The organism is Kribbella sp. VKM Ac-2566 (assembly GCF_004366005.1).
Lineage (GTDB): Bacteria > Actinomycetota > Actinomycetes > Propionibacteriales > Kribbellaceae > Kribbella > Kribbella pratensis.
The window spans coordinates 56,988-114,070 of sequence record NZ_SODT01000012.1; the positions used below are offsets into that span (position 1 = coordinate 56,988).

A 57,083-nucleotide genomic window follows, 5' to 3' on the forward strand; every position below is an offset into this window, starting at 1 on the left:
GCTCGGGGCGATCAAGTTCGGCCAGGACAACGGCGAGCCGTTCCTGGGCCGTGACCTGGGCAGCCAGCGGAACTACTCCGAGGAGATCGCGGCCGCGGTCGACGAGGAGGTCGGCAAGCTGATCCTGAACGCGCACCAGGAGGCCTTCGACATCCTGGTGGAGAACCGGGCGGTCCTGGACCACCTGGTCGAGGAGCTGCTGGAGAAGGAGACCCTGGACAAGCACCAGATCGCCCGGATCTTCGAGCCGGTGATCATGAAGGAGCGCCGGCCGGCCTGGACCGGGTCGTCGACCCGGGTCCCGTCCGACCAGCCGCCGGTGATGCCGGTCGGCAGCCGCGCTGAGCAGAACGGGCAGAACGGGCAGAACGGTTCGCTGTCCGACGTCCTGCCGGGCGGTTCGGTCGGCCCGGACGAGGCGATCCGTCCGCCGGACTACGGCGGCGGCCCGACCCCGCCGAGCCACCAGTGAGCTGACAGCTGCAACGAACGCCGCCACCCGGACCGGGGTGGCGGCGTTTTCGTTTGCGCGCGGGGTAGCGTGCGAAGTTCCGTTGGCAGGAGGAGAGCCGGGATGGCGTCACCGAATTTCGACCACGAGCGCGCCGAGCGGGCGGTGCGCGAGCTGCTGTACGCGATCGGGGAGGACCCCGAGCGCGAGGGGCTGCAGGACACCCCGGCCCGGGTGGCCCGCTCGTACGCCGAGATCACGGCCGGGCTCGGTCAGCAGGCCGAGGACGTGCTGACGACCACGTTCGCGCTCGAGCACGACGAGATGATCCTGGTGAAGGACATCGAGGTCTGGAGCCTGTGCGAGCACCATCTGGTGCCGTTCACGGGCGTCGCGCACGTCGGCTACATCCCGAGCCGGGACGGCCGGGTGACCGGGTTGTCGAAGCTCGCCCGGCTGGTCGACGTGTACGCGAGACGGCTGCAGGTCCAGGAACGGCTGACCACGCAGATCGCCGAGTCCCTGGTGGAGATCCTGCAGCCGCGCGGCGTGATCGTGGTGGTCGAGTGCGAGCACCTGTGCATGACCATGCGCGGCGTCCGGAAACCGGGCGCCAAGACGATCACCTCCGCCGTCCGCGGCCAGCTCCGCAACCCGGTCACCCGCGCCGAGGCGATGAGCCTGATCGTCGGTTGACCCACCCGTAGCTCGGGGAGGGCTGTTCTCGTTGAAGTTTGAGAGTCCGGCACTATGGACATTCTGTCGCTGAGCGTTTACTTTCCGTAGTGGCGCTTGGCCAACGGGGACCAGGTGCCGGTGTGAGGAGGACAGGATGTCGGGGCGTTTCCGGGTCGGCGCCGCACTGGCCGGGGTCGTCGTCCTGACGGCCGGCGGGCTGGCCGCGGCGAACTGGGCCACCGCGGACACGCGGAACAAGACCGGACCTCAGACCGCGCACCAGAAGCAGGCCGCGAAGACGGCCGTGGATCCACTGGTCGTCGAGACCCTGGAGTCGGAGCTCGGCTCCGACTCGGGTGTCGTGGGCAGCTACTACGACGATTCCGGCGAGCTGATCGTCGCGGTGTCCGACCTGTCGACGGCCGCTCTCGTCCGCCGGATCGGCGCGGTCCCGCGGCTGGTCAAGTTCACCGCCGAGCAGCTGAACGCCGTACAGGGCGAGCTGAACCGGCTGGCCGTCTCGTCGAGCGCCGGCAAGGTGCGGTCCTGGTACGTCGACCCGGTGTCGGGGACCGTCGTGGTCTCGGTGCCGCGAGGGGTGCACGACTCGATCACCGAGCGGTTCCTGTCCCGCGCGCTCGCGCACGGCGAGCGGGTGACCCTGCGTCAGGTGTCGGGGACGGTCCGGACGACTGCGGACGATTTCAGCCTGCGCGGCGGCGTACAGGTCACCAAGAACACCGGGTACGTGTGCTCGCTCGGCTTCAACGCCCGGACCCGCAAGGGCAACCGGATCTTCCTGACCGCGGGACACTGCACGGCCGGCAAGCCGTCGTTCTCCCGCAACGGGTACGTCCTCGGCAACACGTCCACCTCGAGCTTCCCCGGGCACGACTTCGGGTCGGTCGGCGTGATCGAGGGCTGGGACCAGCAGGGATACGTCGAGGGCTGGGGCAACGGGAACGTCGCGGTCAAGGGGATCGCGGACGCCACCGTCGGCTCCACGCTCTGCAAGTCGGGCAAGAGCACCGGGTGGACCTGTGGGCGGATCGTCGCCCGGAACGTGACGGTCAACTACGGGAACAACCGCGTGGTCCGCGGGCTGTTCCAGCACACCGCGTGCGTCGAGTCGGGTGACTCCGGCGGCGCCAGCATGACCGGGAACTACGCCCAGGGCATCACCAGCGGGGCGGCGCTGATCGACGGGCAGTGCCTGGAGAAGTACGGCCAGACCAACGAGTCGTACGCCCAGCCCATCGCCCCGGCACTCCAGTCGACCAAGTCCCGCCTGATCCTCGCGAACTGATCGCTCACCCGTTTCCCCGCCCACGGGAAATCGGCGGCGGGTTGTTGGGGTGGGGGCGGGGGCTACTACGGTGTGTGGGTGAGAACTGAGCCGTGGGGTCACGTGGACGGGTTGCCGGTGGTGGACCGGTGTCTCGTCATGGGTGTCGTGAACGTGACGCCGGACTCGTTCTCGGACGGCGGCGAGTGGTTCGAGCCGAGCGCCGCGATCAAGCACGGCCGCGAGCTGCTGGCCGAGGGCGCCGATCTGCTGGACGTGGGTGGTGAGTCGACCCGTCCGCGGGCCGTGCGGCCGTCGCAGGAGGAGGAGATCCGCCGGGTGCTCCCGGTCGTCGAGGCCCTCGCCGCGGAAGGCGCGATCATCTCCGTCGACACCATGCGGTCCCGGGTCGCCGAGCTCGTGCTCGATGCCGGCGCCACGATGATCAACGACGTGTCCGGTGGCCTGGCCGATCCGGACATGCTCCCGCTGATCGCCGAGCGCGGATCGCCGTACCTGTGCATGCACTGGCGCGGGCACTCGGTCGACATGCAGAACAAGGCGGAGTACGGCGACGTGGTGGCCGAGGTCATCGCCGAGCTGCGCGAACGACTCGAGGCGATCGGCCAGGCGGGGATCGAGCTGAACCGGGTCGCCCTCGATCCCGGCCTCGGTTTCGCGAAGACGGCGGACCACAACTGGGAGATTCTGCGCCGGTTGCGGGAATTCGCCGTACTGGAAAGACCGTTACTGATCGGTGCGTCCCGGAAGACGTTCCTCGGTAGGCTGCTCGCCGACGAGCAGACCGGTGAACCCAGACCGGCCGTACGACGAGACGACGCGAGCGTGGCCGTATCCGCCCTGGCCGCCGCCGCGGGTGCCTGGTGTGTCCGGGCGCACGCGGTGGCACCGAACGCGGACGCGGTCCGGGTGGCTAAGAGATGGGGAACTGTATGACGGACGGACCGCGGCAGGACGGTACTCCCAAGCGGCCGCCCAGCGCCCCGGTGCAGGACGTCGTACTGAATGCCAACACTGCCTTCTACAACGCGTTCGAGGCCGGTGACCTGGATCTGATGGCGGCGGTCTGGCTGCCGGAGCCGGATCCGGTCTGCATCCATCCGGGGAACGCGGCGATCTACGGGTACGCCGAGATGATGCGGGCCTGGGCGATGATCTTCGCGAACACGCCGTACATCCAGTTCTTCCTCACCGACGTGCAGGTGCGGGTGGATGAAGACGTGGCATACGTCACGTGTACGGAGAATGTCCTGTCGTCGGGTGAGGGCGCCCCGGAGGAAGGGTTCGCGGGCGGAAAGGCGCTCGCCACGAACGTTTTCCGCCGAACTTCTGGCGGCTGGCGGTTGTGGATCCACCATGCCTCACCGGTACTGTCGTCTGGGGGCCAATCGGAGGAGGCGCAATGAGTGGTCCCACGCTTTCTTCTGACGTGATCGAGATCCGGGGTATCCGCGGTTTCGGGCGCCACGGGGTGTTCGATCACGAGCGGGCCGACGGACAGGAGTTCGTCGTGGACGTCCGGCTGGAGCTGGACACCCGGGCCGCTGCGGCTTCCGACGACCTGGCCGACACCGTGAACTACGGGGTGGTGGCCGAGCAGGTGCACCAGGCGATCGAGACCGACCCGGTGGACCTGATCGAGACCCTCGCCCAGCGCATCGCCGATCTCTGTCTCGCCGACGAGCGGGTGACAGCGACGGCCGTGACCATCCACAAACCCTCGGCGCCGATCTCGGTGCCGTTCGACGACGTTGTCCTGACCGTGCAGCGCAGAGCCGGAGAATCCTCGTGACTGAGACCCCTAGTCCCCACGTCATCGATGCGGACACCCTGAGCGGCGGCCTGAAGCCGATCCGCCAGGTGATCCTGTCGCTCGGCAGCAATCTCGGCGACCGTGAGGCCAACCTGCAGGGCGCGATCGACGCACTGCGGGACACCCCGGACGTCGTGGTGGTCGATGTCTCGCCGGTCTACGAGACCGAACCGATCGGCGGCCCCGACGAGTCCGGTCCGTACCTGAACGTCGTCCTGCTCGCCGACTCCACACTGGGCGTCGACCTGTTGCTCGAGCGGGCGCACGCGGTCGAGCAGGCGTTCGGCCGGGAGCGCAGCGTGCCGGGCGCGCCGCGGACCCTCGACGTCGACCTGATCACCTACGGGCAGAAGACGATCGAGACCGACGAACTGACGATTCCGCATCCGCGGGCGCACGAGCGTGCGTTCGTGCTGGCGCCGTGGCTCGACATCGAGCGGGACGCCGTACTGCCGGGCCACGGTCCGGTCGCGGAGCTGCTCGCCAAGGTCGGGACCGAAGGTGTGACCAAGCTCGACATCGAGCTGCAGTAGTGGTGTCCGGCGGTACCGAGCCCGATCGGGCGCCTCGAAACGGCGACAAACCGGAGCCGCCACCGGGCTCGGTGCGGCCGACCTCACGGCGGCTGCTGGTCGCGATCGCCGTCCTCGGGGTCGCCGTCGGTCTGACGATGGTCAAGGCGGTCGAGGCCCGCGGCGGTGTCGCGCCGGCCGTGTCCTGGCTGACGTTGATCGCCTGGGCGTTCCTGGCGGCGCTGCTGTTCGCCGCGGCCCGCAACACCCACCAGCGGGTCCAGGTACGGCGGGAACGGATCGAACCGTCGCGCGCGGTCTTCTTGTTGATGATCGGGAAGGCGAGTGCCTTTGTCGGCGCGTTGTGCGCCGGTGTTTACGCAGGGTTCGCGTTAAGCTTCCTCCAAGCGGTGGGCTCCTCCGGGCCTCGTAACCGTGTGATCATGGCCGGTGCCGCGGCCGTGGTCTCAGTGCTGGTCGTCACGGCCGGATTGTTGCTCGAACGTGCGTGTCGTGTGCCCGAGGACCCCGACAAGACCCCCTAACATGCGGTCCATGGGTTCCAGGGGTAGCCGCCGTCGAACCAGGACCACAGTTCTCACCGTCGCCAACGGTCTGCTGATCGTTGTCTGCCTGGGCGTGAGTATCGCGCTCTTCTCGCAGAACGCCTGGATTCTCCGGGCCGCCGCCGGCGGGGCTGTTCTGGTCGCGATCGCTGCTGCCTTCCTGTTCCGCCACCAGTTGCTGGTCGAGCGGCTGGCGCACTCCGACGAGCGCGCGCAGGTCGCGCAGGAGTACTCGCGGATCACCAGCGCCCGGGTCGTCGAGAACGCGGAGTTCGTCGACCTGATGCAGCGCCGGCTGGACAAGATCGACCAGCGCCTCGACAAGATCGACCAGGAGGTCGCGACCGTGGTGGCCGCCGGCGACAAGCATTCGCAGGCCGACGCCCCGACCGTCGTCGACCTCAAGCTCCGAGGCCTGGCCGCGTCCTGATCCCAGCCCCATACTGCGGTCATGGGGCTGGATGCGAGGTACCCGGCTGTGACGATGAACGATCCGAACGGCCACGTCACGGTCTACAACGAGGACCATCTGCCGATCGGGCAGCTGGGGCCGTCGCCGTACGAGTCTCCGTCGGTGAATGTGACGTGCCGGCGCAAGGCGTGGGACGACCTGTACTGGTACCGCCTGCTGAACGCCGAGGGCTTCCCGTTCCCGGCGGACGAGGCGTACGTCGGCGCCGACGAGACCCACGAACTGAACCCCGGCCAGCCGTACCCGATCCCGGACTGCGCAAGCGGCTGCCCGATCAAGATCGCCCAGGCGGCCGGCGCCGGACTCCTGGTGATCGGAGGCGCCGCTGCGGCCGCGGCCTGGCGTCGAAGGGCGAGATCACTCGGTACGGCGTAGCTCTTGTCGCGTAGGTTCTGGTGTGTGGATCTCGCGAAGCTGCTGAAAGTTGCCGGAGCTGCCGTCGAGCGTGGGCGGGCGGTGACACAGAGCCGCGCGGTCGGGGAGTTGACGTTCAAGGGCGACCGGGACATGGCCTCCGAGGTGGACTTCGCCGTGGAGCGGGAGGTGCGGGCCTTCCTCGAGCGGGAGACGCCGGAGATCGGCGTACTGGGCGAGGAGGAGGGCGGCGCCACCGACGGGACGCGCTGGGTGCTGGACCCGGTCGACGGGACGGTGAACTTCATCCACGGCGTGCCGCTGTGGGCGATCTCGCTCGGGCTGATCCACGAGGGCCGCGCCGTCGCGGGTGTGATCGACCACCCGGCGCTGGGCACGACGTACGCCGCCGCCGAGGGACTGGGCGCGACCTGCAACGGGAAGGCGATCCGGGGAAGCCAGTGCACCGACCTCGAGAACGCGTTGGTTGCCGTGGGCGACTATGCGGTCGGGCCGAACGCCGAGGCGGTGAACGTCGATCGAGCGGCGCTGACCCAGCGGCTGGTCCCACGCGTGCAGCGCGTCCGGATGATCGGTACGGCGGCCACCGCGCTGACCTGGACGGCGAACGGCTACTTCGACGCGCTGATCATGTTCTCCAACAAGCCCTGGGACACAATGGCCGGCGTAGCAATCTGCCGCGAGGCCGGCGTCACCGTCCTGGACCTGGACGGCACCAACCACACCCCCGACTCCCAAGGCGTCTTCGCCGTCGCGAACGCCCTCCGCGAACCCCTCCAGGAACTTCTCGGCTGAGGCAGCTGGGAAACTATTCGTCACCACCTGCCCATTTGTTTCCCAGCCGTGTCCGTCCGCCGTGCCGGCGCGGAGTTGTCCACAGGGGGTCTGCGGCGGTCGGCGAAATCCGTCACGCTGATGCCGTGGATTGGTGGTGGCGGCAACAACTCGAGGACGAGGGCCTCGCGGTCCTGATACACGAGCAACATCGCGTCGTGGCGCGTGCGCAACTGTCGGCCGCCGGGGTGTCCGACGTCGAAGTACGGCGCCGGCTTCGCAGCCGCCGCCGGCAAACGATGCATCCTGGTGTGTATGTGACACACACTGGTCCGGTCGGGTACGACGAGCAACTCGTGGCGGCGCTGCTCTACGCGGGGCCGGAGGCCGCTTGGAGTCACTACACGGCCGCCGAACAGTTCGGCCTGATCAGGCCTGACGACCGGCGTCCGGTGTACGTGACGATTCCATGGCGCCGACGGGTTCGCGCTCGCCCGAATGTTGTGATCACCCGGGACGCGCACTGGGAGGAACGTCTGGCCGCGGTCAGACCGCCACGAAGCCGGCCCGTCGAGGCGGTTCTGGAGATCGTCGGCATCTCCCGATCCTTGGATGCCGCCGCGGCAGTCGTCGCGGAGGCTTGCCAGAGCGGCAGGGTGAGGCCCGACCAGATCCTGGCCGCACTCGTGGGCCGCCGGCTCCGCTACGGCGCTGCGCTGCGTCCGATCCTCGCGGACGTCGCGCAAGGCACGCACTCGTTGCTCGAACTTCGGTACCTGCGAGACGTCGAGCGAGCTCACGGCCTACCGTCGGGGCAGCGCCAGCGGGCTGTTGACGACGAGTTCACGGATGTCGCGTACGTCCTGTACGAGTTGGTGGTCGAGTTGGACGGCCGCTTCCATTTCGCACCCGACCAGCGGTGGCGAGATCTCGATCGCGACAACCGTGCAGCCCTGAGGTCGGAGACGACCTTGCGTTACGGCTGGCTCGACGTCACGAGCCGTCCGTGTGCGGCAGCCGTGCAGGTCCTGCAAGTGATGCGTCGCAAGGCCCCCACCCTCTCCGCCCACCCCTGCAGCCGCCCGTCCTGCCCCGTCCGCTGATTGTGGCTGGGAAAGTATTCGTCACCAGACGCACATTTGTTTCCCAGACGCCCTCTACTTGTCGATGTCGCCGACTACGAAGAACATGCTGCCGAGGATGGCGATCATGTCGGGGATCATGGTGCCGGGGAGTAGGGCGGGGAGGGCGGAGATGTTGTTGAAGCTGGCTGAGCGGAGCTTGAGGCGCCAGGGGGTCTTGTCGCCGCGGGACACCAGGTAGTAGCCGTTGATGCCGAGGGGGCTTTCGGTCCAGGTGTAGGTCTGGCCCTCGGGGACCTTGAGGATCTTCGGGAGCCGGACGTTGACCGGGCCGGCCGGCAGCGTGGACAGCTTGTCGAGGCAGGCGTCGACCAGGTCGAGCGAGACCTTGACCTGTTCGAGCAGTACGGCGAACCGGGCGAAGCAGTCGCCTTCGGGACGGGTGACGACGCGGAGCACGTCCTGCAGTTCGCCGTATGCCAGGTACGGCTCGTCGCGGCGGAGGTCGGCGTCGACCCCGGAGGCGCGGGCGATCGGCCCGGAAACGCCGTACTGCGCGACCAGTTCGGGGGAGAGCTTGCCGACGCCGACCGTGCGGGCGCGGAAGATCTCGTTGCCGAGGATAATCTCCTCGATGTCGGGCAGCCGGGTCCGGACCGCGGCGGAGGCGGCAGCCGCGCGGCCGAGCCAGCCGTACGGCAGGTCCTCCTTCAGGCCGCCGACCCGGTTGAACATGTAGTGCATCCGGCCGCCGGACAGCTCCTCCATCACGGCCTGGATCGTCTCGCGCTCGCGGAACGCGTAGAACACCGGCGTGATCGCGCCGAGCTCGAGTGGGTACGAGCCGAGGAACATCAGGTGGTTCAGGACCCGGTTCAGCTCGGCCAGCAGGGTCCGCAGCCAGACCGCGCGGACGGGGACCTCGAGGCCCATCATCCGCTCGACCGCGTGCACGACACCGAGCTCGTTGGCGAACGCGGACAGCCAGTCGTGCCGGTTCGCGAGGACGATGATCTGCCGGTAGTCGCGGACCTCGAACAGCTTCTCCGCGCCGCGGTGCATGTAGCCGATGATCGGCTCGCAGCCGACGATCCGCTCGCCGTCGAGGGTCAGCCGCAGCCGCAGTACGCCATGGGTCGCCGGGTGCTGGGGCCCGATGTTGAGCACCATGTCGGAGGTCGCCAGCTCCGAGCCGGCGCCGGTCCCACCCCGTTCGTACGCCGGGTCGAATCCTGCGGCTCCCGCGCCGACTCCCACGACTCTTTCCGTGCTCATGACCACTATCGTGACAGGCTTTACCCGTGGACGACCTCTTCGCACCCTCGGATGTCAGTTGGACGCCGGTCTCGCCCAAGCTCGCCACGCTGCGCCGGCTGAACGCGGCGATCGTCGCCGGGCTGGTCGCGATCGCGGCGCTGGTCGTGCTCGGGCTGACGCTGAGCTGGCTGTACGGCGTACTTGCGGTCGTGCTGATCGCACTGCTTCTCGGCTGGGCGTGGGTGCTGATCGGCCGTAACCAGCGCTCCTGGAAGTACGCCGAGCGTGAGGACGAGCTGCTGGTCAGCCACGGGGTCATGTTCCGTGAGCTGGTCGTCGTACCGTACGGCCGGATGCAGTTCGTGGATGTGACCGCCGGGCCACTGGAGCGGGCGTACGGGATGGCCACGGTGGAGCTGCACACCGCGACGCCGGCCACCGACGCGAAGATCCCGGGGCTGCACCCGGACGAGGCCGGCCGGCTCCGTGACAGGTTGTCCGCTCTCGGTCAGGCACAGGCGTGGGGCCTGTGAGTCAAGAACCGGTGACACAGCAGACCGTCGAGGTCGTCGGACAGCGGCTTCACCCACTCACCCCGTTCGTCAAGGGATGGGGGTACTTCGTCGTCGCGGCCGTCGCCCTGGTCAACAACGAGGGTCTGCGGAGCAACCTGACGGTCGCCGGTATCGGCCTGGCCGGTGTGCTCGTGGGCGGCATCCTGCTCGGCGCCCTGTCCTGGTGGTTCACCAAGTGGCAGCTGACCGGCGAGGCGATCCGGGTGGACAGCGGATTCCTGTTCCGTCGGACCCGGATCATCCGGTTCGACCGGATCCAGGCGATCGACGTGGCGCAGCCGTTCGTCGCGCGGCTGTTCGGTATGGCCGAGCTGCGCATGGACGTGGCCGGTGGCGGCAAGAGCGACGGCAAGCTGAGCTACTTCCGGTACGACGAGGCGCAGCAGCTCCGCACCACGCTGCTGGTCCGCGCCAAGGGCGAGAGGGCTGCTGAGCAGCAGGAGCACGATCAGCAGGCCGAGGCGCTGGCTCCGCCGCTGCTGACGGTCCCCACCAACCGCCTGCTCGGTGCGACGCTGCTGTCGTCGACCGTCGTCGGTAGTGCCGGCGCACTGGTCTGGCTGATCGTCGCGACCATGGTGCTGGACTTCCACATCGGTCTGTTCGCCGGTCTGCCCTTGCTGCTCGGTGTGGTGCAGCCGATCTGGAAGCAGGTCGTGGGGAACCACGGGTTCACGCTGTCCGAGTCCAGTCATGGGCTGCGGACGAAACGTGGCCTGTTCGACGTTCAACGCCAGACAGTGCCTCCCGGCCGCGTGCAGGGCCTGCTGATCACCGAACCGCTGATCTGGCGGCTGCTCGGCTGGTCCCGGGTCGAGCTGGACATCGCGGGCGTGGCCGGTCAGAAGGAGGACGGCGACGACGCGCTGGAGGGCGCACAGTTGCTACCGGTCGGCGAGCGTGCCGAGGTGGCCTACGTCCTCGCGCGGGTGTTGCCCGGGTTCGACCTGAGCCGCATCCAGCTGCACCCGGCACCGGAGCGTGCCAAGTGGCTGCGTCCGATCGGCTGGCGCTACTTGATGTACGGCGTCGACGACCAGGTCATGGTCACCACGCGCGGCTGGGTGAGCCGCCGTACGTCGATCGTGTTGCACCACAAGACGCAGTCGGTCCGGCTGGAGCAGGGGCCGATCCAGCGGCGCCTGGGGTTGGCCAGCGTGCATGTGGACACCCCACTGGGTCCGACCGACGCCACCGCGCTGCACCGCGACCAGGTCGAGGCTGCGGCGCTGGTGGCGGCTCAGGCGGAGAGGGCGCGCGAGGCCCGCCGTACGGTGGCTGCGTCGGTCGCCGTCCAGACCCAGCCGAACCCACCGAGTCCGGACGGGTCCAGTAACTCTGCAGCCTCGCCGGCTGACGACAGCTCGGACAGGTAGCGCAGCGGCTCGGTCTGAGCCAGCTCGAGGCTCGGCCGGGACCCGCTGACGCCCAAGGCTCGCAGGGCGTCCCGCTGGCTCACGATGGTGCCGCCGAGCGAGTCAAGCGCCACATGGGCCGTGATGTCGCAGCTGCCGTCGGGATCCGGTGAGCACTCACGACCCCAGCGGAAACCGGTCAGGGTCCCGTACGGCGGCCTAGTCGACTTCAGGTGCCCGTAGTCGATGGCGATCGCGACTGCGCCGTCCGCGAGCCGTCGCACCACGTCCTGCCAGGCCTCGTCACGTGCCCTACCGACCTCGGCCCGGTCACCGGGCTCACCAGGCCACCACTCACGCAACCAGTCCAGGTCGTTGCCGTCCACAACGTCCCCCGGTGTCAGGTCGGCCGCCAGATAGCGCGGTACGCCGTCCTCGTCCCACTCGACCACCTCACACGGAACGTTGTCGAGCCACTCGTTGGCGATGACCAGTCCGGTCAGGCGCTCGGGCAGCTGATCGTCCAGCTCGATGTCGACGACCGTCAGGCCATCTGCGCCCAGGACCTTGCCCAGCTCACCAGAACCGGCGGCGATGTCCACGACCTCGTCCAGGCCGAGCTGACCGGCCAGGCGCGCGATGGCCTGCCCGAACAGGGCGGACGCGTGGACCGACGTACGGAAATGCGCAGACGGACTCTCCCGGCGGTAGAAACCGCCAGGGCCGTACAGCGCCTGTTGCCAGGCGTCTCGGAAGGTCTCGGTCATCACGCGCCGTTCGGAGAGGTATGGACCGCCACGATCCTAGGATCAGGCATCGTGGCGAAACTTCCGGAGGAGCTCGCGGTCCTGTTCGAGGGTGACCCGGCATTCGATGTGGTCGGCGCCGAACCGCCGTACGTCGTCACTCCGGAGTGGCTCGCCGCGACGAAGGACAAGATCGCGGATCTGGTGGACCGGCCAACGCTGGGCAGGGTATCGGCCAGCAACAAGTACTTCATCGAGGGCTCACCGCTGCTGGTGGACACGTTCTACTTCGTGTTCAAGAGCCTGTGGCCGGCGCTCGGCATCCTCGTCGGCGGCGCGCGGAATCTGCACTTTCTGCTGCTCAACCAGTGGCGCGAGGAGCAGCAGGAGATCGACACGGACATCGCCAACTGGCGCGAGACCGGCGCGTCCTTCGACATTCCGTACCCGCTCCGGCGGGACCGGGACTCGCAGGAGGAGGTCATCCGGGCCTGCCGGGAGATGCTGGACCTGCTGACCGGCATCCCGGGACTGGAGGCCCGCCGGAAGGCGATGGCGTCCATGCTGGACCACGTTCTCGCCAGTCCGGAGCTGCTCGACCTGCACCTCACCCAGTCCCGGCCGGCGGTGCTGAAGCGCTGGATCGAGGAGTTCGGCGACGACGACGTCCGCCAGCTCTACCCGAACCTGTCCGGCAACCCGCTCGACCTGATGGTGCACGGTATGAACCGGCTGCAGGCGGCGTACGCACGGATCGCGGCGGTGACGCCCGAGGCGGAGAAGCCGTTCGCGGAGGAGATCGCGAGCCTGCTCCAGCAGATCGGACGGACCGACCTGCCCGCCGGGCTCTCGTTCTCGGTGCTGGGCCCGTCCGGGACGGCCGACGTCCAGAAGGCGCTCGACAAGGCGACCAGCCGGACGGATCCGGCCGAGTGGCGGCGCCGGCGGCAGGCGTGGATGATCCGGGCGGTCGAGGCCGGAGCGCCGTACGACGCCCGCGAGTACCTGGCTGCGATGTACCAGGTCGGCGCCGGCCTCAACGGCCTTCCGGACAAGGCGAAGGCGTCGAAAGAGCTGTACATGGTCGCCGGTTTCTTCCGGGGACTGCGCGACCTGCACTCGTTCCGGCCGCCGAAGGCCGTGGTCGAGGCCGAGGCACCGGACAAGCTGCGGGCGGATGTACCGACGGCGGGCGACCCTGTCGCCGACCTGAACGAGATGACCGGTCTGGGCATCGTGAAGGCCCGCGTGCACGAGCTGGTCGCGGAGGCGAAGGTCGCCAAGCTGCGCGCCGAAGCCGGGCTGCGGCTGCCGAAACCGATGGGGCACCTGGTCTTCAGCGGCAACCCGGGCACCGGCAAGACCACGGTCGCCCGGATCCTCGCCGAGGTCTATCGGGACCTGGGCATGCTCTCGTCGGGCCACCTGGTCGAAGTGGGGCGGGCCGACCTGATCGCGTCGTACGTCGGCCAGACGGCGCCCCGGGTGACCGAGGTGGTCGAGCGTGCGCTGGGCGGCGTGCTGTTCATCGACGAGGCGTACGCGCTGTTCAACACCTCCGGGCGGGACTTCGGCCGGGAGGCTGTCGCCACACTGATCCAGCTGATGGAGACGCACCGCGACAACCTGGTCGTGGTGATGGCCGGCTACCCGAACGAGATGTACTCGCTGGTGGAGAGCAACCCGGGCCTCAAGTCGCGGATCCGGACGTTCGTGAACTTCCCGGACTACACCGACGCCGAGCTGCACCAGATCTTCCTGCAGGCGGCCGAGCAGGCCGGGTTCGTGCTCGGCGACGGGGTGTCCGAGCAGGCGCTGGCCGCGCTGCGCAAGGCGCCGCGGGCACCGGGGTTCGGCAATGCGCGGACGGTCCGGACGCTGCTGGAGCGGATCGCGACGCTGCAGGCGGTCCGGCTGTCCGCGCTGGAGTCGCCGACCATGGAGCAGGTCCGGACGATCGAGCGGTCCGACGTCGCCGATCTGACCGACGAGAACCTGGGCGACCTGCCACGCCACGAGGACCCGCGGTCCGAGCTGACGGCGATGACCGGGCTCACCGAGGTCAAGGCGACCGTGGAGCGGCTCGCCGCGGAGGCGCAGGCCGACGTACTGCGGTCCAAGGCCGGAATGCCGCCGACCGAGCGGTCCCGGCACATGGTGTTCACCGGCAACCCGGGCACCGGCAAGACCACCGTGGCCCGGCTGCTCGCGGAGATCTACCGCGACCTCGGTCTACTCGGCGTCGGCCACCTGGTGGAGACGAGCGGTAACGAGCTGATGGGGCAGTACGTCGGCCAGACCGCGCCGAAGGTGAAGCGCCTGGTGGAGCAGGCCCTGGGCGGCGTGCTGTTCATCGACGAGGCGTACACGCTGGCAGATGCGCGCGGCTACGGGGCCGATGCGCTCGCCACGCTGATCAAGCTGATGGAGGAGCACCGCGAGGACCTGGTCGTGGTGCTGGCCGGGTACACCGAGCCGATGGAGGGGCTGTTCCTGCAGAACCCCGGGCTGCGTTCGCGGGTGCCCACGACGTTGGAGTTCCCGGACTACTCGTTGCCGGAGCTGCAGGAGATCTTCCAGTACCTGAGTGGCAAGGCCGGGTACCTGCTGGCCGACGGGGTCGTGGAGCGGGTCGGCTCGTTGCTCGACCGGATCCGGCACATGGCCGAGTTCGGGAACGGTCGGGACGTGCGGAACCTGTTCGAGGCCACGGTGTCCGAGCAGGCCGTCCGGATCGGTGCGCTCACCGACCCGAGCGTCGACCAGTTGCGTGAGCTGACGCCGGCCGACGTGCCAGCGGACTGGCAAGCCAAGAAGGCAGCCGGCGCGGTGGGGTTCCAGGTCAGGAAGTAGCGGACCCCAGCGGTACGGCCGCGAGCTGGTGCCACACGCCCTCCGCGTCCTCGCGCCACAGCTCCAGCTCGGTCAGCTGGGCGGTCGGGGCCGGTGCAGCTGTCAGCGCGGCGTTCGCCTCGGCTACCACGGCTGGACCACCTTGGGCGGACGACGAGATCGTCAGGTGCGGATGCGGGTCCGGGAACTCACCGCCGTACGGCGGGCACTCGGGGAAGGCGTCGAAGACGGACAGGAGTATCGAGCGCACCTTGTCGAACGGCTCCGGCTTCAGCCACGCCGTACCGTTCGGGAACTGGCCCGCGGTCGGGAAGCTGAGCTCGAACGGCTCGATGGACGTGACAGCTGCCTTCAGCCGGGCCAGGTCGGTGTCGGTGGGCTCGGCAACCCAGGGGACCAGCACAGTCACGTGCGGCGGGATGAGCTCGGTCAACGGGACCTGTGGTCTCGCGGTCGACCGTGACACCGAACGCCAACGCTCTGTGTACTCCGCCAGCTCGGGAACTGTGATCAGGATCGCGGTCAATTCGGCACCTGCTGCCCACGCATCACTCACCGCCACATGCTCTCATCACCTACGCTCATAGGTAGATCGTCTGGTACCCGGCAGCGGGACTGGAACGAGAAGAGAGTGAGCGATGGAACGGATCGGCTTGATCGGAGCCGGCCGGGCCGGAACCGCCTTGGGAGCAGCCTTGGCGGCAGCCGGACATTCCCTGGTCGGAGTCACCGCGCGCTCGGACGCGTCCCTGGACCGCGCCGCCCGCCTTCTGCCCGCTGTGCCCGTGCTGACCGCTGACGAGGTCACGAGGAGCGCCGACGTCGTACTGGTCGCCGTACCGGACGACCTGATTCACGACGTTGCGCACACACTGGCGTTGACCAGTGCGCAGTACGTCGTGCACCTGTCCGGAGCGCACGGCTTGGCCCCGCTAAGCGGGCTTGCTGCGACGCCGGTCGCGCTGCACCCGTCCATGACGTTTCCAGGCGGTCTGGTCAGCCTGGACGGGGTCATGTTCACTGCGACCGCTCCTGATGCGGCACGATCGATTGTCGAGCGGTTGGTGAAGGCGCTGGGCGCACAGGTGCAGTGGATCGCCGACGACCAGCGAGCGCGCTATCACGCCGGTCTGGTCCACGGGGCGAACCACCTCACCACACTGGTCTCGCAAGCAGTCGCCGTACTGCGGGAGGCGGGAGTGGCGGATCCGGTGGCGACACTGCGGCCGTTGCTCGTCGCAACCCTCGACAACACGCTGCGATCCGGTCATCATGCGCTCACCGGGCCGATCGCCCGGGGCGATGCCGACACGGTGGCAGCACACCTGGCAGTACTTCGGGACAGTACGAGGCGCACGTACGCCGAACTGGCCCGGGCGACTGTGGAACTGGCGACGGACGGGCGGCTGGACGCGGAGACGGTCCGCCGCTTGACCGAGGTACTGGACGGGCACCGGGCAGACCGGACAGGGGAGGCACCGCGATGAGACTCACCCAGACCAAGGCCGAACTGCGAGCGGCGGCCGCGATCAGGCCACGGGCGGTCGTGATGACGATGGGCGCCCTGCACGACGGCCATGCCGCGCTGCTGGCCGAGGCCCGCGAACGGGTCGGGCCGGACGGCAGTGTGGTCCTGACGATCTTCGTGAACCCGTTGCAGTTCGGGCCGACCGAGGACTTCGACCGGTACCCGCGGACGCTGGCCAGCGACCTGGCGATCGCGAAGAACGAGGGTGTCGACCTGGTCTTCAACCCGTCCCGGGACGAGCTGTACCCGAACGAGCCGTCGATCACGGTGCATCCGGGCCCGTTGGCGGACGAGCTCGAAGGCGTGTTCCGGCCGGGCCACTTCTCCGGCGTACTGACCGTGGTGTCGAAGCTGCTGCACCTGACCGCGCCCGACCTGGCGTTGTTCGGCGAGAAGGACTACCAGCAGCTGACGCTGATCCGCGAGATGGTCTGCGACCTCGACATGGACGTCGACATCGTGCCGGTGCCGACCGTGCGGGAGGCGGACGGTCTCGCGCTGTCCTCACGCAACCGGTACCTGAGCGAGACCGAGCGTGACGAGGCGCTGGTGCTGTACCGGGCGCTGAGCGCCGGCGCGAAGGCGGGGATGAACGGACCGGATGCGGTGCTGGCCGCGGCGCAGGCCGAGCTCGAGGCGGTGCCGTCGGTCAAGATCGACTATCTCGCCCTGCGCGCACCCGATCTCGGCCCGGTGATCGGCCCCGGCGAGGCCCGGATGCTGATCGCCGCCCGCGTCGGCCTGACCCGTCTCATTGACAACATTTCCATCACCCTTCGATGAATCCGGTTGATACGGTCACCGGATGACCGCACCTGCAGTCCCGCAACGGTTGGCCGCGCCGGAGGCCGGCTGGACCGACTCAGTTGACGTGGTGGTGATCGGCTCCGGCGTCGCCGGGCTGAGCGCCGCGCTCAAGGCCCGCGAGCTGGGCACCGTTCTGGTGGTGACGAAGGACGTCGTCGCTTCCGGCTCCACGCAGTGGGCGCAGGGCGGCATCGCCGCCGCCCTCCACCCGGAGGACTCTCCCGAGGAGCACCTGCAGGACACGCTCGTCGCCGGCGCCGGACTGAGCGACCCGGAGGCAGTCCGGGTGCTCGTCACCGAAGGCCCGGACGCCGTCCGCGACCTGATCGACCTCGGCGCACGCTTCGACACCATGGCTGACGGGGAGATCTCGCTCGGCCGTGAGGGCGGGCACCACCGCAACCGGATCGCGCACGCGGGCGGCGACGCGACCGGCGCCGAGATCGAGCGGGCGCTGGTTGCCGCGGTCAAACAGGCCAAGGGCATCCGGCTGGTCGAGCACGCCCTGGTCCTCGACCTGCTCGCCGCAGCCGACGGCTCCATCGCCGGCGTGACGTTGCACGTGATGGGCGAGGGACAACTCGACGGTGTCGGCGCGATCCGTGCCCGGGCGGTGATCCTGGCGTCCGGCGGTCTCGGACAGTTGTATGCGGCAACAACCAACCCGAGCGTCTCGACCGGTGACGGCATGGCACTCGCGCTCCGGGCCGGCGCGAAGGTGCGGGACCTGGAATTCGTGCAGTTCCACCCGACGGTGCTCTGGCTGGGCAAGAGCGCGAAAGGCCAGCAGCCGTTGGTGTCCGAGGCGGTTCGCGGCGAGGGCGCGTTCCTCGTCGACCACACCGGCAAGCGGTTCATGCAAGGCCAGCACGAGCTCGCCGACCTGGCGCCGCGGGACATCGTGGCGAAGGCGATCATGCGCCAGATGCTTGCCACCGGCAAGGACCACGTCTACCTGGACGCCCGGCACTTCGGCGACGAGAAGTGGCGGGTACGGTTCCCGACCATCCTCGCGTCCTGCCGCTCGCACGGTATCGACCCGGTCCGCGAGCTGATCCCGGTCGCCCCCGCCTGCCACTACTCGTCGGGCGGCGTGTGGACGGACCTGAACGGCCAGACGTCGGTGCCCGGCCTGTACGCCTGCGGTGAGGTTGCGTGCACCGGCGTACACGGCGCGAACCGGCTCGCCTCGAACTCGTTGCTCGAAGGACTCGTGTTCGCCCGCCGGATCGCCGCGCACCTCGCGAACGGGCTGCCCGAACAGCGGGAGCCGGTCGTGGACCGCCGTACGCCGGGACTCGTCGACGCGGACGTCGTACCCGAGCTGCAGCGGGCGATGACTGTGGGCGCCGGCGTGATCCGGAGCGCGACCGGTCTGTCGGAGGCGGATGCGGCGATCGGCAAGCTGATCGAGCAGCCGTACGACGAGCCGGGAACGCCGGGCTGGGAGGCGACGAACCTGGTGACCGTCGCCTCCGCGCTGATCGCCGCGGCGACCGCCCGCGAAGAAAGCCGTGGCGCGCACTGGCGCGAGGACCACCCGGACCGCGATGATCTGCACTGGTTCGGAAGCCTGGACGTGACACTTGATCAACAGGCTGTGCCACAGGCCACGTTTGTTTCGCGCGAATCCGAGGAGAATGACCGGCATGGATGAGACAGTCGACCGGCAGTGGGTCGGTGACCTCGTGCGGGCAACCATCGAGGAGGACCTGGCCGGAGGCGTCGACGTGACGACCACCGCCACGGTCGACCCGGACCAGGTGTCGGTCGCCGAGTTGGTCGCCCGCGCCGACGGCGTGGTGGCGGGCCTGGAGATCGCGGAGCTGGTGCTGCGCCAGGTCGCGGCGCCGGACGAGATCGAGATCGAGCACACCGTCCGCGACGGCGACTCGGTGCAGCGCGGCGGCATCCTGATGACGGTCCGCGGCAAGACGCGGCAGCTCCTGACGGCCGAGCGCACCACGCTGAACCTGCTCTGCCATCTGAGTGGTGTGGCCACGTTGACCAGGCACTGGGTCGATGCGGTCGAGGGCACCGGCGCGGTCATCCGCGACACCCGCAAGACCATGCCGTTGCTCAGGTCCCTCGAGAAGTACGCCGTACGTTGCGGGGGCGGGAAGAACCACCGGATGGGCCTGTCCGACGCCGCGCTGATCAAGGACAACCACGTGATCGCGGCCGGTGGTGTCGCGGAGGCGTTCCGCCTGGTGCGCAAGGCGTATCCGGAGATCGGGATCGAGGTCGAGGTGGACTCGGTCGAGGACGCGGTGATCGCCGTCGAGTCCGGCGCCGAGCTGATCCTACTGGACAACATGGACGTCCCGTTGCTGCGTGAAGCCGTCGAGAAGGTCGCCGGCCGGGCTCGGTTGGAGGCCTCTGGCGGGCTGACCCTGGACCGGGCGCGAGAGGTCGCCGAGACCGGTGTCGACTTCCTCGCGGTCGGTGCGCTGACGCACTCCGCGCCGGTGCTCGACATCGCGTTGGACCTCAAGGAGGCCTGAGTGTTGCTGGCCGTTGCCGTCGAGAACACCAGGACGCTGGTCGGCCTGGTGTTCGAAGGCACGGTCAAGCGGCACTGGTGGGTCGGGACCGATCCGCGTCGTACGGCGGACGAGTGGGCGGTGCTGCTGCAGGGCCTGCTCACGGGTGAATCGCCGGTGTCCGGGATCGCCGTGTGCTCCGCCGTACCGCATGTGCTGCACGAGTTGCGGGACGTCGTGTCGCGCTACTACCGGGGTGTGCCGAGTGTCGTCGTCGAGCCCGGTGTGAAGACCGGGCTGCCGGTGCTGGTGGACAACCCGCGGGAGGTCGGCACGGACCGGATCGCGAACGCGCTGGCGGCCGCCACCTTGTACGGCGCACCCTGCCTGGTCGTCGATGTCGGTACGGCGATCACGATCGACGTGGTGAACCCGGCCGGCGCCTTCATCGGCGGAGTGATTGCCCCGGGCATCGAAACCGCGTCCGACGCGCTCGGGCAGGCGGCCGCGCAACTGCGCCGGGTCGAGCTGGTGCGGCCGCGGTCGGTGGTGGCGAAGAACACCGTCGAGGCGCTGCAGTCCGGTGCGATCCACGGCTTCGCCGCGCTGGTCGACGGTCTGGTCGCGCGGATCCGGACCGAACAGTCTCTGAACGACGACGTCGCGGTCGTGCTCACCGGCGCCCTCGCGCCACTCCTGGCCGGCCAGTTGACCACCGCGGTCCGCGACGAACCGTTGCTGACCCTGCGCGGTCTGTATCAGGCCTTCGCCCGCAACCACGGCTGAGATCGGCAACCTCTTGTGCGCTTGAGGTGACCTGCCTCACTATGAGCCTAGGGGTGACTTCAGGGGTTGGGGGAAATATGAGGTCTGTTTACCGGGCACTGGCCGGGCTCATTGCGATCTTGGTGGTCGTCCAGGCGATGGCGATCGCACTCGCGTGGTTCACGGTCATCAAGGACGTCGACGGCGGCCTGGTGTTCGACAAGAACTCCGATGCCAACGTCGGACACATGATCCACACCATCGTGGGCAGCGGGGTCATCCCACTGCTGGCGATCCTGTTGCTGATCGTCTCGTTCTTCGCGAAGGTCGACGGCGGCGTCAAGTGGGCGCTGTACGTCTTCGGTCTGGTCGCCCTGCAGTTCGGGCTGGCTGCCCTGTCGTTCGGCGTATCCGCGGTCGGCGCACTGCACGGGCTGAACGCGTTCGCGCTGCTGGCGGTCGCGGGCATGGCGGCCCGGCGAGCAGGGTCTCAGCCGGTGACGACGGCCGCAGCGTCCCCGGCCTCGACGATCTAGATGCTGTTGGCAACTGACGGACGGCGGTCGTGACGATGCGGTCGCCGTCTCGGCGTGCGCTGATCGCGGTGGTCGCGACACTGGTCGTGCTGGCGCCGATCGGGTTCTCCTGGCAGCGGAGCCTGATCCCGAACGACCTGTCGCCGATGGCGATGGGGTACGCCGATTACGGCGGCGGGCCGGCGTCGGCGCATCACGGGACCGACCTCAACCGGCTGACAGGTCCTGCCGATCAGAAGCCGGATGTCGCGGTGGATCTCGTCGCGCGCAAGGAGCGTTTCCACCTTCCCGGCCGCGGGCCGATGGACGGGTACACGTTGAACCACACGTCGCCGGGGCCGCGGATCGTCGCGAAACAAGGCGATCTCGTCCAGGTCACCCTGCACAACGAAAACGTTGCCGAGGGCATCACATTGCACTGGCACGGGGTCGACGTACCGAATGCCGAGGACGGTGTCGCGGGCGTCACGCAGGACGCGATCCCGCCCGGCAAGTCCTTCGTGTACCGCTTCGTCGCGAAGGACGCCGGCACGTACTGGTACCACTCGCACCAGGTCTCGCACGAGCAGGTGCAGAAGGGGCTGTACGGCGTACTGATCGTCCAGCCGACCGCCGCGGACGTGATTGCGGCGGTGCACACGTACGCCAAGGTCCGCACGGTCAACGGCGAGTACGGCGAACGCCGCGTGAAGGCGCCCGGTCCGATCGCACGGGTGCGGTTGATCAACACCGACAACGGACCGATGGCGGTCTGGGTCGACGGGGCGTCGTACAAGGTGGTCGCGGTCGACGGGAGCGAGGTGAACGCGCCGACCGAGGTGAGCGGGAAGGCGGTGCTCGTCACCGCGGGCGGCCGGGTGGACCTCGAGGTTCCCACGGCGAAGGCGGTGCGGATCGGGCTCGGCGGCGGACCGACGACGCTGGTGATCGGGGACGGCGACGCGCCGACCGGGACCGAGCCGCGGGACCGGGTCGACCTGCTGAACTACGGAGCGCCGAAACCGATCGGGTTCGATCCCGCGAAGGCGGCCCGGGTGTTCCGGTACGACATCGGCCGCCGGATCGGGTTCTTCGACGGGAAGCCCGGGCTGTGGTGGACGATCAACGGGCATCAGTACCCGGACGTGCCGATGTTCGTGGTGCGCGAGGGCGACATCGTGCGGATGACGATCAAGAACACCTCAGGCCAGGTCCATCCGATGCACCTGCACGGCCACCACGTCGTCGTCCTGAGCCGCGACGGGGTGCGCGCGACCGGGAGCCCGTGGCGCACGGACTCCCTCAACGTCGAGGACAAGGAGGCCTACGAGGTCGCCTTCGTCGCCGACAACCCGGGCATCTGGATGGACCACTGCCACAACCTCCCGCACGCCGCCCAAGGCCTCGTGACCCACCTGATGTACGCCGGCGTCACCACCGACCACCATCTCGGCGGCACCCCGAACAATCAGCCCGAGTAGATCGGGCGCCCGACCGTGAGGGATGTGCGGAGGGTTTCGGGGAGGCCGTTGAAGGCCTCGTCGGGTTGGGTGCCGGTGGCGTCGAGGGTCTTGGAGAAGAACGCTCGGGCCGCGGCTGCCAGGGCCACGTCGAGTACGTCGGCGTCCGTCAGGCCGAGTGCTTTCAGTACGTCGACGTCCGCCTGGGTGACGGTGTCCGCGGCGAGCGCGACCTGGCGGGCGAAGGCCATCACAGCGCGGTCGACCGGATCGTTCGCCGGCTCGTCGACGAGCGCCGCGACTTCCTCGGCGGTGTAGAACTTGTCGGCCAGGACCTGGCCGTGCGCGAGGCTGCAGTAGCTCGACTTCAGCGCGGTCGCCGCGGCCAGCGTGGCGAGCTCGTAGCGGCGCAGGTCCATCGACTCCTTGATCGCGCCGTTCAGCTGCTTCCACGCCTCGTAGACGGCCGGTCGCGCGGCGAACGTGTGGACGAAGTTGGGCACGTGCCCAGCCGGCGCCCGATTCGCCGCGAACATCTCCGGAACGTTCGGCGTACTGATGAATGCCATCGTGGTTCCCCCCTCACTGGCTTACTTCAAGGTAAGTGCGCGATACCGATCCGGCAACGGGTGTAGGGGGAGGGCACCTGCGACTGGGTATGGTTCACCCGGTTGGTCGTGAGGAGACGAGGGGTGGTCGGAATGCGGCGCGTGCTCGCCGTAGCGCTGGCGGTGGTCGCGGGCGCTGCCTCGCTGACTGCTTGTGCCTCCGATCCGCCGCCGACCGATGTCGCCGTCGCATGGGCGCCCAAGGGGCGGGCCGCGGTGCTGGTGACCTGGAAGGACAACGGGCAACCGAACCGGATCACGATCGAGGGTGTGCTCAGTGAGAGCCCGTCGTACGTGAAGTACGTCCCGGCCGGTGAACCGAACCGGTGGGAGATCCCGACCTCGGCGTTCCCGGCGGACGGGAACTACAAGGTCGCCGTCGCGACCGGGACTTCACAAGGCGGCGTGACCAGCAAGCTCACCAAGTCGCCGGTGTTCGACACCGACGGTCCGGTGCGGCCGACCGCGGCGACGGTGGCGAAGCAGGGGCGCGGGGTGCTGATCAGATGGTCGGTGCCGGTCGCTCCGCAGGACTTCACGCCGAACGACCCGCTGGACGTGAAGGGCAAGAAGACCCAGCGGTACGTGCCGATGATCGGCCGTCCCGGCCAGATGCTGAAGGTGATCGGCCCGGCGACGACCTCGAACCGGCAGGTGATCAAGAGCGTCAAACCGCCGTACACCTTCCAGCTGCGCACCCAGAACGAGTGGAGCACCAGCATCGGCGGGCAGGTTCTCGGGCTGACCAGCTCGATCAACGCGGCCGTGCCGAGTCTGGCCCAGTTCAGCGTGCCGATCCGGGTCCGCGGGCGGGTCATCCTGTACCAGGTCGGCTGCGACCTCGACTCGCCGTGCACGAGCCAGCGCGCGACCCCGGCCGGCGTACCGGTCGTGGTGCTGACCCAGGTCACCCCGGGCTCGCGGTGGACACCGGCGGCACGCGGGTCGACGACGGCCGGCGGGTACTACGACATCGCGGTGCCGACCGGCGGCAGCCGCCCGTACAAGATCACCGTGCCGGAGAACACCAAGGGCGGGACACACACAGGTACCTCGACCAGCAAGCCGGCGTACACGAAGAGCATCGTCCGGGTCGCGTCGGCCGGATTCGCCAACGGGAACACCGCGACGGCGAAGGGCTCGACCGTGACCGTGTCCGTCGCCGTGAAGCCGGCCCTGAACACGACCGTGATGCTGCAGGCCTGGAACCGGCAGACCCGCCGGTGGGTGGACTCCAAGGCGCTGCCGATGCGCAACGGCCAGGCCGCGCTCGCGTTCAAGGCCGCGCAGCCGGGGGACTTCGTCTACCGGTTCGTGATCCCCGGCGCGATGATGTTCGGCCGGCCGATGGACGGGACCACGACGCCGCAGTTGCAGCTACACGTCCGCTGACTCGGTCGCCGCCGCCTCGGGAACCGACTCCGCCTCGTCGCGACGGCGCTTGCGGACCTTGCGTACGACGTACAGCGCGACCGCCACGACCGCGACGGCGATCAGCGCGAAGACCGACACCCGGCCGAAGATCCTGTCGGCGTTGTCGCCGATCTTGTACGCGACGACACCGATCGTGGTCGCCCAGGCGATGCCGCCGGCCGCGTTCGCGGCCAGGAACCGCGGGTAGTGCATCCGCAGCATGCCGGCCATCGGGCCCGCGAAGATCCGCAGCAGTGCGACGAAGCGGCCGAAGAACACCGTCCAGACGCCGTACTTGTGGAAGTACTTCTCGGCCCGGACGATCCGGTCCTCGGAGAAGTGATGGAACCGCTTGCCCAGCCGCTCGAAGAGCCGCCGGCCGGCCTTGCGGCCGATGAAGTACCCGATCGAGTCGCCGATGATCGCACCCGCGGCGGCGGCCAGGATCACGAACTCGATCTTCAGATGATGCTGCTGCGACGCGAGCAGCGAGGCCGCGATGAGCGTGGTCTCACCGGGCAGCGGCACACCCATGCTCTCCAGGCCGATGACAAGTCCGACCACCAGATACGCCAGCACGGCCACCCCGGTAGGAATGGCGATCGCCTGGGCGAGTAGAGGTTCCCCCATGCACCCATAGTGACATCGCCGGACAACCGATTTGGTGCCGGGGCAACTAATTCCGGGGGATTTCAGGGGCGTGGCCGTTGTCGGACGGGACCGGCGGGGTCGTGTCGCCGCTGAACGCCTTGGTGACGTTCTGCAACGCGGTGGTGACCTCCGAGGGGATCACCCAGAAGGTGTTGCCCGGGCCCTTGGCGAGTTCGGGGAGCATCTGCAGGTACTGGTAGGCGAGCAGTTTGGGGTCCGGGTCGTTGCGGTGGATGGCCTCGAACACGGTGTCGATCGCCTTCGCCTGCCCCTCGGCGCGCAGGATCGCCGCCTGCCGGTCGCCTTCCGCGGTCAGGATCCGGGACTGCCGCACGCCCTCGGCGTTCAGGATCGCGGCCCGCTTCTCCCGCTCGGCCCGCATCTGCTTCTCCATCGACTCCTTGATCGATCCCGGCGGCTCGATGGCCTTCAGCTCGACCCGGTTCACCCGGATCCCCCACTTGCCGGACGCCTCGTCGAGGACACCACGCAGGATCGAGTTGATGTGCTCGCGCGACGTCAGCGTCTTCTCCAGGTCCAGCGCGCCGATCACGTTCCGCAGCGTGGTCACGGTCAGCTGCTCGATCGCCTGGATGTAGTTCTGGATCTCGTACGCCGCGGCGCGCGGATCGGTGACCTGGAAGTACAGCACCGTGTCGATGTGGACGACCAGGTTGTCCTCGGTGATCACCGAGTTCGGCTCGAACGACACCACCTGCTCGCGCAGGTCGATCAGCTGCCGCGGCCGGTCGACGAACGGGATCACCACGTTCAGGCCGGGCTCGAGCGTGCGCAGGTACCGGCCGAGGCGCTCGACGTTGCTGGCCCGCGCCTGCGGCACGATCCGTACGGTCCGCAGGACCAGTACGACGGCGAGCAGCGCGACGACGATTCCGATGATCAGTTCGGCCATGGTTCCTCCTGAGGATGGACGAGAGCGGTAGCGCCCTCGATGGCGAACACGTCGACCCGGGTGCCCGCGGGGATCTGCAGGTGCGGGTCGTAGGAGCGGGCGCTCCACTCCTCGCCGCCGATCCGGACCCGGCCGGCGTCCCGGTCACACGGCGCGAGTACGACGGCCTCGCGCCCGATCAGCGCGGCGACACCGGTACGCAGCTTCGGATGCCCCATCAGATGCCGGCGCGCGACCGGGCGCACCAGCGTGACCATGGTCGCCGCGGTGACCGCGAAGGCCAGCACCTGGAAGGCGATACCGAGTCCCAGCCCGCCGACCGCGGCCGCCGAGAGCGCGGCGACGGCGAGCAGGAGCAGGTCGAAAGTCGCTGTCATCAACTCGGCCGTGCCGAGGACGGCGGCGACGATCAACCACAAGATCCAGGACTGCATAGCGACCACCCGACGGCGGAAAGTACCTCTACATTCGACGGTACTCCTGGATACGCGGTCAGGCAGCTAACGGTTCAGCTGTTGTCCGGCGGATCCCCGGTCGGTACGACGGCGATCAGCGAAGTGACCTCGCGTGCGCCGGCCGGATGGCTGGTGATCGTCCGGCCCTTCTTGTAGCGGTCGACGACCTCGATCAGCTCTTCGTTGAACCTCTTCGCCTCGTCATGGGTCAGCCACAGCCGGGACCTGCTCATCGAACTGACATCGTCCCAGGGGTCGTCCGCGTCCATGTCCACGAACTGGTCGAGGACGCCGTCCATGGCGGTCTTGATCATCGCCTGGCTGGCCAGCCGTCCGGCGCTGGTGGACTGCGACGAGATCACCAGGCTGGCGGCCGGCGCCTGCCAGGGCCGCTCGCGGCCGTCGGCGGACTCGTCGGCGCGCTGGATGATGCCCCACTTCTCCAGGGCGCGGAGGTGGTAGCTCATCGCGGACGGCGTCAGCCCGGCCAGCTCCGCGCACTCGGTGGCGGTCAGCACCTTGCCGTTGAACAGCTCGTCGATGACCCGCTGCCGGGCCGGGTGCGCGAGGGCGCGGATCGCCTTCGGGTCCGTGATCACCAGCCGCTTCTTCTTCGCCACGAGGTCAGCGTAGCGAACCCCTTGACGCCGCAAAATCCGAAGTGTTTACTTCACAACTATGAAGCAAACACTTCAGACCTCGATCTGGTCGTTCCAGGACATCCGGCTGGTGCTGCCCGCTCGCGCGCTGTCGTACGCGGGCGACTCGATCGCGATGATCGCGTTGATGCTGCGGGTCTCCGACGGTCACGGGCCGGCGGCCGTCACGGCACTGCTGCTCGCGTTCGCCGTACCGACCGTGGTGATGATCCCGTTCGCGGGGCGGATCGTGGACGGGTTCGACTCGCGGACGGTCCTGGTCTGGTCAGGGCTGCTGCAGGTGGGCGCCGGCGTCGGGCTGGCGTTCGTGCACGACCTGGTCGACACGCTGGCGCTGGTGTGCGTGCTTCAGATCGGCCAGGCCGTCGCCGGACCGGCATGGGGTGCGCTGATCCCGCGGATCGTCGGCGAGGAGCTCGTCGGTCGCACCACCGGCACCAGCCAGGCGCTGATCGGGGTCGCGACGCTGGCCGGCTCGGCGGCCGGTGGTGTGCTGGTCGGTTGGGTCGGCAGCCGCGGCGCACTGCTCGTCGACGCCGCGACCTTCCTCGCCCTGGTGGTCATCGCGCAGCTGGTCCGCACCCGCCGCCGACCGGAGCCCGGGGCCGCTCGCGAGCGCGGCGGGGTGTCGGCGGGACTGCGCGCCATCTTCGGTGACGACATCCTGAAGATCCTGGTGCCGGCGCTCTGGATGTTCGTGGTCGTGGGCGAGGCGGTCAACGTCGTGGAAGTGTTCTTGATCACCGGGGAGCTCGGCCTCGGGCCCGCTCTGTACGGCGTGGCGGGCGCGGCGACCGGAGCCGGGGCGATCGTGGGAGCCTGGTACAGCGGCCGGCTGAACGGCGACCGGGCCCGGGCGGTGGGAGTCGTCGTGGGAACGGCGGCGATCGGCGGGGCGAGCGTACTGATGGGTCTGGCGGGCAACCTCGTGACGCTGCTGATCGGGGCCACCACGATCGGCGTCGGCAGCGGGTTGCTGAACGCGGCGACCAGCGCACTGGTGGTGACCAGGTCCGCCGAAGCCGTCCGTGGCCGAGTGATCGCGGCCCTGAACGGCACGGTCCGCTCGTTCAGCATTCTCGCGATGCTGCTGGGCGGGCTGGCCGGTGCTCTGCTCGGTCCGCGCGGGACGTTCGTGACGTGCGGAGTGGCGTGCGTGGTGGCCGCCGCGATCGTCGGCGCCCTGGTCGCCCGGAGCAAGGACGAATCAAAGGATTCGGAGCTGGAGGCAGTCAGTCACTAGCCTTTGGGGCATGACTGACGCACACGTGGACCCGGTGAACCCCGACAGCGGGCAGGACGACCTGCCCGAGCAGATGCGGGTTCGCCGGGAGAAGCGTGACCGCCTGCTGGCGGAAGGAGTGCCGCCGTACCCGATCTCGGTGGCCCGGACGCACCTGCTCAAGGACCTGCGGGCGAAGTACGACGCGCAGGACCTGGAGCCCGACACCCGGACCGGCGAGCAGGTCTCGGTGGCCGGCCGGGTGATCTTCCTGCGCAACACCGGCAAGCTCTGCTTCGTCCGGCTCCGCGAGGGGGACGGGACCGAGCTGCAGGTGATGTTCTCGCTCGCCGACCTCGGCGAGGAGGAGCTGGCCCGGTTCAAGCAACTCGTCGACATCGGCGACCTGCTGGCCGTCCAGGGCGAGGTGATCACCAGCCGGCGCGGTGAGCTGTCCGTGCAGGCGACCGCGTGGCAGATGGCCGCGAAGACCCTCCGCCCGCTGCCGAACGAGCACAAGCCGCTCAGCGAAGAGGCCCGCGTCCGGATGCGGTACGTCGACCTCATCGTCCGCCCCGAGGCGCGCGAGATGGTCCGCGCGAAGGCAGCCGTCCTGAAGGCGCTGCGCGCGACGTACGACGGTCACGGCTTCGTCGAGGTCGAGACGCCGGTGCTGCAGCTGACCAACGGCGGCGCCGCGGCCCGGCCGTTCTCGACCCACCTGAACGCGTTCGACCAGGAGATGAAGCTCCGGATCGCGCTCGAGCTCGACCTCAAGCGGGCGATGATCGGCGGCGTCGACCGGGTGTACGAGATCGGCCGGACGTTCCGTAACGAGGGCCTGGACTCCACCCACTCCGCGGAATTCTCGATGATCGAGGCGTATCAGGCGTACGGCGATTACGACACGATGGCCGAGCTGATCCAGGAGCTGATCCGGAACGCGGGCCGTGCGATCGGTCGTACGACGGTCACCGGGCGCGACGGTTCCACCATCGACATCGAGCAGCCGTTCCGGCACGCGACGCTTTTCGGGCTGCTCTCGGAAGCGGTCGGGGAGAGTGTCGACGCGACCACCGACCTGGCTGGTCTGACCAAGTTGGCCGAGCAGCACGACGTCGAGTTGCAGCCGGGCCGGAATGCCGGCGAGATCGCCGTCGACTTGTTCGAGAAGCTCTGCGAGCACACCCTGATCCAGCCCACCTTTGTCCGCGACTATCCGGAGTCGGCGCGACCGCTGGCGAAGCCGCACCGGGAAATTCCGGGGCTGGTCGAGGCCTGGGACCTGTTCTTCAACGGTGTCGAACTCGGGGTCGCGTACTCGGAGCTGAACGACCCGGTGATCCAGCGCGATCGCCTGGTGGAGCAGTCGTTGCAGGCCGCCGCGGGCGACCCGGAGGCGATGGATCTCGACGAGGACTTCCTGCGCGCGATGGAATTCGGGATGCCGCCGGCCGGCGGGATGGGGATGGGCCTGGACCGCTTGGTGATGTTGCTCACCGGGACCGGTATCCGGGAGACGATTCTGTTCCCGTTGCTGCGTCCGGAGTGATTTTCCAGATCGTTGCATAGCACAACGGTCGGCCTTGGCAAATCCCGGGGCCGAATTCATTCCGGCCCGGCCGGTTCGTACCGGATGAATACTCAAGGTCACCGTGACTGCGCAGCGTCGATGAATGACAAGCACCTGGTTTGTGCGGTACAAATCAGGTGCTAACAATTCAGCAGGGGATTGTGCCCGATGGCGGGCGCGGAAAGGTTGTCATCGATGGCGCAAAGGGTGCAGGTGGTTCTCGAGGACGATCTCGACGGCGGTAAGGCCGACGAGACCGTCACTTTCGGGCTGGACGGAACGACCTATGAGATCGACCTGTCCAAGAAGAACGCCGCGAAACTGCGCGACGCCCTCGCTGCGTACGTCGGCTCGGGCCGCCGGGTGGCCGGCCGCCGGGGTGCGGCGGGCCGGGCGCGCGGCCGCGGCCGGTCGGCCTCGGACTCCGCGGACATCCGGGCCTGGGCCAAGGAGAACGGCTACGAGGTCAGCGAGCGCGGCCGGATCTCCGCCGAGGTACGCGCGGCGTACAACGACGCGAAGTAATTCCAGCTGTCGCCGGTCCCGGCACCCCAATGCGGGTGCCGGGGCCGTCCGCATTCCGGTTGTTTCACAGAGTGGGACACGGCGTGTCGGGCCTGATGGCTGACCGGGCAGGCAGTTCTGGGAATTCGCTGGTGGCGAACACGCTGTCGGATCGCGGTGAACCGGGAACACGCTGGTTACCAGTGCGGTTGTTCCCTTGTGATGCCACCCGGACTGCCGATGGACGCGTGATCAGATGTTCGCCGAGAGCGAGCCTGTCGGTACCGGGGACTAGCATGCATGTACGGGGGTCGGCCAACACGGCACGTCCGACTCCTCTGAGGCAAGGAGCGCTTTGGCGATGTTTGAACGATTTACGGACCGCGCCCGTCGGGTAGTCGTCCTGGCACAGGAAGAAGCCAGGATGCTCAGCCACAACTACATCGGGACCGAGCACATCCTGCTCGGCCTGATCCACGAGGGTGAAGGGGTCGCCGCCAAGGCTCTCGAGAGCCTGGGTATCTCGCTCGAAGCCGTCCGCTCCCAGGTCGAGGAGATCATCGGCCAGGGGCAGCAGGCACCGAGCGGGCACATCCCGTTCACCCCCCGCGCCAAGAAGGTGCTGGAGCTCTCCCTGCGCGAGGCCCTGCAGCTGGGCCACAACTACATCGGCACCGAGCACATCCTGCTCGGCCTCATCCGTGAGGGTGAGGGTGTCGCAGCGCAGGTCCTGGTCAAGCTCGGTGCGGACCTGAACAAGGTCCGGCAGCAGGTCATCCAGCTGCTGAGCGGTTACCAGGGCAAGGAGTCGTCGCCGCAGGGCACGGCTCCGGAGGGTGCACCCAGCAGCTCCCTGGTGCTCGACCAGTTCGGCCGGAACTACACCCAGTCCGCTCGTGAGGCGAAGCTCGACCCGGTGATCGGGCGCGAGACCGAGATCGAGCGGGTCATGCAGGTGCTGTCCCGGCGGACCAAGAACAACCCTGTCCTGATCGGTGAGCCGGGCGTCGGCAAGACCGCCATCGTGGAAGGTCTGGCCCAGCAGATCGTCCGTGGTGACGTCCCGGAGACGCTGAAGGACAAGCAGATCTACTCGCTCGACCTGGGCGCCCTGGTAGCCGGTTCGCGCTACCGCGGTGATTTCGAGGAACGCCTGAAGAAGGTGCTCAAGGAGATCCGCACCCGCGGCGACATCGTGCTGTTCATCGACGAGATCCACACCCTCGTCGGGGCCGGTGCGGCCGAGGGCGCGATCGACGCGGCGAGCATCCTGAAGCCGATGCTGGCCCGCGGTGAGCTGCAGACGATCGGCGCCACCACCCTCGACGAGTACCGCAAGTACGTCGAGAAGGACGCCGCGCTGGAGCGCCGCTTCCAGCCGATCCAGGTGGCCGAGCCCTCGATCGCCCACACGATCGAGATCCTCAAGGGCCTCCGCGACCGGTACGAGGCGCACCACCGGGTGACCATCACCGACGCCGCGCTGGTGAACGCCGCGCAGATGGCCGACCGGTACATCTCGGACCGGTTCCTGCCGGACAAGGCGATCGACCTGATCGACGAGGCCGGTGCCCGGCTCCGGATCCGCCGGATGACCGCGCCGCCGGACCTGCGCGAGTTCGACGAGAAGATCGCCACCGTGCGCCGGGAGAAGGAATCGGCGATCGACGCGCAGGACTTCGAGCGCGCCGCCCGGCTGCGGGACGACGAGAAGAAGCTGATCAACGCGAAGGCCGAGCGCGAGAAGCAGTGGAAGGCCGGCGACATGGACGTCGTCGCCGAGGTCGACGAGGAGCTGATCGCCGAGGTGCTCAGCACCGCGACCGGCATCCCGGTCTTCAAGCTGACCGAGGAGGAGTCCTCGCGGCTGCTCGACATGGAGAAGGAGCTGGCCAAGCGGTACGTCGGCCAGACCGACGCGGTCAAGGCGCTGTCCCGCTCGATCCGGCGTACCCGCGCCGGCCTGAAGGACCCGCGCCGCCCGAGCGGCTCGTTCATCTTCGCCGGCCCGTCCGGTGTCGGTAAGACCGAGCTGTCGAAGGCGCTGACCGAGTTCCTGTTCGGCGACGAGCACGCGCTGATCAGCCTCGACATGTCTGAGTACTCGGAGAAGCACACCGCTTCCCGGCTGTTCGGTTCGCCTCCTGGGTACGTCGGCTACGAAGAGGGTGGCCAGCTGACCGAGAAGGTGCGCCGCAAGCCGTTCAGCGTGGTGCTGTTCGACGAGGTGGAGAAGGCCCACCCGGACATCTTCAACTCGCTGCTGCAGATCCTGGACGAGGGTCGGCTGACCGACGCCCAGGGCCGCGTGGTCGACTTCAAGAACACTGTGATCATCATGACCACGAACCTCGGTACCAAGGACATCGCCAAGGCGGTCTCCCTGGGCTTCTCGCAGGCCAGCGACACCACGTCGTCGTACGAGAAGATGAAGTCGAAGGTCACCGAGGAACTGAAGCAGCACTTCCGGCCGGAGTTCCTGAACCGCGTCGACGAGATCGTGGTCTTCCACCAGCACACGATGGAGGACATCGTCCGGATCGTGGACCTGATGGTGGCCCAGATCGAGCTGCGGCTGAAGGACAAGGACATGGGCATCGAGCTCACGCCGGCGGCGAAGGAACTCGCCGCGAAGCGTGGTTTCGACCCGGTCCTGGGTGCCCGTCCGCTGCGCCGCGCACTGCAGCGCGACATCGAGGACGTGCTGGCCGAGAAGATCCTGTTCGGGGAACTGCGCCCCGGTCAGATCGTCCTGGTCGACGCGGCACCGGAAGGCACGGTCGACGGCGACGGACTGCCGGAGTACTTCACCTTCACCGGTAACCAGAAGTCGTCGGCCTCCGACCTGGAGCTCACCGACCTCACCACCGGTGGCACGACCGGCACCACAGGTCTCCAGGACAGCTGAGCCAGTAGCCGGTAGCGAGGGCCCCGCGGACACCATGTCCGCGGGGCCCTCGTCGTACGCCTGCCAGTTCCGGGGAATGCAACCGGGCGCTCGCCCCACCCGGTACTTAACGGTGAGGAAGCGCCCAACCAAGACCGGAGGACGCGTGGCGAGCAACCGAGATCAGGACTTCACCGAGTATGTGAGTGCCCACCGCGGGCGGATGATGCGGATCGCGCGTCTGCTGACCAGTGGGGACGCGCACTGGGCCGAGGATCTGGTGCAGACCGCACTGACCAAGCTCTACGTGAAGTGGGGCGCGGTCCGGCCCGAGACCGGAGCGGCGCGGTACGCCGACAAGATCCTGATCAACGTGTTCCTGGACGAGAAGCGCCGGTTCTGGCGTCATCGCGAGACGTTGACCGGCGAGGTCGCCGAGCCCGGACCGCAGGCCGGCTCCGGACCGGAGGATCGGCTGACCGTGCTGGCCGCGCTCGAACAGCTGCCCAGGCGCCAACGGGCCGCTGTCGTCCTGCGGTACTTCTGCGATCTGGACGTGGCCGCTGCCGCCGAGCTGATGGGCAGCAGTCAGGGCACCGTCAAAAGCCAGACCGCTCGTGGGCTGGACAAGCTGCGCGACCTCATCGTCGAACCCCTGAACACACTGGAGCAAGTGCGATGACTGATCTGAAGAGCCTTCTCGAGCACGCAGCCGGTACCGACCCGGTCGTCACCGACGACGACGTCGCCGCCGACCTCAGCCGCGGCCGGCGTGCCGCCCGTCGCCGCCGGTTCGCCGGCGCCGGCCTCACCGCGGTCGCCGCGGCCGTCGTCGTCGGCGCCCTCGCGGTGCCGCTGGCGTTCGCACCTGGCCCGCACTCCGGCGACTCGGACTCCGCACTCTCGGCGCCTCCCGCGGCCGGCACCACGACGGCCATGTCGGCCGGCCAGCTGCTCCTGGTCGCGGCGGCCCAGGAGGAGAAGGCCGAACCGACGACGGGCAAGTACTTCCGGGTGAGGAAGGTCCAGAGCAGGGAGTGGACCGTCATGGCAGGCGGCAAGATCGTCTGCTGCGGGTCGGGCCCGGCCGGTCCGGGCGGCTACAAACTGCGTGAGCTGACGGTGACCGAGACCTGGACCGGCCTGAAGGGCGGCACCGCCTGGATCGGAACCCGCTCGCTGGGTGCACACCCGGCAACGGCGGCCGACGAGGCGGCTTGGCGAAAGGCGGGAGCGCCGGCGAACTGGAACGCCGATCCGGCCGACACCGCGGTCAAGCACGACCAGGTCATTTCGTCCAAGCCAGGAAAGGCCACGTTCTTCGAGGCGAAGGACGCCGCGGATCGCTACACCGCTCTCGGTGCGAACGGCACGCTGCAGGACGTGTTGGCGCTGCCGGCAAGCCCGGAGCAGTTGCGCGCCCGGCTGCTCGACGTGAAGGCCTCGACCGCTCCTGATGCCACTGACGTCGCGGCTCTCGCGCAGCTCTCGGCCGGTCTGCTCAGTGACACTCCGGCGCTGCCGAAGGTCCGCGGAGCCGCATTCCGGCTACTGGCCGGGCTGCCGGGCGCCACGGTCCAGCAGAACGTCACGGACCTGGGAGGCCGGACGGGTACGGCGGTCGGGTTCTCGTTCCCGGCGTACCAGCTGAACCTCCGGCTGATCGTCGACCCGAAGACCGGCAAGCTGCTGAGCAGCAGCCACACGGGCGGGAAGAACGGGGACAGCACGATCCTGCTCTCCGGCTGGACCAACGACATCCCGGAGGCGCCACCCGCCGCCATCAAGTGAGGTCACCTCGCCTCGACCCGCCGACCCTCCCGGGGGTTGGCGGGTCGTCGCATGTTCACTACGGGACTGGTCCAGGCCGGTGTGCGGGTACTCCGACGCTGCTCGGCGTACCGAAAACACGCCCGATTTGTGCGAAGGCTACTGATTGGTCGTATCGTCCTGCGGAGCGTGATCGCTTCGATACGGAGACGGCTTCCGTCGCAGAAGGATCGATGGGAAGATCGCGCGACTGCTGAGCGAGCAGTTACTTACCGCCTGTCTGCCGCGTTGTAACCCTGTGACCACGCTGTTCGGACCCGGACTGTCGGAAAGGGGGCCGAGGATGGAATCATCTCGTCGCATGGACGCGCCGCGTCTGCCATTGACCCAGGAACCGGTCGCCGACACCGGTTCCTTTGGCGTGCGGCAGGCGGGTGGAGTTCTCGAGCGGGCCCAGCGGATCGCTGACACGCTCCGCGAGCAGGCCGAGCACGAGAACGATCTCGCCCGCGACGAGGCCGCGCGGATCCGGGCCGCGAGCGAGCGCCTGCAGGCCGACGCCGAGGCCGCCGCGAAGAAGCTCCGGTCGGACGCGATGACGGCCGCCCAGCGCGTGCTGGACGACGCCGAGCGGTCCGCCGAGCAACTCCGCACCGAGTCCGAGTCCGAGGCCGAGCGGGTCCGCTCCGAGGCCGAGGAGACGGCCGACAGGCTGCGCGCCGAGTCGACCGCCGAGGCCGAGCGAGTACGCCGGGATGCTGCCGCCGCGGCCGAGCAACTGACCTCCGAGTCGAAGGCCGAGGCCGAGCGAGTTCGTGCCGAGGCAACCGCTCTCGCCGAGCGGCTCAAGCTCGAGTCGGAGTCCGCCGCCGAGCAGCTCCGCGCTGCGGTCGCCGAAGAAGTGGCCAAGCGTCGGGCGGACTCAGAGGCCGCTGCCGAGCAGCTTCGGGTGGAGAGTGAGGCGGCGGCAGAGAAGCTGCGGGTCGAGTCGCAGGCGGCGGCGGATCGGCGGGTTGCGGAGGCCGAGGCTGAAGCGCGCCGGGTGAAGGACGAGGCCGACGATCTCCTCGACGAGGCCCGGATGGCTCGCGAGTCCGCCCAGGCGATGGTGGAGCGGGCCCGCCGCGAGGCGCAGCAGCTGGTCGCCGACGCCGGCGAGCAGGCCGCGCTGGTGTCGCAGGCCGCCGTACGCAACGAGGCCGACCTGATCGCCCGTGCCGAGTCGGAGGCGGCCGAGCTACGGGCCGCGGTCGAGCGCGAGGTCGAGGCGGCCCGGGAGCGGTCCCGCGTCGAGATCGCCGACGCGCACGCCGAGATCGAGCGGCTGCGCGGCGAGAACCGGACCGAGCTGGAACGCCGTACGGCGGAGCTCGAGGAGACCGAGCGCGCCAAGCTGGCCGCGATCTCGCTGGAGATCGACAAGCTGCGGGCCGAGGCGGTCGCGGAGATCGCCGAGCAGAAAGCCGAGGCCGAGGCCGGTAACGAGCGGCTGATGGCGGACGCCCGGGCCCAGGCCAAGCTGGTCGTGGACTCGATCGAGGCGGACCGCCGGACGGCGGCGGCCGAGGCGCAGCGGATCGTCGAGGACGCGAACAAGGCGGCCGAGGCGGCGATGGCCGAGGCCGAGAAGCAGACGCTGTGGAGCAAGAAGACCGTCGACGAGCTGATCGGCGCCGCGGAGTCCGAGGCGCAGTCGATCCGCGACCAGGCCGCCGCCGACGCGGCCGAGCTGCTCAAGCAGAAGCGTGCGCACCTGCGCCGCGTGGTCGGCCGGTCGACCAGCCGGCTCAAGCAGACCCAGGACGCGATCGCCAAGGAGAACGCCGAGCTGACCCAGCTCGCCGAGACCACGCTGTACTCGGCCGGCGAGCAGGCCGAGGCGACCCTGGCCGCCGCCAAGCAGGAGGCCGAGCGGCTCACCGCCCAGGCACAGACCCGGGCCGACCGGCTGAAGGCGTCCGCCGCCGAGGACGCGCGGGAGATCATCGAGCGCGCCAATCGCCGCGAGGCCGAGGCCGAGCAGAGCACCCAGGTCCTGCGGGAGCGCGCGGCCAACGACCTGTCCGCGGCGCAGCGTCAGGCGCACGAGCTGATCCGCAAGTCCCGCGCGGAGGCGCAGCAGCTCGAGGCCCAGGCCCGCGAGCACGCCGACACCTTGCGGGCCCAGGCCCGAAAACTTCTCGCCGAAGCCGAGGCGAGGGTCGCTGCGCTGAACCAGCGCCGTGATGAGATCACCAAGGAGCTCACCCAGCTTTCGGGTGTGATCGAGGCACTCGCTGTACCGGGGTTCCGCCCAGGTGGTGGAATGTCCTCCAGTGAGGGTTCCACGGGGGAATCAGGATGAGGACGTGACAGTCAGATCCTTGTCAGTGACAATGTGTGATCCACCCACCCATCGAAGTGAGCATCGGAAAACATGAGCAGTGAAAGCCCAACCCCGTTCCGCACCGTTCTGCGTGGCTACGAGCCTGCCCAGGTGGATCAGCACATCCGTGAGCTGACCACCTCTCTGACCGCCCTGCAGCAGCAGTCCGAGCAGCTGCAGCGGCACGTCCAGGAGCTGCAGTCCCGCACGGACGCGGCGGAGGCGGCCGTCATCTCCGCCCAGGAGGACTCCAAGGACCGCACGCCCACCTTCACCGAGTTCGGTGAGCGCGTCGCGAAGATCCTGTCGCTGGCCGACGACGAGGCCCGTGACCTGGTGACCCGCGCCCGCACCGACGCGGAGGCGATCGTCGCCGACGCCGAGGCGCACGCGAAGAAGGTCCGCAAGGAGGCCGAGCAGTACTCCCTGGACTGGAAGAGCGAGGTCGACGCCGAGGCCGCCCGGATCCTCGAAGAGGCCCGGACCCAGGCCGACGACATGCGCGACGAGGCCGAGCGCGACGCCACCGCGCGCCGCAGCGAGGCCCAGGCGCTGTACGAGCAGGAGCGGGCCAAGTCCGCTCAGGCCGCGGCCGCCTTCGAGACCACCCTGGCCGAGCGCCGGGGCAAGGTCGAGCAGGAGTTCGCCGCCCGTACCGCGCTCGCCGAGCAGCAGCTGGCCGCCGTCACCGACCGCGCTGCTCAGGTGCAGCGTGAGGCCGACCGTGCGCGGTCCGAGGCCGAGCGGCTCGCCCAGCAGCAGCTCGCCGACGCGAACCGGCAGGCCCAGGAGATCGTCGCCGCCGCGAAGGACAAGTCCGAGCGGATCCGTGCCGAGTCCGAGCGCGAGCTCGCGGCCGCGACGCAGCGCCGGGACAGCATCAACGCGCAGCTGACCAACGTCCGCCAGATGCTGGCGACGCTGTCCGGCAGCCCCGCGATGCCGCTCGACCTGCTGGCCGACGACGAGGAAGACGCCACCTCCGGCAGCAAGAAGAACTGAAGTACCACGACATAAGACGCCGGCTCGAGCCTATCGAGCCGGCGTCTTGGTCTGTCACGCAGGAAGCCGGTAGCGGTGACGGCTGAGAGGTTCGACGAGGCCGTCGGCCACCAGACCGTCCAGGGCCCGTTCGCGTTGGACGGGGTCCGGCCAGCAGGTGTCCAGCTCGGTCTTCGCTACGGGCGCCGATGCGGCTCGCAGTACGGCAAGAAGACGGCCGCGAGCTTGCCGGTCGGTGCCTTCGTAGGTCTGGCCGCGGCGCGGAGGTCCGTCGTACGGCGGGCTTCCGGCCAGGACCCACGCGCACTGGGACTGGATGGGGCAGTCGGCGCAGCGCGGCGTACGGGCGGTGCAGACGAGGGCGCCGAGCTCCATGGAGGCCACGGCCCAGCGGGCGGCGGTGCGCTCGTCGGCGGGCAGTGCGCTGACGGCGAGGCGCTGATCGGCCGCGGTGGGGGAGATGCTCGGCTGCGCGACGCCGGTGAGGGAGCGCGCGAGGACCCGGCGTACGTTCGTGTCGACCACGGCGTGCCGCTGGCCGAAGGCGAAGGATGCGATCGCGGCGGCCGTGTACGTCCCGACTCCGGGCAGTGCGAGCAGAGCGGCATGGTCGTCCGGAACTTCGCCGCCGTGACGCTCCACAATCGCCTGAGCGGCCGCGTGCAGCCGGAGGGCGCGCCTGGGGTACCCGAGCCGGTCCCAGGCCCGCACAGCCTCACCAGGAGCCTCTGCGGCCAGGTCCACCGGCTTCGGCCACCTCTCCAGCCAGCTCCGGTACGCCGGCAGCACCCGATTCACCGGTGTCTGCTGCAGCATGAACTCACTGACCATCACAGCCCACGCCCCGGCCCCCGGCTCCCGCCACGGCAACTCCCGCGCGTTTACGTCGTACCAGCGCAGTACTGGGTCGTGGATGGCGGTCACGGGGCCTCCCGGTCTGGACTGAGGAGCGTAGGGAGCGCAGCGACCGGAGCGACGAGGGAAGACCGGGAGTCAAAGCCCCGTGACCCGTCGCGACGGAGTCGCGGCAATACGCACAGCGGCGAGCCTGAGTGGTCCTGCACGGAGCCGATATTAGAGTGCGCTTCATGAGCAGTCTGCTCCGTCCGGTCGGGCACCTGCCCGCCAGCGTGTACTGGTTCCGGCGTGGACTCGTGCTCGCGGTCGTAGTGGTGCTGGTCATCCTGATCTCGCGGCTGTTCGCGGGCGGTGGCGACGACACGAAGAACGCCGCCGCGTCGGACCCGCAGCCGAACCCCACCGGCGCCGCGCCGGCCACACCTTCCGGGACGCCGAGCACCGAGCCGAGCACCGAACCGAGTACGACGCCGACGAAGACTCCGAAGCCGACGAAGTCCACGCCGCCCGCGGACCTCACCTGCAAGGGCTCGGACCTCAGCATCGACGCGTTGCCCGCGAACCGGAAGATCGTCTCCGGCTCGATGCTGAACTTCGTCATCCAGTTCACGCCGCTCGACGACGGGTGCAAGGCGACCGTCAACGCCGACAAGCTGACCGTCACGGTCACGTCGGGAACGGACCAGATCTGGAGCACGACCCAGTGCGACAAGGCGATCCAGACCACGGCCCTTGTCATTGCCAAGGGCAAACAATCGACGGTCACGGTGCCCTGGAACGGACACCGGTCCAGGCCTGGCTGCCTTCCGGGTCAACCGGTCGCCAAGCCTGGAACCTATGTCGTCAAGGCCGAGTACGACGGCCGCCTGTCGGGCGCCCAGGCCTTCCTGGTGGTGTGATCAGCCGGCTTCGACCGGCTGAGTCGCCTCGTCTGTCTGCTTCTGCAGGTGACTGGGCGCGACGAAGAGCAGCGCGGCGACCAGCCCGACCAGCAACACCAGGGCCGGCAGCACCATCGACTGCGCCATCGAGTCGCTGAACCCTTGCCGGACCATCTCGGGCAGCCGGCCGCTGGAGAACCCCTCGCCCGCAGGCGTGCCGCCGGCCATCGCGGGCAGGTTGTGCGCCAGCCGCGACTCCATCAGTACGGCGATGCTCGCACTGCCGAGCACCGCGCCGACCTGTCGCGTCGTGTTGTAGACGCCGGCCCCGGCGCCGGCCTGGTGCATCGGCAGGTTCCGCGTCGCCGTCGTACCGATCGGCGCCCACATGAACCCGTTGGCGACACCCAGCAAGGCGATCGGCAGCAGCAGTTGCCAGATCGGTACGTCGGGTTCGATCACCTGACTCATCCAGAACAGCGAGACCGCGCAGCACAGCAGCCCGAACCCGGCGATGAACCGCGGCGGCGTCCGGTCGACCAGTCGCCCGACGAACGGCGACAACGCACCCGCGATCACCGCCATCGGCACCAGTAGCAGCGCCGATCGCGTGGGCGTCAGCCCGCGGACCGCCTGCGCCCACAGCATCAGCGGGAACGCCATCGCGGTGATCGCGAACCCGACCGTGGTGATCGCGACGTTCGCCAGCGAGAAGTTGCGGTCCTTGAACAGGCCCAGCGGAAGCAGCGGCTCGCCGCGGTTGCGGGACTGCCAGACGACGAAGATCGCCAGTACGACGAGGCCGGCGATGATCAGCGACCAGACCGAGATCGGGCCCTTGATCTGACCCCAGTCGTACTTCTGCCCCTCCTGGATCCCGAACACCAGCAGGAACAATCCGACCGCGCTCAGCACGACCCCGATCAGATCGAACTTGTGCTCGTGCGTCGGCAGGTCCGGCACCAGCCGCATCGCCAGCACGAAGCCGACCACGCCGACCGGCGCGTTGATGAAGAAGATCCACTGCCAGCCGAGCCCGTCGACCAGCACACCGCCGAGGATCGGGCCGACCAGCGTGGCCACGCCGGCGGTCGCGCCCCACAGGCTCATCGCCCGGCCGCGTTCGTTCGGCGGGAAGATCCGGGTGATGACCGCCATCGTCTGCGGCGTCATCATCGAGGCGCCGAGACCCTGGAACACGCGGGCCACGATCAGCATCTCGATCGAGTCGGTCAGACCGCACCACACCGACGCCAGCGTGAACAGCGCCAGCCCGGTCAGGTACAGCTTCTTGGGGCCGATCCGGTCGCCGAGGCGGCCGGTGATCAGCAGCGGTACGGCGTACGCGAGCAGGTACGCGCTGGTCACCCAGACGACCGTGCCGACGTCCGCCCCGAGGTCCTCGAGGATCGCCGGGGTGGCGACCGAGACGATGGTCGAGTCGACCAGGATCATGAAGAAGCCGAGGACCAGCGCCCACAGCGCGGGCCACGGCCGCACCTCGGAAGGCCTCACGGGTTGTTGCGGGGTTGCCATGGCAGATCCTTGCTCTCGATACGTTCGATGGTGGTGGCGAGCCAGTCGCGCTCGGAGATCAGCTGGGTCCGGAGGTAGTCGCCGCCCATCCAGTACACCTCCGGCACCTGCCGCTCCTGAGCGCCGGCCAGTGCGCCGTCGATCTCGGTCACCCAGCGCTCCAGATCGACGATCCGGCTGCGGAACCGGAGTACGGCGTCCTCGGCGTCGAGGTTGTGCGCCTCGCTCAGCACGACGGGGAAGAGCGGGTACTCGTGGACGTACTCCTCGATCCCCGTCTCGACCCGGCGGGTCAGGGCGGCGTCGCCTTCCGGTGTGAGCTCGTACGTCGTGCGTTCCGGGCGGTTCCCGGCCCGTTCGGTGCCGGTGGCGCGGACGTAGTTCAGCCGCGCCAGCCGCTCGACCGTGTGGTAGAGCGAGCCGGGGCGGACCTTGACCAGCCAGTGCGTGTGTCGTTTGACCAGCAGTTGGTACATCTCGTAGGCGTGCATCGGTTCCTCTTTGAGCAACGCGAGGACCGAGATCGCCAACGGGGTCAGTTCGGCCGCCATGATCCTCCACCTGGATTGCTCCGCACGAAATGTTCCACATGGAGTATTAGACGATCCGCACCGAAATGCAAGACGCCCCCGGGTTCTGTTACGAACCGGGGGCGTCTGCTGACCGCGGGTGGTCAGACGTAGCGTTCGAGGATGCTGGACTCGGCCAGCCGGGACAGGCCCTCGCGGACCGTGCGGGCCCGGTTCTCGCCGACCCCCTCGACCGTCTGCAGGTCGTCGATGCTTGCCGCGAGCAACTTCTGCAGGTGCCCGAAGTGGTCGATCAGCCGGTCGATCACGGCACCCGGGAGCCGCGGTACCTTCGCCAGCAGCCGGTAGCCGCGCGGGGTGACCGCCGCGTCCAGCTGCTCGGCGCCGCCGAGTTGCAGCGCCCGGGCGACCTGGCCGATGTCCAGCAGGTCCGTCGGACTGACGGCGTCCAGCTCGAGCAGTACGTCGTCCGCGGTCTTGGCCCGGCGACCCGTCGCCGGCGGGAGATAGTCGCGGACCACCAGTTCACGTTCGCCGGCCACGCCCGCGACGAGTTCGTTGAGCTGCAGGGTGAGCAGCCGGCCGTCGGTGCCCAGCTCGACGACGTACCCGTCGATCTCGGTCGCGATCCGGCGGACCATCTCGAGTCGCTGCGCGACGGCGGCCACGTCCCGGACGGTGACCAGGTCCTCGATCTCGAGGGCGGACAGCGTGCCGGACACCTCGTCCAGCCGCAGCTTGTAGCGCTCGAGGGTGGCCAGCGCCTGGTTGGCGCGGGACAGGATCGCGCCCGAGTCCTCGAGCACGTAGCGCTGGTCGTCGACGTACAGCGCGATGATGTGCATCGACTGCGACACCGAGATCACCGGGAACCCGGTCTGCCGCGCGACGCGGTCGGCGGTGCGGTGCCGGGTGCCGGTCTCCTGGGTGACGATCGACGGGTCCGGCATCAGGTGGACGGCCGCGCGGATCAGCCGGGTGGCGTCTCGGTCGAGGATGATCGCGCCGTCCATCTTGCTCAGCTCACGCAGTCCGGTCGCGGTGAACTCGACGTCGATCTCGAAGCCGCCGGTGGAGATCGCGTCCACCGCCTTGTCGTGCCCGAGCACGATCAGAGCGCCGGTCCGTCCGCGCAGGATCCGTTCCAGGCCTTCGCGTAGTTCGGTACCCGGTGCCACCGCCGCGAGCGTCGCGCGGAGCCGGGCGCCGGTGCTGTTCTTGTCCGTGTTCGCCGCCACGGAACCTGAGTCTATGCGGTCAGCCGCCTGCCGTTGTCCGGATATCTGGCGCAGCGCTCGCTACGGCGCTCGCGGATCGGCCCGCGACGGCGCATGCGCGTGCACTCGCCCGTGCATCGGACTGTGCACTTCTGATTTCCCGCGTGCACGAGGTCCCTGGAGGTACGACGGCTTCCGTGTCAGGGGCAGCGGATGACCTGACCGGCGTACGAAAGACCGCCGCCGAATCCGAACAGCAGCACCGGCGCGCCGGATGGAATCTCGCGCTTCTCGACCAGCTTCGACAACGCGATCGGGATGCTCGCGGCCGACGTGTTGCCGGACTCCACGACGTCCTTGGCGACCACCGCGTTGACCGCGCCGAGCCGCTTCGCGAGCGGCTCGATGATGCGCAGGTTGGCCTGGTGCAGGACGACGCCGCCGAGGTCCTCGGGCTTCAGGCCGGCCTTCTCGCAGACCTGCCTGGCGATCTCCGGCAGTTGCGTCGTGGCCCAGCGGAAGACGCTCAGGCCTTCCTGGGCGAACGGGCCGTCGCGGCCTTCGATCCGGACCGCGTCCGACATCTCCGGCACCGAGCCCCACACCACCGGACCGACCTCGGGCTCGTCACTCGCGACCAGCACGGCCGCGCCCGCGCCGTCACCGATCAGCACGCAGGTGGTGCGGTCGGTCCAGTCCGTCCAGTCGCTGAGCTTCTCCACCCCGATGACCAAGGCCTTCGTCGCGGCGCCGGCCCGGATGGCCTGGTCGGCCGTCGCCAGTGCGTAGGCGAAGCCCGAGCAGGCGGTGTTCAGGTCGATCGCGGCCGGGTTGCCGAGGCCGAGGCGAGCGGCGACCCGGGCGGCCATGTTCGGCGACCGGTCGATCGCGGTGCAGGTGGCGACCACGACGTAGTCGATCTCGGAGGTGTCGATCCCCGCGTTCGCGAGGGCCTTGTCGGCGGCCCGCCAGGCCATCTCGTCGACCTGCTCGTCGGGCGCCGCGATCCGGCGCTCCCGGATGCCGACCCGGCTCTGGATCCACTCGTCGTTGGTCTCGACCATCGTGGCGAGCTCGTCGTTGGTGAGCACCCGTTCCGGCTGGTAGTGGCCGAGCGCGACAACTCTTGATCCGGTCATCTGCGTGCTCCTGCGGGTCGTCGTACACCCGGGCTCGACGATGAACCCGGCGGGGGCGTCCCCAGGGTACGTTCCCGCCCCACGGCCTGTAGATCCCCCGTCTCACCTGTGGCGGGGAACACAGGGGTTCTACGCGAGGCCCGCGGCCAGCAGGGCGGAGCGGAGGTCGGGGGCGGCGAAGGTGCGGAGGCCGTACTTCTTCTGGATGTCCATCGGCTTCACGTCCTTGCTGCGGTTCGGGATGTCGGCGGGGACGATCGCCTTGGTGAAACCGAGCCGGGCGGCTTCCGCGAGACGTTTCTCCAGGCCGCCGACGCGGCGTACCTCACCGGCCAGGCCGACCTCGCCGATCGCGACCAGCCCGGGGTGGATCGGCTTGTCCATCACCGAGGACGCGACCGCGATCGCGACCGCCAGGTCCGCGACCGGCTCGGTGATCTTCACGCCGCCGACGGTGGCGACGTACACCTCCTGGTCGGCGAGCTTCAGGCCGGCCCGGTTGCCCAGTACGGCGAGGACCATCGCGACCCGGGACGACTCCAGCCCGGACGTGGTGCGTCGCGGTTGTGGTGCGGCGGACGGGCCGACCAGCGCCTGTACCTCGGCCAGCAGCGGGCGGCGGCCCTCCATCATCACGGTCACGCAGGTGCCGGCGACCGGCTCGGCGTGCTCGGAGACGAACAGCCCTGTCGGGTCGGTAACCTCGACGATCCCGGTGTCGACCATGTCGAAACAGCCGACCTCGTCGGACGGGCCGAACCGGTTCTTGGTCGCGCGCACCATCCGGAACCCGGAGTGCCGGTCGCCGTCGAACGCGAGCACGACGTCGACCAGGTGCTCGAGCATCCGCGGGCCGGCGATCGCGCCGTCCTTCGTCACATGGCCGACCAGCACGACCGCGATGTGCCGCTCCTTCGCGAGCCGGACCAGCGCGCCGGTCACCTCGCGGACCTGCGTCACTCCACCCGGCGCCCCGTCGACCTCCGGGTGCGCCATCGTCTGCACCGAGTCGATCACCAGGAACGACGGCTCGACCGCGTCGACCTGACCGACCACCGCGCCCAGATCGGTCTCGGCCGCCAGGAAGAGCTCGTCGACGAGCGCGTCGGTCCGCCCGGCGCGGAGCCGCACCTGCGCGGCCGACTCCTCACCGGACACGTAGAGCGTCCGCTGACCGCCGCGGGCCGACTGCGCCGCGACCTCCAGCAGCAGCGTGGACTTGCCGACGCCCGGCTCGCCCGCGAGCAGGATCACCGCGCCCGGCACGACACCGCCGCCGAGCACGCGGTCGAGTTCGCCGATACCGGTCGGGCGGGACTCGGCCTCGATCGCGGACACCTTCGCGATCGGCATCGCAGGCGACGTCACCGGGCCGGCGGTGATCCGCGCGGCCTTCGGCGCACCGACCTCGGTGACCGTGCCCCAGGCCTGACACTCGCCGCACCGCCCGATCCACCCTGCCGAGGTCCATCCACACTCGGAGCACGCGTACGCAGCCTTGCTCTTTGCCTGAGTCCCCGCCTTCGCCATGGGACCAACCTAGGTGAGCCCGCCGACAAAACGTCTGACCGTCCGCAGGAGGCGTTTCAGCCAGGTGACCGCCGTACGGCGTGGTGGGTCGTCGGCGACGACGGGAAGGTCCGAGGTACGGCGGGCCGCGTCGAGGTACTTGGTGAGGATCTCGCTCTCCGACGTCCGCAGCGTCGCGCTCCGTTCGAGCAGTTCGCGCGCGGTGTCCAGTTCGCCGGAGTGGACCGCCGCGGAGCCGAGGTGCTGCAGGCAGCGGGCGTGGCCTTCGTGTTCGTCGATCTCGGCGTACAGATGGGCGGCATGCTCCCACCGGCTGCCGGCCTCGTGCTGGTTGCGCCGCATCCACGCGGCCACGCCCATGAGCTCCAGCGCATGGGCCTGTCCACTCACGTCGCCGGCCGCTGTAGCACGGGCGAGTGCGGGTCGCAGCTGCTCCAGGGCGCCTTCGTCGTCGTGCTGATACAGGTGCACGACGGCGAGGTTGATGGAGATCGCCACATCGGCCGCGAGGTCAGGACCGGGGCGAGCGAGTCGTGCGTCGTCGAGACGGTCGCGGGCGTTCAGGACGGCCTCGTCGCGGTCGTTGCCGGCTGGTGCGCGTTCGGCCCGGGCCAGGTGCAGCAGGGCGCGTTCGACTTGGCGCCTCATCTTCAGCGCAGCCGCCGTACGGCCGTGGGTCGCGATGTTGTCGGAGACGCCCAGCCGGGTGCTGGCGGTGTCCAGGTCACCCAGCATCCGGTACGCCGTTGCTGCGCGGGCCGCTGCGAGCTCGGCGAAACCCCGGCGTCCGTTGGCCTCGGCCGTGGCGCTCAGGAGCTCGCTCAGTTCGAGGAGGGCTTCGGGGTCGGGACGGCGTACGTACCACGCCTCGAGGGCGTCGCAGATCCGGGCATAGTCGTCGACGGCCGCGTTCTGCGGCTTCTCGGTCGCGACAAGGTCGCGGAGCCAGTCTTCGTTGACCGTGAACCACTCCGCGGCGGCCATCCCGCCGGCGTCCGAGCCGAGCGCGATCATCCACTGCTCGGCTTCCTCGGCCGCAGCGTGCAGTTCACTCGCGCCTTGCAGGCGGCGGCTGCGTGCGCGCCGGCGCCGTGCACGCAACCGAAGGTAAGAGATGACCACGAGCAGAGCGGCCACGGAGTACCCGACCCACTGCACAATGCCGCGTTGGCCGAGACTCTGGTTCAGCAGTTGTGAGGTGAGGTCCGTGAGCAACGCGGATGCGACACCGCCGACGACCAGGGAGAACTCCTGGATCCGCGACTGCTCCTCTGGGGGCTCTTGCGTCGGCTTCGGCTGCTCCTCACTCATGGCCGGCTCCCTGTCGTCAGTCCGCGCACCACGGTCCGCCAGAACGACAGCATGAGAACCACAGGTACTACCGACGCGACTACAGCCGCAGCAGCGACCGGTCCGCTCGACGTGGAGAACTGCCGCGCCTCACCCCACAGCACCAGCGACAACGGCGTCGTACCAGGACCACTGATCAGAAACCCGACGATGAAGTCGTTCCACACCAGCGCGAACTCCAGCACGGCAACAGCAACCAGTGCAGGGCGGTATGTCCGCTGCACAGTCGCCAGTACGGCGCTCTGCCGCGCTGGACCCTGCAGAGCCTCGGACACGAGCGCTGGTGGTGCAGACGCGAAGGCGGACCGCAGCAGCAGTACGGCGAACGGTAGACCGGCAGCCGCGTGTACCAATGCCAGTGCGACCCGCGACCCGGCCAAGCCGGCTGTGTCGATCGCATCCCGCAGCGGAGCGGCGTACATCTGCACTGGTGTCACGGCCAGTACGACGAACACGCCCATCGCGATCCGCCCGAGTCGCGTCGGCAGACCGCCCCAGGCGACCAGGTAAGCCGTTGGTACGGCGATCACGAGCAAGACAGCAGTTGCAGCGGCCGCGATCACCAGCGTGGACAGCAGAGCCCGGAACAACCCGACGTTGGCCGCGGCAGCGAACGACGAGAACCCCAGGCCGGACAGCGACCACCACCCGCGGAGACCGGCTTCCCGCGGTGAGTGCAACGCCGTAGCGACGAGTACGACGGCCGGGAAGATCCACACCAGTGCCACAGCAAGCCCGATGAGCCAACCGAACCGCCGTACCACCCTGCCCGGCTTCGGTCGCCCTAGTGACGGATCCGGCCGTACGACGGTCACCGGCATCGCCCACCGCCGCCGGCGCAGTCCGCGGACGCCGATCAGTCCGACTGCCGCGACGATCGCGAACAGCACGACACCGAGCGCCGCCGTACGTCCGGAGTCGTCACCTGTCGTCGTGGCCCGCCACCAGTTCAGCCCCAGTACGTCGGCGGACCGCTGCATCGACCCTGGTACGACGATCAGCACCAGGTCGAACACCCGCACTGCTGCAATCACCAGCGTCAGCGTGACCACACCGGTCACCGGACGCAGCAGCGGGATCTCCAACGCCCGCAGCCGTCTCCAGCCCGTCACGCCTTCAGCTGTGATCGTCCGCGACACGTCGTCCGGTATCGCGTCCAGACCGGCGCGGAAGAGCGACACGACGTACCCGAGCCAGGTCCAGCCGAACGCGGACACCAGCACCAGCCAGAACAGGCCAGGACCCAGCCACACCGGGCTGGTGCCGAACGGCCGCGTCCAGACGGCAGTGATCGTCCCGCGCTCCGGTGTCGGGTCGAAGATCAGCCGGAACGTCGCACCGGACGCCAGCACCGACACAGCGAACGGAATGACCAGTGCGGGCTGCAGGAACGTCGTGACAGCCGGGAGCCGATAACTCAACAGAGCAAGGAAGAACCCGACCACCACGGTCCCGAACGCGACCATGACCCACAGCAGACTGTTGCCCACGGCATGCAGCGCGGACGGGTCGCTCATCACCGCGAAGTTGCCGAACCCGAACCCGCCACGCGTCCGGAACGCCGCCACCACGGTCACACCGATCGGTACCAGCAGCACACAGCTCAACAGCAACGCCGGCAGCCCCAGCAGGTACGGTCCGGCGGGTCGGCGCGGTTTGCCCTGCACCGGACGGCCGGTGATCTCCCGGCCGACGATCTCGAGCGACAGGCCGTTGGTCTGCAGACCCATCAGCCCTCCTCCACCTTCCGCAGCTCGGCCATCGCGTCGTCGACCGCATCCTGTACGGCGGTGTCACGACGGCCGACCGCGACCAGGAAGTCGGTCAGCACTCGCCACAGTCCATTGATGTCTCCGATGCGACCGAGCCGGTCCGAGAGGTCGAACTGCAGTTGCTCTCCCGGCCTGGTCAGCTGCTCGGCGAGCCGGGTGAGCTCGGGGGAGTACCCGCTGGTCCGTCCGTCGACCAGGAACCCGCCTTCGGCGATCCACGGGTTCGCAGCGGCCGGCGCGGACAACCGGCGTACCAGGTCGCGTGCGTCTTCGGTCGTCGGCTTCGGCAGCACCATCACGTCGCCTCCGACGACTACGGGTGCAGCAGCCCCGGCAGTCATGGGAGGGAACGTGAAAAGCCCTATGTCGCTGGGGTCTGCGGCAAACGAGCGCACCACTGGTTCGGCGAAGTCGGACGCGAGCACCATAGCGGCCTTGCGGTGGCCGAACACCTCCACCACCGCGTCCGGGAACTGCTGGACGAGCGACTCCTCCACTCCGCCGGCCAGCAGGCCAGGTGCCGACCACATGGTGCCCAGCAACCGCAGTGCGGCCCCGAACTGCGGCTGCTGCGACGGCCGCGGGTCTGTCGCCGTAGCCAGCCCCGAGTACACGGACGGCGCGATGCCCAGCAGGACGTTCTCCAGGAAGTCCGTCAGGACCCAGCCGTCACCTGCGGCCAGTGCCAACGGCGTGACGCCCGCCTCTGTCAGCGTCCGGTTCAGCGTCATCCACTCGCTCCACAGCCGTGGCGGCTGTACGCCGACCTGCCGGAACACCGAGGGGCGGTACCAGACCGCCGACTTGTGCGCTGTCTTGAACGGCACGCCGTACGTCGTTCCTTCATGGACCAGGAGCTCTTTCCAGAGGCGGGCCCGACCGAGTGGTGCGATGTCGTCGGGGATCGGCTCCAGGTCAGAGAGATGGCGGGGGACCAGACCCGGTTGCGGCAGCATGACGATGTCCGGTCTGCGGGTGGAGCGCGCGCCGAAGGCGGTGGAGATGTCGTCGCCGAGCGGCACGACCTCGACCGGGTAGCTCAGGCTCAGGCCGTCCAGGACCTTGTGGAACGCGCGCAGTTCCTCGCCGCTCCAGCTGACGGCCACGCGGACCGCACGTCGCAGTCCCAGTACGTCACTCGAGCACCCGGCGAGCAGAAGCGTTGCTGCGGTTCCCAGGAACGCTCTGCGGCTACTCAGCATCGGCAAACCCCGTAGTCCGTGACGCGCTGGTCGTGATGAGCAGCAGCGCGGCTGAGGCCAGGTCGGGATTGGGGCGGAGCGACAGGAGCGATCCCCACGTAGGCAGGCCGTTGGCGTCCTCCAGCACGATCGCTCGCGGGTACGCGCCGAGTGCCCGAGCCACTCCGGCCAGGCGGCGACGGCCTGCGGTGATCTCGTACGGGTAGCGGTCCAGCACGTCTTCCAGCCCACAGCCGATCGCCTTGACCACACTCGCTTCCCGCGCGGCCTGTCTGGTGATCGCCTGCGACGTGCGGTGCCCGTGCATCACGTTGCCGAGCACAGTGAGGTGGGGGAGCAGGCCGCCTTCCGCAGGCACCAGCCGGACCGCTCCGCCGGCCAGCACCAGCGCACCAGGCGGTGGATCGTCCAGTCCGGTCACGATGTCGGCCAGCCTGCGGCGGTCGGCAGCCTGAGGCACCACCACCGCACGCTGCTCACCTACGTCGATCCGGAGCCGCCCCGGCAGCCCCGGCACGTGATCGAGCAGCAGTCCGTCCATCCGTGGCTGGCGCCTCCCCAGGAATGCCCCGTCAAGTGGTGCGTCAACCCTATGAGGACCGGAGGTCCGTCCGCAGACCACAGAGTGTCGTCTAGAAGGTTCGACTCCACAGGTTGATCGCGTAGTCGACCTCTACTCCTTGGTGCGAGGCCAGGATCCGCTCGGCGTCCTCAGGCGTGAACTCGATCTTCACGACCGCCTCGAGATCGGCGCGGCTCTCGAACCGCCAGCCCATGTCCAGCGGCGTCCGGTGCCAGCCGCGATCGGTCCAGAACCGTTCCACCACAGGCGCCTTGATCTTCGGGTACGACGTACTGAACCACTCACCGAACGTCGACCGGCTCCCGTCGTTGTCGATCACGAACGCGGTCCCGCCGCGGCGCATCACCCGGTCGAGCTCGGCCAGCCCGGGCTCGCACCCCGGCCCGAAGAAGTACGCCCAGCGCGCGTGCATCACGTCGATCGAGGCGTCCGGTACCGGCAGGCGTTGCGCCGTGCCCTGTCGTACGTCGACGTTCGGCAAGGCCTGCGTACGTCGACGGGCCGCGTCCGCCAGGGCTCCGTGCGGCTCGACGCCGATCACCTGTGCGGCCGTCGCGGCAAACGTCGGCAGATGGAACCCGGTGCCGCAGCCGATGTCGAGGACCGTCGCGCCGGCCCAGTCGCGGATCGCCCGCATCGCCGGCTCGATCACGCCGTTCGGGTCGACCGCCCGGTTCTCGATCTCGTACACCTTCGGGTGGTGCCAGATGTTCGGACTCGGGATACCGCCCTCCGCGATGCTCACACCGCTAGACCCTAGCTACTGCCTGTTTGGTCGTTGCGGCGAGCAGGGCCGCCGGAATGAGGAGGATGCCGCAGAAGACCGCCAGCCAGTGGAAGCCGAGGTACGCGAGGACCGGGCCGGCAGCTGTGCCCGAAAGGGAAGCCAGGACGCCCATCGTCAGGTCCGACAGGCCCTGCGCCGACGTACGGATGCCGTCCGGCACGGACCGCGACAGCAGCGTGGAGCCGGCCACCAGACAGGCGGACCAACCGAGGCCCAGGGTGAACAGCGCCAGCCCGGTCAGCGCGTGCGCGTCGTCCGGCGCGACAGCGGCCAGTGTCATCGCGACCGCGAGAATGCCGAGCCCGATGCCGATCGTGGGGATCCGGCCGAGCCGATCGGCCAGCCACCCGGTCAGCGGGGACAGGGCGTACATGCCGGCCACATGCCCGCTGATGACGAAGCCGACGATCGTCAGCGAGGCGCCGTGGTGGCGCAGGTGGACCGAAGTCATCGACATCACGCCGACCATCACCGCGTGCGCCGTCGCGATCGCCAGCAGGCCGAGACGCGCGTGCGGGATGCGGATGACCTGCCGGAACGTCTCGGCCAGCGGCTGGCGCTCCACCTTGCCCGGCCGCACCTGGCTGCGCATGCCGACCCACACTGTGGCCGCGCTGAGGCCGAAGGCGACGACGGAGAACACGTACGGACCCGCCAGGGCCAGGATGCCGAGTGACGTGCCGACCGAGCCGCCGACACCGGTCAAGTTCGGTCCGACGATCACACCGATCGTGGTGGCCCAGACGACCAGCCCGAGCGAACGGGCGATGCGGCTGGGCTCGGCGGCGTCCGTGGCGGCGTACCGCGACTGGAGGTTCGAGGCCGAGCCGCTGCCGAAGAAGCAGCCCGCAGCCAGCAGCAGCGCCAGCGAGCCGATCTGCGCGGCGAGGATCGTCAGCGCAGCGCCCACGAAGGCGATCAGATAGCCGACGCTCAACGAGACCCGTCGACCGCGTGAGCGAGCCAGGCCGGCCAGCGGTACGGCGAGAACGGCTGCGCCCAGTGTGGTCGACGTGGCGACCAGACCGGCCATGGACGTGGAGCCGGAGACGTTCTCCGCGAGCAGAGCCGCGACGGCGAATCCGCTCGCCGTTGCGACCCCACCGAGCGCGTTGCTCGCCACCAGGACCCGCAGGGTCGTCCGCTGCCGCTCGCTTGTCACGGGCAAACCTTCTCATGAACCTGACGCAGAAGGCAGCTCCGTTACGGATGCTCACGACTGCTCTCCGCCACCGACTTCCACGCACTTATAGGATCGTTCCGACATATCTCACCGCGCCTCTGGAGACTCCGGATGTCCGACATCGCGATCGTCCCTGCCCCGCGACAACTCACCGTCGACGAAGGCCGGTGGATCACTGCCGACCCGGTCGCCGACGCCGTCCGGGACGTGGTCGAGAACCTCGACCCGAACGAGTACCGCATCGACATCAGCGCGGACGGCGCTCGGCTCACGGCCGGCTCCGAGGACGCGCTGCGGCACGCGGAGACGACGTACGCCCAGCTGGTGGAGTCGGCGGAGCCGGCCGCGGACGGGAAGGTCGCCGTACCGCTGGCGCACGTCGAGGACGCGCCGCGGTTCGGCTGGCGCGGGATGATGCTCGACGTCGCGCGGCACTTCATGCCGAAGGAGTTCGTCCTCAGGATCATCGACGTGCTCGCACTGCACCGGCTGAACGTGCTGCACTTCCACCTCACCGACGACCAGGGCTGGCGGGTCGAGATCGAGGCGTACCCGCGGCTCACCGAGGTCGGCGCGTGGCGGGCCGAAACCATGGTCGGCAAGATGTCGCACGGCCAGCAGGAGTTCGAGTACGACGGCACGCCGCACGGGGGGTTCTACACCAAGGACGACCTGCGCGAGATCGTCGCGTACGCCGCGGACCGCGGGATCACCGTCGTACCCGAGATCGACCTGCCGGGTCACATGCAGGCCGCGATCGCGGCGTACCCGGAGCTCGGGAACCACCCGGACCGGCAGTTGACGGTCCGCCAGTACTGGGGCATCAGCGACGACGTGCTGAACGTGAACGACGCGACCGTCGAGTTCGTGAAGACCGTGCTGCGTGAGGTGCTGGAGATCTTCCCGTCGCCGTACATCCACCTGGGTGGCGACGAATGCCCGTCGGTGCAGTGGGCCGAGTCGGAGGCGGCGCAGAAGCGGCAGGCCGAGCTCGGGCTGGACGAGCCGGGGCAGTTGCAGGGCTGGTTCACGGCGCAGGTCGCGGAGGTGCTGGCCGAGGAAGGGCGCCGGCTGGTCGGCTGGGACGAGATGGTCGAGACCGACTGCCCGAAGGACGCGGTCATCATGGCGTGGCGGAGCGCCCAGCGCGGCGAGGTCGCGGCGAAGGCGGGGCACGAAGTCGTGATGGCGCCGTGTGAGTCGGTGTACTTCGACTACTACCAGGGCGACCCCGCGACCGAGCCGCTCGCCATCGGCGGGAACATCCCGCTGGAGAAGGTGTACGACTTCGAGGTGGTCCCGGCGGCGCTGTCCGACCAGGAGAAGGCGTTGATCGTCGGGACCCAGTGCCAGATCTGGACCGAGTACATGGAAGGCCCGGAGCAGGTCGGCTACATGCTCCTGCCACGCCTGTCCGCCTTCGCCGAACGCGCCTGGGGCTCCCCGAAGGTCTCGTACGACGAGTTCCTCGCCCGCCTCCGCCCCCACCTGGCCCGCATCGAGGCCCTAGGCCTCAACTACCGCCCCCTCGACTGACGGGGGTGGACGGCCCGCCCGCGCCTGGCCAAGGATGAGGTCATGAGCGTGGTCGGGCCGCTGGATGCGATGTTCCTGGGTGGGGAGTCGCGGGAGCAGCCGATGCATGTCGGTGGGCTGATGCTGTTCGAGCTCCCGGAAGGGGCCGGGCGGGATCATGTGTTCCCGGGGTCGTCGCGGGACTTCGTGTCGCGGCTGTACCACGAGATGGTGGCCGCGCCGGAGGTGAACCCGGTGTTCGCGCGCCGGGTGCGGAACCGGCCGGTGGACCTCGGCTACTGGTCCTGGGAACACGACGACCAGATCGACCTGGAGTACCACGTCCGGTTGTCCGCGCTGCCCCGTCCCGGGCGGTACCGCGAGCTGTTCGAGCTCACCAGCCGCCTGCACGGGACGCTGCTCGACCGGCACCGCCCGCTGTGGGAGATGCACCTGATCGAGGGCGTCGAGGGCCGCCGGTTCGCGATCTACAGCAAGATCCACCACTCGATGATCGACGGCGTCACCGCGCTGCGCTGGATGCAGGACACCCTCACCACCGACCCGACCCGCACCGGCATGCCGGCCACGTACGCGCTGCCGCCGAAGGTCACCGCGCCGCGGCCGGAGACCGGGTTGCTGCAGGCAATCGCCAAGGTGCCGGGTGACGCGGTGAAGACAGCCGCCGGGCTGGCCGGTCTCCCGCTGGCCGGTGTGAAGAGCCTGCTGCACTCGACGATGCCGTTCCAGGCGCCGCGGACGATCTTCAACCAGCCGGTCACCGGCGCGCGGCGGTTCGCGGCGCAGTCGTGGCCGATCGAACGGCTGGAGAAGGTCCGGGCGATCACCGGCGCGACACTGAACGACGTACTGCTGGCGATGTGTTCAGGGGCCCTGCGCAACTATCTGCTCGAGCTGGACGCGTTGCCGGACAAGGCGCTGACCGCGATGGTGCCGGTCTCTCTGCGTACGTCGGACGACGCGCCCGGTGGCGGGAACTCGCTGGCCACGCTGATCGCCGACCTGGCCACCGACCAGGTTGATCCCGAGCGCCGGATCCGCCGGATCATGGCGTCGACCGCGCACGGAAAACGTGTTCTGTCCGACCTCAGTCCGCTGCAGAACCTGATCGTCGGCGCACTCGGCTTCGGCGTCGCGGGCCCCGCCGCTGTCCTACCGGGCGTCGCCGGCCATACGACACCGCCGTACAACGTGGTCATCTCGAACGTGCCCGGCCCCACCGACAGCCCGCTCTACTGGAACCGCTCGCGCCTGCTCGGCATGTACCCCGCGAGCATCGTCCTCAACGGCCAGGCGCTGAACATCAGCGTCACCAGCTACGCCCACGAACTCCACTTCGGCCTGATCGGCTGCCGCCGCACCGTCCCACACCTGCAACGCATGCTCGCCCACCTCGAGACGTCCCTGACGGAGCTCGAGAAGATCCACCAAGGCCCTGTCTGGTGATCCATCGCCTAGAGCCGGACGGTGCCGTTCGGGGTTTCGAAGACGGCGGAGACCAGGCCGGGCTGGCCGTTGGGGCGCCAGTCGACGTCGAGGTCGTCGAGGAGGTGGTCGGCGGGGTGGCCGATCCAGTCGGTGACGCGGGCGGGGTCGCCGGCGATCTCGAGGGCGGTGAGTTTGATGCCCTTGCCGCCGATCGACGGGTGCTGACCGAGGTCGTCCCAGTGCACGAAGAACGGCAGTTGCGGGTCGGCGATCAGGCCCTTCACACCGATCTGCCGCCAGGTCACGTTGACCCCGTCGGGCCGGTGCCGGTTGCCCGGGACAGCCTCCCGCCCGAGGCGCTTCTCCATCCGCTCCATGTCGCGGACCGCCACCACCCAGCCCAGCCAGCCGCCGCCGAGCTCCTTGCGGGCCCGGACCGCCTGACCGAACGGCGCCTTGTCCGACGCCGGGTGGTCGAGCACGTCGACGACCTCGATGTACCGATCGTTCTCCAGCGGGAGGATCTGGTTCACCGTGCCGAACCGTGGATGCACCCCGCCGTCGACGAACTCCGCCCCGAGCGCCGCCGACAGCCGCTCGACGGTCGCCCGGCACCCATCAGGCCCGCACGCGTACGACAGATGATCCAGACGCATGCCTGTCATTCTTACGCCCTCCACCGACACTCGCGGCCCCCGGGGTGTGTCGGACTACTGTGAGGTGCCATGCGCACAGTAGTCATCGGCGGTACCGGTCACATCGGAACCTATCTCGTCCCGCGGCTGATCCGGCTCGGACACGACGTCACGGTGCTGAGTCGCGGCGAGCGTACGCCGTACCACTCGGACGGCACCTGGAAGGACGTGGAGTTCGTCCAGATCGACCGGGCTGCGGAAGATGCCGCGGGGACGTTCGGCCGACGGGTCGCGGACCTGAGCCCGGACGTCGTCATCGACCTGATCTGTTTCACCGAGGACAGCGCCCGGCAGCTCGCCGAGGCGGTCGAAGGGAAGATCCAGCACCTGCTGCACTGCGGCACGATCTGGGTCCACGGACCGAGCGTGAGCGTCCCGACCCGCGAGGACGCACCGCGCAAGCCGTTCGGCGACTACGGCACGCAGAAGGCTGCGATCGAGGCCTACCTGCTCACGAAGGC

Annotated in this window: 55 protein-coding genes and 1 pseudogene (2 of these 56 cut by a window edge); 35 read left to right on the forward strand and 21 right to left on the reverse strand. The window is 69.1% G+C overall.

Going from position 1 to position 57,083, the window contains the following annotated elements:
- The 12 genes from ftsH to EV647_RS27360 form a co-directional block, all read left to right on the forward strand.
- On the forward strand, positions 1–472 hold the 3' end of the coding sequence (gene ftsH, locus EV647_RS27305; protein WP_134007769.1) for an ATP-dependent zinc metalloprotease FtsH. It extends 1,580 nt beyond the left edge of the window; 472 of the gene's 2,052 nt are visible here — the last part of the coding sequence; its start codon lies off the left edge, out of view; it ends in the stop codon at positions 470–472.
- Between the two features lie 102 nt (positions 473–574).
- On the forward strand, positions 575–1,147 hold the full coding sequence (gene folE / locus EV647_RS27310) for a GTP cyclohydrolase I FolE (protein ID WP_134007771.1): 573 nt from the start codon (positions 575–577) through the stop codon (positions 1,145–1,147).
- 136 nt (positions 1,148–1,283) lie between these two features.
- Complete coding sequence (locus tag EV647_RS27315; RefSeq protein WP_134007773.1) at positions 1,284–2,435, forward strand: S1 family peptidase; 1,152 nt, start codon at positions 1,284–1,286, stop codon at positions 2,433–2,435.
- 138 nt (positions 2,436–2,573) lie between these two features.
- The gene (gene folP, locus EV647_RS27320) at positions 2,574–3,371 is read left to right on the forward strand and encodes a dihydropteroate synthase (RefSeq protein WP_134009076.1); all 798 of its coding nucleotides are present in this window, start codon (positions 2,574–2,576) and stop codon (positions 3,369–3,371) included.
- Positions 3,368–3,841 carry a nuclear transport factor 2 family protein gene (locus EV647_RS27325; RefSeq protein ID WP_238177417.1) on the forward strand — a complete coding sequence of 158 codons (474 nt, stop codon included), beginning with the start codon at positions 3,368–3,370 and terminating at the stop codon, positions 3,839–3,841. Before folP ends, EV647_RS27325 begins: the two co-directional genes overlap by 4 nt.
- Positions 3,838–4,227 (forward strand): dihydroneopterin aldolase, encoded by a 390-nt coding sequence (folB, locus tag EV647_RS27330; RefSeq protein WP_134007775.1) that lies wholly within the window; start codon positions 3,838–3,840, stop codon positions 4,225–4,227. The genes EV647_RS27325 and folB overlap by 4 nt, the downstream gene beginning before the upstream one ends.
- Positions 4,224–4,781: a 2-amino-4-hydroxy-6-hydroxymethyldihydropteridine diphosphokinase gene (gene folK / locus EV647_RS27335; RefSeq protein WP_134007777.1), complete on the forward strand. Its 558-nt coding sequence runs from the start codon at positions 4,224–4,226 to the stop codon at positions 4,779–4,781. Before folB ends, folK begins: the two co-directional genes overlap by 4 nt.
- A 2-nt stretch (positions 4,782–4,783) precedes the next feature.
- Entirely contained in the window at positions 4,784–5,305 is a 522-nt protein-coding gene (locus tag EV647_RS27340; protein ID WP_238177418.1) for a DUF3180 domain-containing protein, read from the forward strand.
- Between the two features lie 10 nt (positions 5,306–5,315).
- Positions 5,316–5,756 carry a hypothetical protein gene (locus tag EV647_RS27345; protein ID WP_130384954.1) on the forward strand — a complete coding sequence of 147 codons (441 nt, stop codon included), beginning with the start codon at positions 5,316–5,318 and terminating at the stop codon, positions 5,754–5,756.
- Positions 5,757–5,777: 21 nt separating this feature from the next.
- Complete coding sequence (locus EV647_RS27350) at positions 5,778–6,173, forward strand: hypothetical protein (RefSeq protein WP_134007781.1); 396 nt, start codon at positions 5,778–5,780, stop codon at positions 6,171–6,173.
- Between the two features lie 24 nt (positions 6,174–6,197).
- Positions 6,198–6,968: an inositol monophosphatase family protein gene (locus EV647_RS27355; RefSeq protein WP_134007783.1), complete on the forward strand. Its 771-nt coding sequence runs from the start codon at positions 6,198–6,200 to the stop codon at positions 6,966–6,968.
- 125 nt (positions 6,969–7,093) lie between these two features.
- Positions 7,094–8,050 (forward strand): hypothetical protein, encoded by a 957-nt coding sequence (locus EV647_RS27360; protein ID WP_134007785.1) that lies wholly within the window; start codon positions 7,094–7,096, stop codon positions 8,048–8,050.
- A 54-nt stretch (positions 8,051–8,104) separates the two neighbouring features.
- Here EV647_RS27360 and EV647_RS27365 read toward each other — a convergent pair whose 3' ends face one another.
- Positions 8,105–9,304 (reverse strand): NADH-quinone oxidoreductase subunit D, encoded by a 1,200-nt coding sequence (locus EV647_RS27365; protein ID WP_134007787.1) that lies wholly within the window; start codon positions 9,302–9,304, stop codon positions 8,105–8,107.
- Between the two features lie 26 nt (positions 9,305–9,330).
- Between EV647_RS27365 and EV647_RS27370 the strand changes: the two genes are divergently transcribed.
- Both EV647_RS27370 and EV647_RS27375 read left to right on the forward strand, forming a co-directional pair.
- Positions 9,331–9,819, forward strand: a complete 489-nt coding sequence (locus tag EV647_RS27370) for a PH domain-containing protein (RefSeq protein ID WP_133785772.1) — start codon at positions 9,331–9,333, stop codon at positions 9,817–9,819.
- Between the two features lie 11 nt (positions 9,820–9,830).
- Positions 9,831–11,237, forward strand: coding sequence for a PH domain-containing protein (locus tag EV647_RS27375; protein WP_166680446.1), 1,407 nt, complete (start codon positions 9,831–9,833; stop codon positions 11,235–11,237).
- A gap of 104 nt (positions 11,238–11,341) precedes the next feature.
- Here the strand turns inward: EV647_RS27375 and EV647_RS42655 are convergent.
- Positions 11,342–11,983 (reverse strand): annotated as a pseudogene (locus EV647_RS42655) (SAM-dependent methyltransferase); the annotation flags it as partial.
- A 51-nt stretch (positions 11,984–12,034) separates the two neighbouring features.
- Here EV647_RS42655 and EV647_RS27385 point away from each other — a divergent pair.
- The gene (locus tag EV647_RS27385; RefSeq protein WP_166680447.1) at positions 12,035–14,815 is read left to right on the forward strand and encodes an AAA family ATPase; all 2,781 of its coding nucleotides are present in this window, start codon (positions 12,035–12,037) and stop codon (positions 14,813–14,815) included.
- Here EV647_RS27385 and EV647_RS27390 read toward each other — a convergent pair.
- Entirely contained in the window at positions 14,805–15,371 is a 567-nt protein-coding gene (locus tag EV647_RS27390) for a 2'-5' RNA ligase family protein (protein WP_238177419.1), read from the reverse strand. The genes EV647_RS27385 and EV647_RS27390 overlap by 11 nt on opposite strands.
- 82 nt (positions 15,372–15,453) lie before the next feature.
- Between EV647_RS27390 and EV647_RS27395 the strand changes: the two genes are divergently transcribed.
- From EV647_RS27395 to EV647_RS27425, 7 genes are all read left to right on the forward strand, one after another.
- On the forward strand, positions 15,454–16,302 hold the full coding sequence (locus tag EV647_RS27395; RefSeq protein ID WP_134007795.1) for a Rossmann-like and DUF2520 domain-containing protein: 849 nt from the start codon (positions 15,454–15,456) through the stop codon (positions 16,300–16,302).
- Positions 16,299–17,126: a pantoate--beta-alanine ligase gene (gene panC / locus EV647_RS27400; RefSeq protein WP_133785767.1), complete on the forward strand. Its 828-nt coding sequence runs from the start codon at positions 16,299–16,301 to the stop codon at positions 17,124–17,126. Before EV647_RS27395 ends, panC begins: the two co-directional genes overlap by 4 nt.
- A 22-nt stretch (positions 17,127–17,148) precedes the next feature.
- Complete coding sequence (locus EV647_RS27405) at positions 17,149–18,807, forward strand: L-aspartate oxidase (RefSeq protein ID WP_134007797.1); 1,659 nt, start codon at positions 17,149–17,151, stop codon at positions 18,805–18,807.
- A complete protein-coding gene (nadC, locus tag EV647_RS27410) occupies positions 18,800–19,654 on the forward strand; it encodes a carboxylating nicotinate-nucleotide diphosphorylase (RefSeq protein ID WP_134007799.1) in 855 nt (284 codons plus the stop codon). Before EV647_RS27405 ends, nadC begins: the two co-directional genes overlap by 8 nt.
- On the forward strand, positions 19,655–20,419 hold the full coding sequence (locus EV647_RS27415) for a type III pantothenate kinase (protein WP_134007801.1): 765 nt from the start codon (positions 19,655–19,657) through the stop codon (positions 20,417–20,419). It abuts the gene before it with no gap.
- Between the two features lie 77 nt (positions 20,420–20,496).
- Positions 20,497–20,934: a DUF6220 domain-containing protein gene (locus EV647_RS27420; protein WP_134007803.1), complete on the forward strand. Its 438-nt coding sequence runs from the start codon at positions 20,497–20,499 to the stop codon at positions 20,932–20,934.
- A gap of 35 nt (positions 20,935–20,969) precedes the next feature.
- Positions 20,970–22,394 (forward strand): multicopper oxidase family protein, encoded by a 1,425-nt coding sequence (locus EV647_RS27425; protein ID WP_134009082.1) that lies wholly within the window; start codon positions 20,970–20,972, stop codon positions 22,392–22,394.
- On the opposite strand, the gene EV647_RS27430 is transcribed toward EV647_RS27425, so the two are convergent.
- Positions 22,382–22,942: a carboxymuconolactone decarboxylase family protein gene (locus tag EV647_RS27430; protein ID WP_133785762.1), complete on the reverse strand. Its 561-nt coding sequence runs from the start codon at positions 22,940–22,942 to the stop codon at positions 22,382–22,384. The two genes, EV647_RS27425 and EV647_RS27430, sit on opposite strands and share 13 nt — an antisense overlap.
- A 132-nt stretch (positions 22,943–23,074) precedes the next feature.
- Between EV647_RS27430 and EV647_RS27435 the strand changes: the two genes are divergently transcribed.
- Positions 23,075–24,373, forward strand: coding sequence for a hypothetical protein (locus tag EV647_RS27435; protein ID WP_238177467.1), 1,299 nt, complete (start codon positions 23,075–23,077; stop codon positions 24,371–24,373).
- On the opposite strand, the gene EV647_RS27440 is transcribed toward EV647_RS27435, so the two are convergent.
- The 4 genes from EV647_RS27440 to EV647_RS27455 form a co-directional block, all read right to left on the reverse strand.
- Complete coding sequence (locus EV647_RS27440; protein WP_134007807.1) at positions 24,359–25,024, reverse strand: DedA family protein; 666 nt, start codon at positions 25,022–25,024, stop codon at positions 24,359–24,361. The two genes, EV647_RS27435 and EV647_RS27440, sit on opposite strands and share 15 nt — an antisense overlap.
- A gap of 46 nt (positions 25,025–25,070) precedes the next feature.
- Positions 25,071–25,958, reverse strand: a complete 888-nt coding sequence (locus EV647_RS27445; protein WP_134007809.1) for an SPFH domain-containing protein — start codon at positions 25,956–25,958, stop codon at positions 25,071–25,073.
- Positions 25,946–26,392, reverse strand: coding sequence for an NfeD family protein (locus tag EV647_RS27450; RefSeq protein ID WP_134007811.1), 447 nt, complete (start codon positions 26,390–26,392; stop codon positions 25,946–25,948). The genes EV647_RS27445 and EV647_RS27450 overlap by 13 nt, the downstream gene beginning before the upstream one ends.
- A 74-nt stretch (positions 26,393–26,466) precedes the next feature.
- Positions 26,467–27,033 carry a helix-turn-helix transcriptional regulator gene (locus EV647_RS27455; protein ID WP_166680059.1) on the reverse strand — a complete coding sequence of 189 codons (567 nt, stop codon included), beginning with the start codon at positions 27,031–27,033 and terminating at the stop codon, positions 26,467–26,469.
- A 58-nt stretch (positions 27,034–27,091) separates the two neighbouring features.
- On the opposite strand from EV647_RS27455, the gene EV647_RS27460 reads away from it, so the two are divergent.
- The 8 genes from EV647_RS27460 (at position 27,092) to EV647_RS27495 (ending at position 38,395) form a co-directional block, all read left to right on the forward strand.
- Entirely contained in the window at positions 27,092–28,315 is a 1,224-nt protein-coding gene (locus tag EV647_RS27460; protein WP_134007815.1) for an MFS transporter, read from the forward strand.
- A gap of 10 nt (positions 28,316–28,325) precedes the next feature.
- The gene (gene lysS / locus EV647_RS27465; protein WP_134007817.1) at positions 28,326–29,846 is read left to right on the forward strand and encodes a lysine--tRNA ligase; all 1,521 of its coding nucleotides are present in this window, start codon (positions 28,326–28,328) and stop codon (positions 29,844–29,846) included.
- 216 nt (positions 29,847–30,062) lie between these two features.
- On the forward strand, positions 30,063–30,392 hold the full coding sequence (locus tag EV647_RS27470) for an Lsr2 family protein (RefSeq protein ID WP_130384932.1): 330 nt from the start codon (positions 30,063–30,065) through the stop codon (positions 30,390–30,392).
- A gap of 340 nt (positions 30,393–30,732) precedes the next feature.
- Positions 30,733–33,279 (forward strand): ATP-dependent Clp protease ATP-binding subunit, encoded by a 2,547-nt coding sequence (locus EV647_RS27475; RefSeq protein ID WP_133785754.1) that lies wholly within the window; start codon positions 30,733–30,735, stop codon positions 33,277–33,279.
- A gap of 145 nt (positions 33,280–33,424) precedes the next feature.
- Entirely contained in the window at positions 33,425–33,940 is a 516-nt protein-coding gene (locus EV647_RS27480) for a SigE family RNA polymerase sigma factor (protein ID WP_202870336.1), read from the forward strand.
- On the forward strand, positions 33,937–35,049 hold the full coding sequence (locus tag EV647_RS27485; RefSeq protein ID WP_134007818.1) for a CU044_5270 family protein: 1,113 nt from the start codon (positions 33,937–33,939) through the stop codon (positions 35,047–35,049). Before EV647_RS27480 ends, EV647_RS27485 begins: the two co-directional genes overlap by 4 nt.
- A gap of 340 nt (positions 35,050–35,389) precedes the next feature.
- Positions 35,390–37,372, forward strand: coding sequence for a kinetoplast-associated-like protein (locus tag EV647_RS27490; RefSeq protein ID WP_134007821.1), 1,983 nt, complete (start codon positions 35,390–35,392; stop codon positions 37,370–37,372).
- 72 nt (positions 37,373–37,444) lie between these two features.
- A complete protein-coding gene (locus EV647_RS27495) occupies positions 37,445–38,395 on the forward strand; it encodes a DivIVA domain-containing protein (protein WP_133785751.1) in 951 nt (316 codons plus the stop codon).
- A 54-nt stretch (positions 38,396–38,449) separates the two neighbouring features.
- Here the strand turns inward: EV647_RS27495 and EV647_RS27500 are convergent, their stop codons facing one another.
- On the reverse strand, positions 38,450–39,319 hold the full coding sequence (locus EV647_RS27500) for an A/G-specific adenine glycosylase (protein WP_134007823.1): 870 nt from the start codon (positions 39,317–39,319) through the stop codon (positions 38,450–38,452).
- Positions 39,320–39,483: 164 nt separating this feature from the next.
- Here EV647_RS27500 and EV647_RS27505 point away from each other — a divergent pair, with 164 nt between their 5' ends.
- Complete coding sequence (locus tag EV647_RS27505) at positions 39,484–40,152, forward strand: hypothetical protein (protein ID WP_134007825.1); 669 nt, start codon at positions 39,484–39,486, stop codon at positions 40,150–40,152.
- Here the strand turns inward: EV647_RS27505 and EV647_RS27510 are convergent, their stop codons facing one another.
- The 11 genes from EV647_RS27510 to EV647_RS27560 form a co-directional block, all read right to left on the reverse strand.
- Positions 40,153–41,670 carry a DHA2 family efflux MFS transporter permease subunit gene (locus tag EV647_RS27510; RefSeq protein WP_134007826.1) on the reverse strand — a complete coding sequence of 506 codons (1,518 nt, stop codon included), beginning with the start codon at positions 41,668–41,670 and terminating at the stop codon, positions 40,153–40,155.
- A complete protein-coding gene (locus EV647_RS27515; RefSeq protein WP_134007828.1) occupies positions 41,646–42,221 on the reverse strand; it encodes a PadR family transcriptional regulator in 576 nt (191 codons plus the stop codon). The genes EV647_RS27510 and EV647_RS27515 overlap by 25 nt, the downstream gene beginning before the upstream one ends.
- Positions 42,222–42,343: 122 nt before the next feature.
- Positions 42,344–43,438 (reverse strand): DNA integrity scanning diadenylate cyclase DisA, encoded by a 1,095-nt coding sequence (gene disA / locus EV647_RS27520; RefSeq protein WP_133785747.1) that lies wholly within the window; start codon positions 43,436–43,438, stop codon positions 42,344–42,346.
- Between the two features lie 179 nt (positions 43,439–43,617).
- Positions 43,618–44,556, reverse strand: coding sequence for a beta-ketoacyl-ACP synthase III (locus tag EV647_RS27525; RefSeq protein ID WP_134007830.1), 939 nt, complete (start codon positions 44,554–44,556; stop codon positions 43,618–43,620).
- A gap of 129 nt (positions 44,557–44,685) precedes the next feature.
- On the reverse strand, positions 44,686–46,086 hold the full coding sequence (gene radA / locus EV647_RS27530) for a DNA repair protein RadA (protein WP_134007832.1): 1,401 nt from the start codon (positions 46,084–46,086) through the stop codon (positions 44,686–44,688).
- A gap of 9 nt (positions 46,087–46,095) precedes the next feature.
- Positions 46,096–47,397, reverse strand: coding sequence for a hypothetical protein (locus tag EV647_RS27535; protein ID WP_134007834.1), 1,302 nt, complete (start codon positions 47,395–47,397; stop codon positions 46,096–46,098).
- The gene (locus tag EV647_RS27540; protein ID WP_134007835.1) at positions 47,394–49,166 is read right to left on the reverse strand and encodes an ABC transporter permease subunit; all 1,773 of its coding nucleotides are present in this window, start codon (positions 49,164–49,166) and stop codon (positions 47,394–47,396) included. The genes EV647_RS27535 and EV647_RS27540 overlap by 4 nt, the downstream gene beginning before the upstream one ends.
- Positions 49,166–50,410 carry an ABC transporter substrate-binding protein gene (locus EV647_RS27545; protein WP_134007837.1) on the reverse strand — a complete coding sequence of 415 codons (1,245 nt, stop codon included), beginning with the start codon at positions 50,408–50,410 and terminating at the stop codon, positions 49,166–49,168. The genes EV647_RS27540 and EV647_RS27545 overlap by 1 nt, the downstream gene beginning before the upstream one ends.
- Positions 50,400–50,951: a hypothetical protein gene (locus EV647_RS27550; RefSeq protein ID WP_134007839.1), complete on the reverse strand. Its 552-nt coding sequence runs from the start codon at positions 50,949–50,951 to the stop codon at positions 50,400–50,402. The genes EV647_RS27545 and EV647_RS27550 overlap by 11 nt, the downstream gene beginning before the upstream one ends.
- A gap of 91 nt (positions 50,952–51,042) precedes the next feature.
- Positions 51,043–51,738 carry a class I SAM-dependent methyltransferase gene (locus tag EV647_RS27555; protein WP_134007841.1) on the reverse strand — a complete coding sequence of 232 codons (696 nt, stop codon included), beginning with the start codon at positions 51,736–51,738 and terminating at the stop codon, positions 51,043–51,045.
- 4 nt (positions 51,739–51,742) lie between these two features.
- On the reverse strand, positions 51,743–52,942 hold the full coding sequence (locus tag EV647_RS27560) for an MFS transporter (RefSeq protein ID WP_238177420.1): 1,200 nt from the start codon (positions 52,940–52,942) through the stop codon (positions 51,743–51,745).
- A 132-nt stretch (positions 52,943–53,074) separates the two neighbouring features.
- Between EV647_RS27560 and EV647_RS27565 the strand changes: the two genes are divergently transcribed.
- Positions 53,075–54,499, forward strand: coding sequence for a beta-N-acetylhexosaminidase (locus tag EV647_RS27565; RefSeq protein ID WP_134007845.1), 1,425 nt, complete (start codon positions 53,075–53,077; stop codon positions 54,497–54,499).
- Positions 54,500–54,541: 42 nt separating this feature from the next.
- The gene (locus tag EV647_RS27570) at positions 54,542–55,945 is read left to right on the forward strand and encodes a wax ester/triacylglycerol synthase family O-acyltransferase (protein WP_134007847.1); all 1,404 of its coding nucleotides are present in this window, start codon (positions 54,542–54,544) and stop codon (positions 55,943–55,945) included.
- An 8-nt stretch (positions 55,946–55,953) separates the two neighbouring features.
- Here EV647_RS27570 and EV647_RS27575 read toward each other — a convergent pair whose 3' ends face one another.
- Positions 55,954–56,583, reverse strand: coding sequence for a VOC family protein (locus tag EV647_RS27575; RefSeq protein WP_134007849.1), 630 nt, complete (start codon positions 56,581–56,583; stop codon positions 55,954–55,956).
- Between the two features lie 69 nt (positions 56,584–56,652).
- Between EV647_RS27575 and EV647_RS27580 the strand changes: the two genes are divergently transcribed.
- Positions 56,653–57,083, forward strand: partial view of an NAD(P)-dependent oxidoreductase gene (locus EV647_RS27580; protein WP_134007851.1) — the start only. The gene runs 523 nt beyond the window's last position; 431 of the gene's 954 nt are visible here — the first part of the coding sequence; its start codon is at positions 56,653–56,655; its stop codon lies off the right edge, out of view.

Coding starts and splice junctions, on each gene's coding strand:
- folE (WP_134007771.1), top strand. CDS start 575: ATGGCGTCACCGAATTTCGACCACGAGCGCGCCGAGCGGGCGGTGCGC.
- EV647_RS27315 (WP_134007773.1), top strand. CDS start 1,284: ATGTCGGGGCGTTTCCGGGTCGGCGCCGCACTGGCCGGGGTCGTCGTC.
- folP (WP_134009076.1), top strand. CDS start 2,574: ATGGGTGTCGTGAACGTGACGCCGGACTCGTTCTCGGACGGCGGCGAG.
- EV647_RS27325 (WP_238177417.1), top strand. CDS start 3,368: ATGACGGACGGACCGCGGCAGGACGGTACTCCCAAGCGGCCGCCCAGC.
- folB (WP_134007775.1), top strand. CDS start 3,838: ATGAGTGGTCCCACGCTTTCTTCTGACGTGATCGAGATCCGGGGTATC.
- EV647_RS27345 (WP_130384954.1), top strand. CDS start 5,316: ATGGGTTCCAGGGGTAGCCGCCGTCGAACCAGGACCACAGTTCTCACC.
- EV647_RS27350 (WP_134007781.1), top strand. CDS start 5,778: ATGGGGCTGGATGCGAGGTACCCGGCTGTGACGATGAACGATCCGAAC.
- EV647_RS27365 (WP_134007787.1), bottom strand. CDS start 9,304: ATGAGCACGGAAAGAGTCGTGGGAGTCGGCGCGGGAGCCGCAGGATTC.
- EV647_RS27395 (WP_134007795.1), top strand. CDS start 15,454: ATGGAACGGATCGGCTTGATCGGAGCCGGCCGGGCCGGAACCGCCTTG.
- panC (WP_133785767.1), top strand. CDS start 16,299: ATGAGACTCACCCAGACCAAGGCCGAACTGCGAGCGGCGGCCGCGATC.
- EV647_RS27405 (WP_134007797.1), top strand. CDS start 17,149: ATGACCGCACCTGCAGTCCCGCAACGGTTGGCCGCGCCGGAGGCCGGC.
- nadC (WP_134007799.1), top strand. CDS start 18,800: ATGGATGAGACAGTCGACCGGCAGTGGGTCGGTGACCTCGTGCGGGCA.
- EV647_RS27420 (WP_134007803.1), top strand. CDS start 20,497: ATGAGGTCTGTTTACCGGGCACTGGCCGGGCTCATTGCGATCTTGGTG.
- EV647_RS27425 (WP_134009082.1), top strand. CDS start 20,970: ATGCGGTCGCCGTCTCGGCGTGCGCTGATCGCGGTGGTCGCGACACTG.
- EV647_RS27430 (WP_133785762.1), bottom strand. CDS start 22,942: ATGGCATTCATCAGTACGCCGAACGTTCCGGAGATGTTCGCGGCGAAT.
- EV647_RS27435 (WP_238177467.1), top strand. CDS start 23,075: ATGCGGCGCGTGCTCGCCGTAGCGCTGGCGGTGGTCGCGGGCGCTGCC.
- EV647_RS27440 (WP_134007807.1), bottom strand. CDS start 25,024: ATGGGGGAACCTCTACTCGCCCAGGCGATCGCCATTCCTACCGGGGTG.
- EV647_RS27445 (WP_134007809.1), bottom strand. CDS start 25,958: ATGGCCGAACTGATCATCGGAATCGTCGTCGCGCTGCTCGCCGTCGTA.
- EV647_RS27450 (WP_134007811.1), bottom strand. CDS start 26,392: ATGCAGTCCTGGATCTTGTGGTTGATCGTCGCCGCCGTCCTCGGCACG.
- EV647_RS27460 (WP_134007815.1), top strand. CDS start 27,092: ATGAAGCAAACACTTCAGACCTCGATCTGGTCGTTCCAGGACATCCGG.
- lysS (WP_134007817.1), top strand. CDS start 28,326: ATGACTGACGCACACGTGGACCCGGTGAACCCCGACAGCGGGCAGGAC.
- EV647_RS27470 (WP_130384932.1), top strand. CDS start 30,063: ATGGCGCAAAGGGTGCAGGTGGTTCTCGAGGACGATCTCGACGGCGGT.
- EV647_RS27475 (WP_133785754.1), top strand. CDS start 30,733: ATGTTTGAACGATTTACGGACCGCGCCCGTCGGGTAGTCGTCCTGGCA.
- EV647_RS27485 (WP_134007818.1), top strand. CDS start 33,937: ATGACTGATCTGAAGAGCCTTCTCGAGCACGCAGCCGGTACCGACCCG.
- EV647_RS27490 (WP_134007821.1), top strand. CDS start 35,390: ATGGACGCGCCGCGTCTGCCATTGACCCAGGAACCGGTCGCCGACACC.
- EV647_RS27495 (WP_133785751.1), top strand. CDS start 37,445: ATGAGCAGTGAAAGCCCAACCCCGTTCCGCACCGTTCTGCGTGGCTAC.
- EV647_RS27505 (WP_134007825.1), top strand. CDS start 39,484: ATGAGCAGTCTGCTCCGTCCGGTCGGGCACCTGCCCGCCAGCGTGTAC.
- EV647_RS27510 (WP_134007826.1), bottom strand. CDS start 41,670: ATGGCAACCCCGCAACAACCCGTGAGGCCTTCCGAGGTGCGGCCGTGG.
- EV647_RS27515 (WP_134007828.1), bottom strand. CDS start 42,221: ATGGCGGCCGAACTGACCCCGTTGGCGATCTCGGTCCTCGCGTTGCTC.
- EV647_RS27525 (WP_134007830.1), bottom strand. CDS start 44,556: ATGACCGGATCAAGAGTTGTCGCGCTCGGCCACTACCAGCCGGAACGG.
- radA (WP_134007832.1), bottom strand. CDS start 46,086: ATGGCGAAGGCGGGGACTCAGGCAAAGAGCAAGGCTGCGTACGCGTGC.
- EV647_RS27535 (WP_134007834.1), bottom strand. CDS start 47,397: ATGAGTGAGGAGCAGCCGAAGCCGACGCAAGAGCCCCCAGAGGAGCAG.
- EV647_RS27540 (WP_134007835.1), bottom strand. CDS start 49,166: ATGGGTCTGCAGACCAACGGCCTGTCGCTCGAGATCGTCGGCCGGGAG.
- EV647_RS27545 (WP_134007837.1), bottom strand. CDS start 50,410: ATGCTGAGTAGCCGCAGAGCGTTCCTGGGAACCGCAGCAACGCTTCTG.
- EV647_RS27550 (WP_134007839.1), bottom strand. CDS start 50,951: ATGGACGGACTGCTGCTCGATCACGTGCCGGGGCTGCCGGGGCGGCTC.
- EV647_RS27565 (WP_134007845.1), top strand. CDS start 53,075: ATGTCCGACATCGCGATCGTCCCTGCCCCGCGACAACTCACCGTCGAC.
- EV647_RS27570 (WP_134007847.1), top strand. CDS start 54,542: ATGAGCGTGGTCGGGCCGCTGGATGCGATGTTCCTGGGTGGGGAGTCG.
- EV647_RS27575 (WP_134007849.1), bottom strand. CDS start 56,583: ATGCGTCTGGATCATCTGTCGTACGCGTGCGGGCCTGATGGGTGCCGG.